Source organism: Mesorhizobium abyssinicae (genome assembly GCF_049887195.1).
Classification (GTDB): domain Bacteria; phylum Pseudomonadota; class Alphaproteobacteria; order Rhizobiales; family Rhizobiaceae; genus Mesorhizobium; species Mesorhizobium abyssinicae.
On sequence record NZ_JARAKC010000025.1, the window covers coordinates 1 to 53,859 of the forward strand.

The 53,859-nt window shown below is 60.5% G+C and carries 66 protein-coding genes and 2 pseudogenes; 17 read left to right on the forward strand and 51 right to left on the reverse strand.

Annotated features, from left to right (window positions below):
- Positions 1 to 209, forward strand: a pseudogene (locus PU724_RS29245) (sulfite oxidase); the annotation flags it as partial.
- 341 nt (positions 210 to 550) lie between these two features.
- On the opposite strand, the gene PU724_RS29250 reads toward PU724_RS29245, so the two are convergent.
- Entirely contained in the window at positions 551 to 2,308 is a 1,758-nt protein-coding gene (locus PU724_RS29250) for an adenylate/guanylate cyclase domain-containing protein (RefSeq protein WP_354422591.1), read from the reverse strand.
- A 1,005-nt stretch (positions 2,309 to 3,313) separates the two neighbouring features.
- Between PU724_RS29250 and PU724_RS29255 the strand changes: the two genes are divergently transcribed.
- The 6 genes from PU724_RS29255 (at position 3,314) to PU724_RS29280 (ending at position 8,603) form a co-directional block, all read left to right on the forward strand.
- A complete protein-coding gene (locus PU724_RS29255) occupies positions 3,314 to 5,551 on the forward strand; it encodes an adenylate/guanylate cyclase domain-containing protein (RefSeq protein WP_354422589.1) in 2,238 nt (745 codons plus the stop codon).
- 410 nt (positions 5,552 to 5,961) lie between these two features.
- Positions 5,962 to 6,138, forward strand: coding sequence for a YegP family protein (locus tag PU724_RS29260; protein ID WP_354422958.1), 177 nt, complete (start codon positions 5,962 to 5,964; stop codon positions 6,136 to 6,138).
- A 295-nt stretch (positions 6,139 to 6,433) separates the two neighbouring features.
- Positions 6,434 to 7,168, forward strand: coding sequence for a thermonuclease family protein (locus PU724_RS29265; RefSeq protein ID WP_354422587.1), 735 nt, complete (start codon positions 6,434 to 6,436; stop codon positions 7,166 to 7,168).
- A gap of 10 nt (positions 7,169 to 7,178) precedes the next feature.
- Positions 7,179 to 7,439, forward strand: coding sequence for a hypothetical protein (locus PU724_RS29270; RefSeq protein ID WP_354422585.1), 261 nt, complete (start codon positions 7,179 to 7,181; stop codon positions 7,437 to 7,439).
- Positions 7,397 to 7,783, forward strand: a complete 387-nt coding sequence (locus PU724_RS29275) for a BRCT domain-containing protein (RefSeq protein WP_354422583.1) — start codon at positions 7,397 to 7,399, stop codon at positions 7,781 to 7,783. Before PU724_RS29270 ends, PU724_RS29275 begins: the two co-directional genes overlap by 43 nt.
- 55 nt (positions 7,784 to 7,838) lie before the next feature.
- A complete protein-coding gene (locus PU724_RS29280) occupies positions 7,839 to 8,603 on the forward strand; it encodes a hypothetical protein (RefSeq protein ID WP_354422582.1) in 765 nt (254 codons plus the stop codon).
- A gap of 153 nt (positions 8,604 to 8,756) precedes the next feature.
- Here the strand turns inward: PU724_RS29280 and PU724_RS29285 are convergent, their stop codons facing one another.
- The 6 genes from PU724_RS29285 to PU724_RS29310 all read right to left on the reverse strand — a co-directional run bounded on the left by PU724_RS29285 (position 8,757) and on the right by PU724_RS29310 (position 13,659).
- A complete protein-coding gene (locus PU724_RS29285) occupies positions 8,757 to 9,416 on the reverse strand; it encodes a helix-turn-helix domain-containing protein (RefSeq protein WP_354422580.1) in 660 nt (219 codons plus the stop codon).
- Positions 9,371 to 10,624 (reverse strand): CapA family protein, encoded by a 1,254-nt coding sequence (locus tag PU724_RS29290; protein WP_354422578.1) that lies wholly within the window; start codon positions 10,622 to 10,624, stop codon positions 9,371 to 9,373. Before PU724_RS29290 ends, PU724_RS29285 begins: the two co-directional genes overlap by 46 nt.
- A 79-nt stretch (positions 10,625 to 10,703) precedes the next feature.
- Entirely contained in the window at positions 10,704 to 11,552 is an 849-nt protein-coding gene (locus PU724_RS29295) for a transporter substrate-binding domain-containing protein (RefSeq protein WP_354422576.1), read from the reverse strand.
- Positions 11,553 to 11,605: 53 nt separating this feature from the next.
- Entirely contained in the window at positions 11,606 to 12,355 is a 750-nt protein-coding gene (locus PU724_RS29300) for an ABC transporter permease (protein ID WP_354422575.1), read from the reverse strand.
- Between the two features lie 12 nt (positions 12,356 to 12,367).
- A complete protein-coding gene (locus PU724_RS29305) occupies positions 12,368 to 13,027 on the reverse strand; it encodes an ABC transporter permease (protein WP_354422573.1) in 660 nt (219 codons plus the stop codon).
- A gap of 410 nt (positions 13,028 to 13,437) precedes the next feature.
- Positions 13,438 to 13,659: a helix-turn-helix domain-containing protein gene (locus PU724_RS29310; protein WP_354422571.1), complete on the reverse strand. Its 222-nt coding sequence runs from the start codon at positions 13,657 to 13,659 to the stop codon at positions 13,438 to 13,440.
- A 180-nt stretch (positions 13,660 to 13,839) separates the two neighbouring features.
- On the opposite strand from PU724_RS29310, the gene PU724_RS29315 reads away from it, so the two are divergent.
- Positions 13,840 to 14,805: a LysR family transcriptional regulator gene (locus tag PU724_RS29315; protein ID WP_354422569.1), complete on the forward strand. Its 966-nt coding sequence runs from the start codon at positions 13,840 to 13,842 to the stop codon at positions 14,803 to 14,805.
- Between the two features lie 10 nt (positions 14,806 to 14,815).
- On the opposite strand, the gene PU724_RS29320 is transcribed toward PU724_RS29315, so the two are convergent.
- The 27 genes and pseudogenes from PU724_RS29320 to PU724_RS29450 form a co-directional block, all read right to left on the reverse strand.
- Entirely contained in the window at positions 14,816 to 15,040 is a 225-nt protein-coding gene (locus PU724_RS29320) for a DUF2274 domain-containing protein (protein ID WP_112098765.1), read from the reverse strand.
- A gap of 1 nt (position 15,041) precedes the next feature.
- Complete coding sequence (locus tag PU724_RS29325; RefSeq protein ID WP_354422566.1) at positions 15,042 to 16,184, reverse strand: TraB/TrbI/VirB10 family type IV secretion system protein; 1,143 nt, start codon at positions 16,182 to 16,184, stop codon at positions 15,042 to 15,044.
- The gene (trbG, locus tag PU724_RS29330; RefSeq protein WP_354422564.1) at positions 16,181 to 17,242 is read right to left on the reverse strand and encodes a P-type conjugative transfer protein TrbG; all 1,062 of its coding nucleotides are present in this window, start codon (positions 17,240 to 17,242) and stop codon (positions 16,181 to 16,183) included. Before trbG ends, PU724_RS29325 begins: the two co-directional genes overlap by 4 nt.
- The gene (gene trbF / locus PU724_RS29335; protein WP_354422562.1) at positions 17,239 to 17,928 is read right to left on the reverse strand and encodes a conjugal transfer protein TrbF; all 690 of its coding nucleotides are present in this window, start codon (positions 17,926 to 17,928) and stop codon (positions 17,239 to 17,241) included. Before trbF ends, trbG begins: the two co-directional genes overlap by 4 nt.
- 3 nt (positions 17,929 to 17,931) lie before the next feature.
- On the reverse strand, positions 17,932 to 19,308 hold the full coding sequence (gene trbL, locus PU724_RS29340; protein WP_354422561.1) for a P-type conjugative transfer protein TrbL: 1,377 nt from the start codon (positions 19,306 to 19,308) through the stop codon (positions 17,932 to 17,934).
- Between the two features lie 2 nt (positions 19,309 to 19,310).
- The gene (gene trbK-alt / locus PU724_RS29345) at positions 19,311 to 19,637 is read right to left on the reverse strand and encodes a putative entry exclusion protein TrbK-alt (RefSeq protein ID WP_354422559.1); all 327 of its coding nucleotides are present in this window, start codon (positions 19,635 to 19,637) and stop codon (positions 19,311 to 19,313) included.
- A gap of 11 nt (positions 19,638 to 19,648) precedes the next feature.
- On the reverse strand, positions 19,649 to 20,407 hold the full coding sequence (gene trbJ, locus PU724_RS29350) for a P-type conjugative transfer protein TrbJ (RefSeq protein WP_354422557.1): 759 nt from the start codon (positions 20,405 to 20,407) through the stop codon (positions 19,649 to 19,651).
- 15 nt (positions 20,408 to 20,422) lie between these two features.
- On the reverse strand, positions 20,423 to 22,858 hold the full coding sequence (trbE, locus tag PU724_RS29355; RefSeq protein WP_354422555.1) for a conjugal transfer protein TrbE: 2,436 nt from the start codon (positions 22,856 to 22,858) through the stop codon (positions 20,423 to 20,425).
- Between the two features lie 10 nt (positions 22,859 to 22,868).
- Positions 22,869 to 23,150, reverse strand: a complete 282-nt coding sequence (locus PU724_RS29360) for a VirB3 family type IV secretion system protein (protein ID WP_354422553.1) — start codon at positions 23,148 to 23,150, stop codon at positions 22,869 to 22,871.
- Positions 23,150 to 23,476: a TrbC/VirB2 family type IV secretion system protein gene (locus PU724_RS29365; protein WP_354422551.1), complete on the reverse strand. Its 327-nt coding sequence runs from the start codon at positions 23,474 to 23,476 to the stop codon at positions 23,150 to 23,152. Before PU724_RS29365 ends, PU724_RS29360 begins: the two co-directional genes overlap by 1 nt.
- Positions 23,473 to 24,456 carry a P-type conjugative transfer ATPase TrbB gene (gene trbB, locus PU724_RS29370; protein WP_354422550.1) on the reverse strand — a complete coding sequence of 328 codons (984 nt, stop codon included), beginning with the start codon at positions 24,454 to 24,456 and terminating at the stop codon, positions 23,473 to 23,475. The genes PU724_RS29365 and trbB overlap by 4 nt, the downstream gene beginning before the upstream one ends.
- Positions 24,457 to 24,948: 492 nt before the next feature.
- Positions 24,949 to 25,872 (reverse strand): nucleotidyl transferase AbiEii/AbiGii toxin family protein, encoded by a 924-nt coding sequence (locus PU724_RS29375; RefSeq protein ID WP_354422548.1) that lies wholly within the window; start codon positions 25,870 to 25,872, stop codon positions 24,949 to 24,951.
- The gene (locus PU724_RS29380) at positions 25,830 to 26,690 is read right to left on the reverse strand and encodes a type IV toxin-antitoxin system AbiEi family antitoxin domain-containing protein (RefSeq protein ID WP_128346241.1); all 861 of its coding nucleotides are present in this window, start codon (positions 26,688 to 26,690) and stop codon (positions 25,830 to 25,832) included. Before PU724_RS29380 ends, PU724_RS29375 begins: the two co-directional genes overlap by 43 nt.
- 180 nt (positions 26,691 to 26,870) lie before the next feature.
- A complete protein-coding gene (locus PU724_RS29385; RefSeq protein WP_128332905.1) occupies positions 26,871 to 27,308 on the reverse strand; it encodes a CopG family transcriptional regulator in 438 nt (145 codons plus the stop codon).
- A gap of 5 nt (positions 27,309 to 27,313) precedes the next feature.
- Entirely contained in the window at positions 27,314 to 29,299 is a 1,986-nt protein-coding gene (locus tag PU724_RS29390) for a conjugal transfer protein TraG (protein ID WP_354422545.1), read from the reverse strand.
- A 22-nt stretch (positions 29,300 to 29,321) separates the two neighbouring features.
- Positions 29,322 to 31,061 carry a relaxase/mobilization nuclease domain-containing protein gene (locus PU724_RS29395; RefSeq protein WP_354422543.1) on the reverse strand — a complete coding sequence of 580 codons (1,740 nt, stop codon included), beginning with the start codon at positions 31,059 to 31,061 and terminating at the stop codon, positions 29,322 to 29,324.
- Between the two features lie 243 nt (positions 31,062 to 31,304).
- Positions 31,305 to 32,000 carry a lytic transglycosylase domain-containing protein gene (locus tag PU724_RS29400; protein ID WP_354422541.1) on the reverse strand — a complete coding sequence of 232 codons (696 nt, stop codon included), beginning with the start codon at positions 31,998 to 32,000 and terminating at the stop codon, positions 31,305 to 31,307.
- Between the two features lie 77 nt (positions 32,001 to 32,077).
- Positions 32,078 to 32,416 (reverse strand): DUF736 domain-containing protein, encoded by a 339-nt coding sequence (locus PU724_RS29405; protein ID WP_354422539.1) that lies wholly within the window; start codon positions 32,414 to 32,416, stop codon positions 32,078 to 32,080.
- Between the two features lie 69 nt (positions 32,417 to 32,485).
- Complete coding sequence (locus PU724_RS29410; protein ID WP_354422537.1) at positions 32,486 to 33,031, reverse strand: S26 family signal peptidase; 546 nt, start codon at positions 33,029 to 33,031, stop codon at positions 32,486 to 32,488.
- Positions 33,028 to 33,546: a DUF2840 domain-containing protein gene (locus PU724_RS29415; RefSeq protein ID WP_354422535.1), complete on the reverse strand. Its 519-nt coding sequence runs from the start codon at positions 33,544 to 33,546 to the stop codon at positions 33,028 to 33,030. The genes PU724_RS29410 and PU724_RS29415 overlap by 4 nt, the downstream gene beginning before the upstream one ends.
- 99 nt (positions 33,547 to 33,645) lie before the next feature.
- Positions 33,646 to 33,927 carry a helix-turn-helix transcriptional regulator gene (locus tag PU724_RS29420; RefSeq protein WP_127282164.1) on the reverse strand — a complete coding sequence of 94 codons (282 nt, stop codon included), beginning with the start codon at positions 33,925 to 33,927 and terminating at the stop codon, positions 33,646 to 33,648.
- Between the two features lie 127 nt (positions 33,928 to 34,054).
- Complete coding sequence (locus tag PU724_RS29425) at positions 34,055 to 34,558, reverse strand: DUF2285 domain-containing protein (RefSeq protein WP_128272743.1); 504 nt, start codon at positions 34,556 to 34,558, stop codon at positions 34,055 to 34,057.
- Positions 34,449 to 34,820 (reverse strand): transcriptional regulator domain-containing protein, encoded by a 372-nt coding sequence (locus tag PU724_RS29430; protein WP_354422533.1) that lies wholly within the window; start codon positions 34,818 to 34,820, stop codon positions 34,449 to 34,451. Before PU724_RS29430 ends, PU724_RS29425 begins: the two co-directional genes overlap by 110 nt.
- Positions 34,821 to 34,943: 123 nt before the next feature.
- Positions 34,944 to 35,204: a DNA -binding domain-containing protein gene (locus tag PU724_RS29435; RefSeq protein WP_187331524.1), complete on the reverse strand. Its 261-nt coding sequence runs from the start codon at positions 35,202 to 35,204 to the stop codon at positions 34,944 to 34,946.
- Positions 35,205 to 35,393: 189 nt separating this feature from the next.
- A pseudogene (locus PU724_RS29440) lies at positions 35,394 to 35,564 on the reverse strand (DUF736 domain-containing protein); the annotation flags it as partial.
- 184 nt (positions 35,565 to 35,748) lie between these two features.
- A complete protein-coding gene (locus PU724_RS29445) occupies positions 35,749 to 36,075 on the reverse strand; it encodes a DUF736 domain-containing protein (protein ID WP_128346233.1) in 327 nt (108 codons plus the stop codon).
- A gap of 1,186 nt (positions 36,076 to 37,261) precedes the next feature.
- Positions 37,262 to 37,492 carry a hypothetical protein gene (locus PU724_RS29450; protein WP_426213724.1) on the reverse strand — a complete coding sequence of 77 codons (231 nt, stop codon included), beginning with the start codon at positions 37,490 to 37,492 and terminating at the stop codon, positions 37,262 to 37,264.
- Positions 37,493 to 37,689: 197 nt separating this feature from the next.
- Here PU724_RS29450 and PU724_RS29455 point away from each other — a divergent pair, with 197 nt between their 5' ends.
- Complete coding sequence (locus tag PU724_RS29455) at positions 37,690 to 37,932, forward strand: hypothetical protein (protein ID WP_128272752.1); 243 nt, start codon at positions 37,690 to 37,692, stop codon at positions 37,930 to 37,932.
- Between the two features lie 292 nt (positions 37,933 to 38,224).
- On the opposite strand, the gene PU724_RS29460 is transcribed toward PU724_RS29455, so the two are convergent.
- The 6 genes from PU724_RS29460 to PU724_RS29485 form a co-directional block, all read right to left on the reverse strand.
- Positions 38,225 to 38,383: a hypothetical protein gene (locus tag PU724_RS29460; protein ID WP_189557062.1), complete on the reverse strand. Its 159-nt coding sequence runs from the start codon at positions 38,381 to 38,383 to the stop codon at positions 38,225 to 38,227.
- Between the two features lie 771 nt (positions 38,384 to 39,154).
- Positions 39,155 to 39,277, reverse strand: coding sequence for a hypothetical protein (locus PU724_RS29465; protein WP_426213725.1), 123 nt, complete (start codon positions 39,275 to 39,277; stop codon positions 39,155 to 39,157).
- Between the two features lie 242 nt (positions 39,278 to 39,519).
- Positions 39,520 to 39,717 carry a hypothetical protein gene (locus tag PU724_RS29470; protein WP_128273940.1) on the reverse strand — a complete coding sequence of 66 codons (198 nt, stop codon included), beginning with the start codon at positions 39,715 to 39,717 and terminating at the stop codon, positions 39,520 to 39,522.
- A gap of 164 nt (positions 39,718 to 39,881) precedes the next feature.
- Positions 39,882 to 40,103 carry a DUF768 domain-containing protein gene (locus PU724_RS29475; protein ID WP_128273942.1) on the reverse strand — a complete coding sequence of 74 codons (222 nt, stop codon included), beginning with the start codon at positions 40,101 to 40,103 and terminating at the stop codon, positions 39,882 to 39,884.
- Between the two features lie 47 nt (positions 40,104 to 40,150).
- Positions 40,151 to 40,348: a hypothetical protein gene (locus PU724_RS29480; protein ID WP_354422527.1), complete on the reverse strand. Its 198-nt coding sequence runs from the start codon at positions 40,346 to 40,348 to the stop codon at positions 40,151 to 40,153.
- A gap of 124 nt (positions 40,349 to 40,472) precedes the next feature.
- Positions 40,473 to 40,703 (reverse strand): hypothetical protein, encoded by a 231-nt coding sequence (locus PU724_RS29485; protein ID WP_354419905.1) that lies wholly within the window; start codon positions 40,701 to 40,703, stop codon positions 40,473 to 40,475.
- A gap of 249 nt (positions 40,704 to 40,952) precedes the next feature.
- Here PU724_RS29485 and PU724_RS29490 point away from each other — a divergent pair, with 249 nt between their 5' ends.
- Positions 40,953 to 41,264 (forward strand): hypothetical protein, encoded by a 312-nt coding sequence (locus PU724_RS29490; RefSeq protein ID WP_354422525.1) that lies wholly within the window; start codon positions 40,953 to 40,955, stop codon positions 41,262 to 41,264.
- A gap of 535 nt (positions 41,265 to 41,799) precedes the next feature.
- Here the strand turns inward: PU724_RS29490 and PU724_RS29495 are convergent.
- A complete protein-coding gene (locus PU724_RS29495) occupies positions 41,800 to 42,252 on the reverse strand; it encodes a thermonuclease family protein (RefSeq protein ID WP_354422523.1) in 453 nt (150 codons plus the stop codon).
- A 169-nt stretch (positions 42,253 to 42,421) separates the two neighbouring features.
- On the opposite strand from PU724_RS29495, the gene PU724_RS29500 reads away from it, so the two are divergent.
- Complete coding sequence (locus tag PU724_RS29500; protein ID WP_354422521.1) at positions 42,422 to 43,444, forward strand: hypothetical protein; 1,023 nt, start codon at positions 42,422 to 42,424, stop codon at positions 43,442 to 43,444.
- Entirely contained in the window at positions 43,426 to 43,590 is a 165-nt protein-coding gene (locus tag PU724_RS29505) for a hypothetical protein (RefSeq protein WP_354422519.1), read from the forward strand. Before PU724_RS29500 ends, PU724_RS29505 begins: the two co-directional genes overlap by 19 nt.
- A 407-nt stretch (positions 43,591 to 43,997) precedes the next feature.
- Here PU724_RS29505 and PU724_RS29510 read toward each other — a convergent pair whose 3' ends face one another.
- The 4 genes from PU724_RS29510 to PU724_RS29525 form a co-directional block, all read right to left on the reverse strand.
- The gene (locus tag PU724_RS29510; RefSeq protein ID WP_354422517.1) at positions 43,998 to 44,279 is read right to left on the reverse strand and encodes a hypothetical protein; all 282 of its coding nucleotides are present in this window, start codon (positions 44,277 to 44,279) and stop codon (positions 43,998 to 44,000) included.
- 136 nt (positions 44,280 to 44,415) lie between these two features.
- Complete coding sequence (locus PU724_RS29515; RefSeq protein WP_354422515.1) at positions 44,416 to 44,664, reverse strand: DUF6894 family protein; 249 nt, start codon at positions 44,662 to 44,664, stop codon at positions 44,416 to 44,418.
- A 685-nt stretch (positions 44,665 to 45,349) separates the two neighbouring features.
- On the reverse strand, positions 45,350 to 45,745 hold the full coding sequence (locus PU724_RS29520) for a response regulator (RefSeq protein WP_354422513.1): 396 nt from the start codon (positions 45,743 to 45,745) through the stop codon (positions 45,350 to 45,352).
- 132 nt (positions 45,746 to 45,877) lie between these two features.
- Complete coding sequence (locus tag PU724_RS29525; RefSeq protein WP_354422511.1) at positions 45,878 to 46,063, reverse strand: hypothetical protein; 186 nt, start codon at positions 46,061 to 46,063, stop codon at positions 45,878 to 45,880.
- Positions 46,064 to 46,335: 272 nt separating this feature from the next.
- On the opposite strand from PU724_RS29525, the gene PU724_RS29530 reads away from it, so the two are divergent.
- A complete protein-coding gene (locus PU724_RS29530) occupies positions 46,336 to 46,512 on the forward strand; it encodes a hypothetical protein (protein WP_354422509.1) in 177 nt (58 codons plus the stop codon).
- Here PU724_RS29530 and PU724_RS29535 read toward each other — a convergent pair.
- From PU724_RS29535 to PU724_RS29545, 3 genes are all read right to left on the reverse strand, one after another.
- Positions 46,503 to 46,886, reverse strand: a complete 384-nt coding sequence (locus PU724_RS29535; RefSeq protein WP_354422508.1) for a response regulator — start codon at positions 46,884 to 46,886, stop codon at positions 46,503 to 46,505. The genes PU724_RS29530 and PU724_RS29535 overlap by 10 nt on opposite strands.
- 6 nt (positions 46,887 to 46,892) lie before the next feature.
- Entirely contained in the window at positions 46,893 to 47,900 is a 1,008-nt protein-coding gene (locus PU724_RS29540; RefSeq protein ID WP_354422506.1) for a sensor histidine kinase, read from the reverse strand.
- Between the two features lie 112 nt (positions 47,901 to 48,012).
- Complete coding sequence (locus PU724_RS29545) at positions 48,013 to 48,873, reverse strand: ATP-dependent DNA ligase (RefSeq protein ID WP_354422504.1); 861 nt, start codon at positions 48,871 to 48,873, stop codon at positions 48,013 to 48,015.
- A gap of 147 nt (positions 48,874 to 49,020) precedes the next feature.
- On the opposite strand from PU724_RS29545, the gene PU724_RS29550 reads away from it, so the two are divergent.
- Both PU724_RS29550 and PU724_RS29555 read left to right on the forward strand, forming a co-directional pair.
- On the forward strand, positions 49,021 to 49,275 hold the full coding sequence (locus PU724_RS29550; protein ID WP_354422502.1) for a hypothetical protein: 255 nt from the start codon (positions 49,021 to 49,023) through the stop codon (positions 49,273 to 49,275).
- Between the two features lie 9 nt (positions 49,276 to 49,284).
- The gene (locus tag PU724_RS29555) at positions 49,285 to 49,572 is read left to right on the forward strand and encodes a hypothetical protein (protein WP_354422500.1); all 288 of its coding nucleotides are present in this window, start codon (positions 49,285 to 49,287) and stop codon (positions 49,570 to 49,572) included.
- Between the two features lie 307 nt (positions 49,573 to 49,879).
- Here the strand turns inward: PU724_RS29555 and PU724_RS29560 are convergent, their stop codons facing one another.
- The 3 genes from PU724_RS29560 to PU724_RS29570 are packed head-to-tail and all read right to left on the reverse strand — an operon-like array spanning position 49,880 to position 51,619.
- Positions 49,880 to 50,878 (reverse strand): hypothetical protein, encoded by a 999-nt coding sequence (locus tag PU724_RS29560; protein WP_354422499.1) that lies wholly within the window; start codon positions 50,876 to 50,878, stop codon positions 49,880 to 49,882.
- A 57-nt stretch (positions 50,879 to 50,935) separates the two neighbouring features.
- Entirely contained in the window at positions 50,936 to 51,265 is a 330-nt protein-coding gene (locus PU724_RS29565; protein ID WP_354422497.1) for a hypothetical protein, read from the reverse strand.
- 12 nt (positions 51,266 to 51,277) lie between these two features.
- Positions 51,278 to 51,619: a hypothetical protein gene (locus tag PU724_RS29570; protein WP_354422495.1), complete on the reverse strand. Its 342-nt coding sequence runs from the start codon at positions 51,617 to 51,619 to the stop codon at positions 51,278 to 51,280.
- 869 nt (positions 51,620 to 52,488) lie between these two features.
- Between PU724_RS29570 and PU724_RS29575 the strand changes: the two genes are divergently transcribed.
- Positions 52,489 to 52,785 carry a helix-turn-helix domain-containing protein gene (locus tag PU724_RS29575; protein ID WP_354422493.1) on the forward strand — a complete coding sequence of 99 codons (297 nt, stop codon included), beginning with the start codon at positions 52,489 to 52,491 and terminating at the stop codon, positions 52,783 to 52,785.
- 45 nt (positions 52,786 to 52,830) lie between these two features.
- Positions 52,831 to 53,019, forward strand: a complete 189-nt coding sequence (locus PU724_RS29580; RefSeq protein ID WP_127282181.1) for a DUF3606 domain-containing protein — start codon at positions 52,831 to 52,833, stop codon at positions 53,017 to 53,019.
- The last annotated feature ends 840 nt before the right edge of the window (positions 53,020 to 53,859 follow it).

Here is a 53,859-nt window from a genome sequence, read left to right on the forward strand (position 1 = left end):
CGATCGACCATGCGGAAGAAGCTGAATTCGCGTGGAAGGTCTGGTATCTTGACTGGAAAGACCCATCAAAGGGCGAGCACACGGTCACCTCGCGCGCCACTGATACGTCAGGCAAGGTCCAGCCCGCTATGGACGATCCGGTTATCGCCAAGAAACACACCTACTGGGAAAGCAACGGCCAAGTCACGCGCCGCGTCAGCATTGCTTGAGAAGGTTACCGGTGGCGGCCCTACCAAACTGACGATGATCGAGGTGACCTCACTCCAAATATGAGGTCACCCCGTCATTGCTGTTGAGCAAGCCTATGTCGCGGGCGCATTCATTGATTCGGACTGTCCGCTGTATATTGCAATGCCGCTAGGAAGCTTTGGGGCCGAGAGAGGACTGGCAGCTTCAAGACTCGAATCGTCAGAAGCGGACATTCAGCTTCTTGGGGGCATCGACGTGATCTCCCCGAAGCCGACATCGCCCCTGGCTCTTCCCGCATTGCTCTCGATCGCGCAATTGCACTTTGCGCGCCTATCCCGATTGTCAGAATTGAAGCCAGTTGCTAGTCGGGCAATCCTGCCAAGCGCATGCCTTCGATGAGGTCGTCAGCCATCTTGGGGTCAACAAACATTGGATTCTTCCGCAGGGCACGCAGCGAGTAGCGCGGAATCAGGCGGAGCAGCTCGTCCACGTAATGCTTGGCTTCCTTGGGGCGACCTTGACAAGCATAGGAACACGCCAATGTCACTAGCGCGCCGAACAGAGCGGGATCTTGTTGAAGCCCCTTCTTCGAAACGTCGATCGCTTTTTCATAATCGCCGAGGAAGAAATAAGCGTGTCCCATCGCGTCATATAGCCAGGTTCCGCGAGAATCGCGTGGGTTGCCGCGTTCCGCTCTTTGGCAAGCAGCCAAGCCACCTTCCAAATCGCCACGAAACACCAGGGCATGCCCCAAGACCGCGTAGGCCTCGGCATAGTTCGAATTGAGCTCTATCGCCCGTTGGGCCACCCTGATGGCCTGCTCTGTCTCTCCGGTCACCGCCAGCATGAACGCTAGAGACTGATTGGCCTGCGGGTTTGTTGGCGCCAGGTGAACCGCCTTCTCCGCCCAGCGCCGGGCCTCTTCGAAGGCCAGGCGCGCCGGACGAATCCATCCGCGCAACCCGATGTGCACGTGGCATTGACCAAGCAGGGCGTGAGCATTGGCGAAATCGGGGTCGATCTCGATCGCTCTGCTGAGATCGGCAATCGCCGCTTCCACATCATGCTTCGTCATCCTGTGATAGGCGGCGATCGCCCGCAAATAGTGGTCCCATGCGCCGAGATCGTCCGGCCGTTTTCCTCGCGCCCGCTCGATCTCAGCCAACGTGATTTCGGGTCCGACTACCGACGCGATGCTGGCCACGATGTCGTCCTGCAACTCGAAGAGATCATCCATCTTGCGGTCGTATCGCTGTGCCCATACATGGCGATCTGACTCCGCATCGATCAGCTGAGCGTTGATTCGCACGCGGTCACCGGCCCGGCGCACACTGCCTTCGAGAATATACCGGACCCCGAGCTCCCGCCTAATCTTCTTCACGTCAACGGCCTTGCCCTTATAGGTAAAGGCGGAGTTGCGCGCGATAACAAACAACCATTCGAAACGCGAAAGGGCCGTTGTCAGATCTTCGGATATGCCATCCGAGAAATACTCTTGGGCATGATCATCGGACATGTTGTCGAACGGCAGGACGGCGATCGACGGTTTGGCCGGCAAGGGAATAGGGCCAGCCGGTTGGCTCGACACGCTCGCCGCAACCACTCGATACGTCCGTACAGGATCTGCGATATTTCTTACCTGGTGAGTTCCGAAGTCCTGGAACCCGGCGTCGAGTTTGCCTTTTACCTGATCGAAGGCCATGCCGGAGATACAGATGCCGCCTGGGTCAGCCAGCTTTTCAAGTCGCGCCGCGACGTTGACGCCATCGCCATAGATGTCTTCGCCATCGATGATGATATCGCCTACGTTCACACCAATCCGAAAGGAGATCGACGCGCTATCGGGCATTGCGAGATTTCGTTCGGCAACGCGGCGCTGAATGCAGACTGCACAGTCCACCGCATCGACCGCACTGGCGAACTCAATTAATGCTCCATCGCCCATGAGCTTCACCAGACGCCCTCGATACTCGGTGAGGATCGGGCTTATCAAGTTGCGGCGCAGTTCCTTGAGCGCACTCAATGTTCCTGTCTCGTCCGCTCCCATGAGGCGGCTGTAGCCCACGACGTCAGCCGACATTATAGCAGCCAGACGCCGCTGAACGCGTTGCTTCGTCATTCCCTTCCGCCTCTGGCTAACGCTGGTCGCAAGTGTATCGCCCACTGCCTTGGTGTGTCTACGAAGGTCCTCCCTTTCCCCAAATTCGACAGGCCACCGCGCGATGCGGCGACTGGCGCGGAACCGAAATCGGGCATGGTCGGCCGTGGAAGAAGGAGCGACAGATGATCGCTGAGGTCGCTCATCGGACCGGCGCCGTGTCTGGAACTGCTTGCCCAAACAGGTACATGCCGGGTGCCTCGACTACGCCGCCGTCGTGACGTGTCCGGCCTTTGCGACGACTTTAGAGAACGGCAGGTTTGACAAATGCCATGGCGCCTCTCGAATGTCCGAGAGGCGGCGCGATGCAGTCCGACTACTCTACGGCTCGCTTGGGCCGCTTGCCGGCCGGCAGCTTGTGGGCCGTTGGCGGACTTGCGGCTTAGAGGCTCGGAATGTCAGAAGCGACCTTCAGTCGGGCTGCGTGCATCGACGTGAACTGACCCATTCCGGTCATCGCCTCGTTCCACCTGAAGGTCGCGAAAAGGGTGCGAACCCGGGCTTCACACAAACGCCCATCGTCTCAGCGTTTAAAGGCTTGGCGATCTCTTCGAGACGTTCGCAGGGCGCGTTTCCCGATGCGGCCGGCTTTGCAATGCGCTACAGGGTGGCAACGTCTGCTATCGGGCAACAGCAAAGACGGCCGACAGGGCGCGTTGCTGCCCGGCAGCCTTGGGGCCGCAGGCAGATGGTCCGCTTGTGGTGCAGGGAAGAACGATAGCGGACGTTAGGATCCGATGTCCTGAGTTGACCCAATCGAGCCATTCTCGCAGGCAAGCTCGACTGTCTCGAATGTGGGAAATACGGCGTTGGTGGCACCTCGCGGTATGAGCCGTCGATGAAACACGCGGAAAGACGGGATTGCTGGCTAGTGGTGGTGGTGGGTAGTGGGTCAGTTTGAATAGTGGTGGGTCGGTTTCCTTTGAGAGCAGCCGATAGTATGATCCGCCCGGGGTCAGACCAACGATGGACCGCAAGCTTTCCGCGATTCTAGCCGCAGATGTAGTGGGCTATTCGTCTCTGATGGAGCGCGACGAGGCCGGTACATTCGAGCGCCTTCGTGCCGGACGCAAAGAACTGTTCGAACCCGAAATTGCACGCCACCACGGCCATATCTTCAAGCTGATGGGCGATGGGATGCTGGCTGAATTCGGCAGTGTCGTCGATGCCGTCGAATGTGCAGTGTCGCTACAGCGCGGCCTGTCTGAGCGCAACGCCTCGTTTCCCGAGGTGGAACAGATCCTGGTGCGGATCGGTATCAACCTCGGCGAGGTGATCGTTGACGGCAACGACCGGTATGGCGATGGGGTTAACATCGCGGCCAGACTTCAGCAGTTGGCGGAACCGGGCGGCATCTGCGTCTCGGGAAAAGTGGCCAAGGAGGTCGAGCGGAAGCTGGCGTTCGCCTTTGAGTCAATGGGCGAACAGAGGGTCAAGAACATCACCGAACCAGTTCGGGCGTATCGTGTACTGCTTGATTCAGCGGCAGCGGGCAAGCCCCTCCATGCTCGCGGCCAGCCGCGCGCCTGGCGTTTTCCTGTCGCGGCGGGTGTTCTCGTCCTGACTCTCGGCCTTGCAGCAGCATGGTGGCAGCCGTGGGAGAGGCCTGCACAGCCTGTCGTTCCGACCGCCAGCGAGACAGCCGACAGCCGGCCTTCGCTAGTCGTCCTGCCCTTCGACAATCTCAGCGACGACAAGGAACAAGAATACCTCGCCAACGGCTTTACCGAGGATCTGACGACCGCACTGGCGCGCGTGCCGGGTCTTTTCGTCTTCTCCCCCAACGCGGCCTCCGCCTACAAGGACAAGGACCCGAAGCCGGAGGATATTGCGGCGGCATTGGGCGTCCGGTACCTGCTGAAAGGCTCGATTCGCCGCGTCGGGGACGACATGCGGATCAATGCGCAGCTGATCGATGGCACGACATCCAGACATCTCTGGGCGGAGCGTTTCGACGGCCAATGGGCGGACGTATTTGGGCTGCAGGACAGGGTTGTCAGCAGCATTGCGGGCGCGCTCCAGCTCCGCCTGGTGAGCGGCGCGTCGGCCGCCCGGGCGGGAGGCACAAGTAATCCCGAGGCCTATGAGGCCTATCTCAAGGGGATGGACATCTACAATCGTATCAACACGCCAGAGGAGTTTGCGCAGGCTGTGAAGAATTTCCAGCAAGCGGTGCAACTCGACCCCGATTTCGGCGCGGCGTACGCCCAGCTCGCATGGGCCTATTGGGACGCGGATGTCGATCGGGCCGTAGTAATGGGCCTTACGAGGGACGAGGCCCGTGACAAGATCTATGAAACCCTGAAGGCGGCGGCCAGGTATCCTTCGCCGGGCTACTATCAGCTCGTCGCTGAGTTGATGGTCCGCGAGCACGACTCGGACGACGCAGTCACCGTTCTTCTGAAGTCGGTGGCGCTCGATCCAAGCGATACTTGGAATTATCTCTCGCTGGCCAATGCCCTGAATTTCAACGGCAGGCCGAAGGAAGTGCTGAGCTATCTCGATGCGGCTGCGCGCGTCGATCCAAACTCGTGGATGGACTACAGGCGATACCAAGCCGGACTGGCCGAGTTCGGCCAGGAGAAGTTTGAGGACGCGGTTCGCTCTATCGAGAAGATGGATCTTAAATCGCCCGATGCACGGGCGAATTTTTATGCCCTGCAGGTCCTTATTTCGGCTTATGGGCATCTTGGGCGCACAAACCAGGCCGCGGTCGCTTTGGAAACACTTAGGAAGGTTGTTATGCGGAGAATGGAATGGGAGCCGAGCCAGTTGATCACCCAGGATTACATGGTGTTCAAGAATACGGCCGATATCGAACGCCTTTTGGCCGGGCTGACCAAAGCAGGTGTACCCGAGCTGCCGGCATTGGCAAGGGCAGGCATGAATCCGAAGGACCGACTCACTGGGGCGGAAATAAGGTCTCTCATGTTCAGCCACGAAACGCGCGGAAAATTGGTAGTCCCCACGTTCCTGCCGATGCAGCGCACAATCTCGGTCGACGGCGCCGTCAGCGAAACCGTTGGTCAGAGGACACGCGCAGGAACCTCGTGGGTGCAAGGCAATTTCTTGTGCAACGCCTTTCCCAGAGAACTGACAAGCTGTGGGGCGATTTTTCGCAATTCATTTAGAACGCCTGGGCGTCAGGACGAATACAAGGCCGTATACCGTTGGGAACAGTTCGAATTCTCGGTCGTCGAGTGAGCTCTAAAAATGCCGCAAGGCTGAAAGTCGGCTTGCGCACTATGCATGCGACCTGGTTCGCCAGAACCGCAAACGACCGGAATTGGCGCAAAGCTGCATGGATCCGGTGCATTGGCGATGTCCGCTTTTGGTGAACCGACAGGACAGTAGGAATGACTGCCAAGAGGCGCAAAGCTGCCGTCGAAATCGGACCCGCGTACGCCGCGATCCATTGTCCGGCGGGTTGTCCAGACTAAACATTGTGGCTGATCAAACGGTTCGCCACGATCCCAGCTCGCTCGCATCCTCAGGAATCCTCACGCCGCTTCCGTCGCCCGACGAGACGCAAAACACTGTTGGCAAGGGCCAAGGCGATCTTGAAGGCCATCTCGATTCCTGCGAGCTTCTCAGTGTCAACGGAGGGCACGCCCATGGCGCATAAGTTCGAAATCTATACGGACAAAGCTGGCGAATATCGCGTTCGCTTCAAGTACAACAGCGAGGTGATATTCTCGACCGAGGGCTACTCAAGCAAATCCAGCGCTCAGAACGCCATCGATTCGATTAAGAAAAATGGCCCGAGTGCGCCGGTCGAAGACAATAGCTAATCGCTTTCGACTCCATACAGTGCTGCGGCAGTTCTGAAGCTGGAGCACATTGGCTTCGGAACGAGTCTCAGCTCGGCACTAGCACTTGTTGCCCTAGTGCAAGTGAAGCCCTGATCGCCTAAGGGAATCGTCAGCAAATAGACTTCACTAGACCTCTCCTACATTTAGGAGCATTCTCCCGTGGGGGGGAGATAGTGTGGATAGGTCTCGCTACGACAATCGTTCTGATCGCTGGCGCAAGCGCACTGGAGCAAAACACTCCCGTGCACTGCGGTGGGCAAGTGTGCCGCGACGGTTGATCTTCGTCACCGCTGCTGCAGTCGGTGCCTTCGCTGCTGAGACGGTCATGATGCATAATGGCAGCTGGCCCGACCTGACTCCTTCGAACTGGATCGGGCCGAAGCCCGCCCCCATGACCGGCGTCGCGTCCGTCATTGACGGTGACACAATCGAGATCCGCGGCCAGCGCATTCGGTTCAACGGGATCGACGCGCCAGAGAGCAAGCAATATTGCGACGACGCCAAGGGGTTCGAAAACCAGTGCGGCCTACGATCGGCCGAAGCGCTGGATAGTTTCCTGGCCGCTTCGCGGCCGGTGCAGTGTGCTTTCGTGACTTGGGATCGCTATCACCGCTACGTCGGCGACTGCCGGCGCGCCGACGGCGCCAGAGTAGCAGGGTGGATGGTCGAGCATGGCCAGGCGCTCGATTGGCCTCGCTACAGCAATGGCGCCTACGCGCCGCAGCAGGCAAAGGCCAAGGCGGCGAAGGTCGGTTTATGGGTCGGCAAATTCGACGCGCCTTGGGACTGGCGCGCCTCGCATGGCGACGGTGCTGCGCCGTCGAGCCAGCCGCTCGGCATCATCGGTCGCAAGCTGGTCGCGCAAAGCGGCGGCCTTTCGTGCGAGCCCCGGCGATACTGCTCGCAAATCAGCTCCTGCGAAGACGCCCAATGGTACCTGCACAACTGTGCGTGGGGCCGCAAGCTGGATAGGGATGGTGACGGGGCAGCGTGCGAGACGCTTTGCTAGGGAGGGGTTCATGGATGACAAGTTCTATAACCGCGTCGGCGGCGATCGTATTTCTTCGCGGCAGATCGATGAGTTGATTGGGTTAGCGCGCGGCCTCCCTGCAGACGGAAGTATCAACAAGGCGGAAGTCGAGTCCTTCAAAAGTGGCTGGCCGCCAATGTCGAGATTAGCGATCAGCCGATCGTCCGGACCTTGTACCGACGGGTCAATGAAATCCTCGCGGACGGCGTGCTCGATTTCGATGAACACACCGAACTTCTCGATACGTTGAACGGCTTCTCGAACCGAGATTTCGAACTCGGAGAAGTGTTGAAGCCCACCACCCTGCCCCTTTGCAATCCGCCTCCGCATTTGACCTTTGAAGGCCGGACGTACTGCTTCACCGGGACGTTCAATTATGGCCAGCGAAAATACTGCGAGCAGGCCATAGCGGATCGTGGCGGGCGCGCCGGCAGCTTGACGCAAAAGACCGATGTGCTCGTGATCGACGCCTATGTTACCGAGTCTTGGAAGCACTCATCGTTTGGCGACAAGATTTTCAAAGCGACCGCCTGGCGCGACGAGGGGTTGACAATCTCGATTGTCGCCGAGAGCCATTGGGTCGGTTTTCTCTGAGGACGGACCCGTTGGTCCGGTAAGTTCCAGTGCCCTGTTCGACCGAGGTGGAACGATGAGAAACAATGCGTTCAGCGATCTGATCCAGCTGTTTTTTGCGTTTCGCTTCGTCATGCGCATCGTCGCGCTCGCAACTGCAACGGCAGCTGGGTGTAGCTCCATAGACTACAAGAAGCTCACCACCGGTGAGATATCAGGCAGCTTGTTCGTCATGTGGGTCGGTGAAGGCAACAGTTCCGGCGACGGGAATTTCCTGTTTGTGCCCGACCCTCATGATCCCTTGATCTTCCATCGGGCGGATCCGGCGACTCCTGGAAGCACGATCAGGCCGGGTCTCATGTACACGGATGGCGGCTCGATCCCGAAAATCGCGCAAGTCTTCAAGGGTCTCTCCCCATGGGGCTACGCTCCGGCCTACATGATCCACGACTGGATCTTCATCGCGCATCACTGCATCGTCGACGGCAGCACCGAAAAGAGGTTCGACCAAGTCCGTGGGGTCGACTTCGACGACTCCGCAGCGATCCTCGGCGAGGCAATCAAGGCGTTGATCGCGACGCGCGAGGTCGCGCCGAACGATATTGCCCCCAGCGCCATCACTGCAGCCGTGGGAAGCGCGATCGCCAAGAACCTTTGGGACGAGAAGGGAGCCTGTAAGTCGCTACAGGTCAGCGCGAAAGATATTGCTTCCGCAGAGGCGGCGATACCGGGCTCGACATCCAAAGCTCAGAACCTGAGGACCTTCCAAATACCAGAAACCGTCGCGCCGGCGGTCCGAGCAGTGAGGCCCGCGAAGATCATAGCACGCCTGTCCTTCTGACCTGAGCGTCGAGCCAACCCATGGCGGGCCGCCGTGCGGCGACCGACCGTATCGGTTAGAGTCCTAAGTTGGCACGGCAGACGAAGTGTCTGTTTTCCAGACGCTTCCGAAGCGACTAATTGGCCGAATGAAGGAGCAAAACGCACGGTCGGCTTAGTCGAACCGTGCCCAAACCGGCGGTCGAACCATCTTGCGTTTAGCCGGCACCAGTTCGCCGTCCGTCTGCCCGATCTCATTGCATTGAGGGACGGTCAATTCTTCCCCGATTGCGGCGATAAGGGCAGACACGCGGGCACGCACTCGCGGAGGAAGTCGAACAAGGCGCTCGATCAGGCGTCGACCTTCTGCGCTGGCAATGAAGCCAATGCGCTCATCGGTTCGTAGACGTGAAGCCTCATGGCCGCTCTCAGCATTCTCCGGGAGGCCTTCGAAAAAACGGCTGACGGGGACGCCTAGCGACCTGCTAATCTCGTAGATCTTGGACGCGCTCACCCGGTTCCTTGCGTTCTCGTATTTTTGGAGCTGTTGAAAGGTGATGCCTATCGATCGGGCGAGCTGAGCCTGTGATACGTCCGACTGCACGCGAACCATTGCGATCTGTCTGCCGACATGCACATCGGCCGGGTGAGGGTCACGCCCGGCCTTTGGCTTTTGCGCCGCCAGGGACGCGCTAGAGCGTTTCTGCTTCAACAACAACTTTCGATACTCCAACAGGTCATTGGATAAAAAATCCGTCGCGGTCGGATCCTCGTCCTTTGTGTAGGGCGTCAGCCGAATTTGCGCACAAGCGGCGCGACTATCCTGCCTGAGCATCCAGATATTTCGATCCCGGTACCGAAGGCACGCGAGCGGCTTGCGAAACCTTCAAGAATATCTCGCGCCACGTGTCCGGCGGCGGGGACGGGAACCAATTTTCCCGTTTCGGATCCCGTGCGTTCATTTACCTCGCCGATCACGACCGGCAGAAGGTCTATGCCTTCGAGCGTTCCATTCGCATCATAGCGGCAAGCCGCGACAATGCTCTGCCAGACCTCCGGAGGATCCCATTCGCCCTCGTCCGGATGGACGTGAAACAGGAAATTTCCGAGACCGTAGAAGATGGGCGAGCCGTTGTAGATTTCCACCGCCTGAAGAACCGGGGCGCCGTGGCTGACGAAGAGGCCTGCGCCAGCGTCGATGCATGTGCGGGCAAAGGTTTGCACCCAGCGCGGCACGTCCTGCCAACCCGGTTCCCAATGGTGGTGGTGCAGATACGCGATCACAAAATCGCCTTGCGCAGCCGCCTGCCGGATCGCCGAGAAATGAATATTCGCGCTCTGCTGATCGATCTCGATCAAGCGGCTGAAATCGGCAGCCTGCGTGAACACGGTCCCGTAGAAATTCAGCTCTTTCCCACTCGTTAGCTCCGGCGGATCTTCCGGTTGCGCATAGTTGGTGAGTTCAAGGTGCGAGCTCTGCAACTGATCGCCAAGCCTTGCTAGTCTTCGGAAGTGCCCGTCGGGCACCCCAATCTTCCGAACGGTTTTCAGCCGGTTGACACCAGGCCGAGCCGGACGGGAAGCAGTGCTGTTCTCGGCATACATGTTGGCCGGGCCTGGCCCTGCGTCTATCGCAAGAAGAGAAAACTGGCGGGCGCCCAGATGGCGATGGCCGAGTTTCGCGGCATGGGTCTCGTCGATGCCGACCCCAGCATGCAGGAAGCCGCGCGCTTCGACCTCCTCCAGTGTCGCGAGAACGCCGGAAGCGCCGAGATCGAATGCGTGGTTGTTTGCCAAGGCAAGCGCGTTGAAACCTATATCCTGCAATGCATCCAGCACTTCGGCCCTGGAATAGCCGAAGTACCTGCCTTTGGTCGGCCAACCACCATGCTTGCCGAGGATCGTCGATTCGAAATTGGTGAAGACGACATCACCTTGCTGCAAGAAGCGTACAACCGCCGCGAACCGTTCGTCTTGAACAGGACGGATGTCATGCGTGATCAATGATTGGCCGGTTACGACCGCGCAAAATGGGTCTTTCATGGAACTCGCCTCATGGTCGTGAAGGGTCGGGCGCCGACGTTCGGTCAGCACCACATTGGAGTCGCCGCCGATCGCCGGGCTATTTTGGCAGGGCCGGAGAAATGTCCGTCTTGAACCACTTCAGACTCAACGCCTTGATGGTGCCATCCTTAGTGGCAGCTTCGAGCGCCGCATTGAACTTGGTGAGCAGTTCGGTGTCGTCTTTGCGCATGCCAGCGCCAACACCCGGACCCCAGAGACCACCATTCAGCTCCGGTCCGAAAAACACCGCAACCGACCCACCGGGCGCCTCCAGGAAATCGCGCCATGTGAAATAGTCGGCGAGGCCGCCATCGACGCGCCCCGCGGTAAGGTCGAGCTTCAAATTGTCGAGACTGTCATAGCTGCGAATGGTCACGACATCGCCGAGGAGTTGTTTCACAACAGCCTCGGAGTTCGACGAACGAAGGACACCAATGGCTTTGCCGTTGAGGGTGGACCTGAGCCGCTCGATGGTTGCATTCTCCTTGTCCCCGACAGTCGAAAGGTTGACTTTCTCTTTGGTGTCGCCGACATCGAGTCCAAGCTCTTTGCGCACGACGAACTGATTGTAGCCGCTGGCATATGGGCTGGAGAATGTGATCTGCTGCTTGCGCTTCTCCGTGATCGCCATTCCGGACATGATGACGTCGTATTTCCCGACCAGCAACGCGGGAATGATCCCGTCCCAATCCTGCGCCACGAAGGTGCATTTGATTTTGATGCGATTGCACAACTCGAGACCGACATCGACATCGTAGCCGTAAAGCTTGCCATCCGCGTCTGTCCCGTCCCAGGGCGGCGACGCCCCTTCGGTGGCGATCGATATCGTTCGCTCGCTTTCGGCACGTGTCGGCAAGGCGGCGAGCAAGGAAGCAACAGAAATGGCAATAGCCAAGGGCATGCGCATAGGGCACCTCTTTCTTTTGGTTTGGGTGGGAAAGCAGCCGTAGGGCTGCCGCGTCACGGCGCGAGTGTCGTGATCTCGTGGTCAGGCAAGGTCGGACGGAGCCGCGCCTTGCGTCTTTGCTTTAGGGTGCCGACGGTCGAAAGCCGCCGTTCCAGGAACTGGGTGGCTTTTACGGCGAGTGTCGTGAGCGCGAGATAGATCGCTCCTGCGACGATGAAGATCTCGTAGGGCGCGAAGGTGGCCGACACCATCTGTCTCGCCATGCCGGTTATCTCAAGCAGCGTTACCGTGCTTGCCAGCGACGAGCCCTTGATCATCCCCACGACCTCGTTTCCGTAGGCGGGAAGCGAAATCCTGAAAGCGATTGGAAAGGTGACAAGGCGAGCGATCTGCAAGCGTTTGAGGCCAAGCGCCTTGGCGGCCTCAATGACACCCATCGGCACCGACTGGAGACCGCGGCACAGGATTTCTGTCGTGTGCGCCGCACTATTCAGCGAAAAAGTGAACAGGGCGCACCAGAGAGGATCTTTAAGGATCACCCAGAAGACGCTGGCGCGCACAGCCTCGATCTGGCTCAAACCATAATAGAGCAGGAAGAGCTGAACCAGCATCGGCGTACCGCGGATTACATAGGTGTAGGCCAGCACCGCGAATGAGAGGCTTGGGCGTCCAAACGCGCGGGCGAACGCCAGTGGCACCGACAGAAGAAATCCAGCAGTCAGCGACAGGCCTGTCAGGGTCAAGGTGAGACCGATGCCTGAGGGCAATACCAGCAAGGCGTCGAACATCAGGCCGAGGTTCATGTCGACACCTCCCTATCGACTGAACGCGGGATAGCGCCGCTCCGCCAACCGGATCGACAGCAAGGTGATCGTCGTCAAGGAGAGATAGAACGAGGATGCTGCAAGGTAGAAGGTCAACGGCGCGCGCAAGGATCCGGCGCCGACATAGGCAACGCGCATTATGTCGGTCAGGCCCACGACAGAGACCAGCGCCGTGTCCTTAAAGAGCGATATCCAAAGATTGCCATAGGCGGGCAGCGCCAGCCTCAGCATTTGTGGACCCACGATGAACAACCACCGCTGCCAGGAATTCAGGCCAAGCGACTTCGCTGCTTCGGTCTGCCCCGCTGGCACCGCCGCAATCGCACCGCGGAAGACTTCGGTCGCATAGCCACTGAAGACAACAGTCAGCGCGATGACCCCAGCGGTGAAAGCGTTCACCTCGACATACCTGCCAGCGACCTTGCTGGCGAAGGTGGTTCCACCGAAATAGATGAGGAGGATTATGAGGAGCTCTGGAACACCCCGAACCACGGTCGTGTAAGCGGTCACAACACTTTTGAAACGGGCTGCGGGCGTGCCTTTCGAGATGGCCAACAGTAGGCCGAATACGGTGCCGAGGAACCCACTAACAAGAGCAAGGCCGATGGTAACCATGAAGGCGGCAGCGAATTGAGCAGCAAAACCGCCCATGAGACTCATCCATCGGTTCGCAATCTCGCAATATATGCCGCGTCTTGCCACGGCACATCTACGGTTTTTGACCTGATATTGCGAAATCTGCTAAGGATAACCCTGCAATCAATTTTCAGGATTTCCTCTAAATTACCGACATTGCGTGTTCATTCAATCTATAACTTTCAGAATTTTTGCTATAACGGCAGATTATATACGCTGCCCTCCAAACAATTTGAAATCGAGAGACTGCTACTCGTCTGGCCAAGCCAAGACCGTGCAGGTTGAGAGATTAAATTCCAGACACGTCTGGCGATGCCCACAGTCGGCGCCGCGCCAGCACATTTTCAAGAGCTGCATTGGTGCCGCAGGGCAAGAATCCTCACGATGGCATGAGAGCTCAGGTCGCTAGCCGAGTCCGCGTTCGACTACTTTGCCTTGGGGGGCTCGCAAAATAGCGTGGCCGGATCGCTCTCAAGCACCTTTGCGATCTTTTCCGCCACGTTGAGGGAAGGGTTCTTTTGCCCTCGCTCTATGCCGCCCATGTAGCTGTACGCAAGGCCAGCCTCGGTTGCCAGGGTTTCAAGGGTCATGCCGCGCGCCTTCCGGACTCTACGAACGTTTGCTCCAAAAATCTCCGTAAGGCGCATGCGCGCATAGGCACAAGCAAACCCTCCTCTTTACCAGTCACTATAGTGACTATATGGTGATGGATTCGGAGCTTGCTTGGCGACTTGAGTTTTAAGGAGCTCGGCCCCGATCCAATTCTCAGCTCGGTCCGCCAAGTCAATTGACAGTGGCTCGGGTGTTCTCGAGAAAAAGGGCCCAAAATGGAGTTGCTGCAAAGCGGCTTGAAGCTCCGACAATTGCAGGTCTTTCGTCAGGTGTTGCGGACCGGATCGACGAGACAGGCAGCTGCTGCGCTCGGGATAAGCCAACCTGCGGTCAGCCAGCACGTGAAGCAGCTCGAGGCCGCCCTCGGCATCGCTCTCTTTGAAAGATCGACCAACCGCATCATTCCGTCGAGGAAAGCCTGGGAGCTCCTGCGCAACGTAGAATTGGCTCTGACTTCCATGGACCGCTTGGAAGCGTCGATCTTCGCGATCAAGAACGACGAGAAGCAGCGGATCGCAATTGCCGCACCCGCCGTTTTCGGTTTCGTGACGTTGCCGAAGGTCGTAGCGACTATCCGATCGAAGACGGCTTCAAGTGTCCGGTCAATTTCGGGAAACTACGAGCAGGTGGGTGAACATATCCTGTCGGGGCGGGCAGATCTTGGAATCTCGAGGTTGCCCTTGGATCCCCGGCTGTTTGAATGGGCACCGATCGGGTCGGCACGCAACGTGTGCATCTTCCACCCCAAGCACCGTTTCTCAGCAAAATCATGTGTCGAAGCGCACGACCTGGAAGGGGAAAAGATCGTCGACATCGACCCTCAGTTTGCGTCGCATCAAATGAACTTCAACGCGCTGCGCTTCGCCGGGATCGAGCCGGACATACTGGTGGAATACGATTGCAATGGTTACGAGGTCGGCTTCGTCTCGGCCGGTCTCGGCGTTTCCATCACCAACGAAATCATCGCCCGCGAATATGCAGCGTTCGAGCTGGAGGCAAAGCCGGTGGAGCCCTCGGCCCTCTATCACTACGTTGCGGTCTGGCAGAAAGGCAGGGTCTTTTCCAACGTGTTGGAAGTCTCTCTCGAGGCAATCCTGTCCGCCTTTCAACCGGCGGCGGAAAGCGGACCTACCGTTCTCCCGATACACGCCACTGCCCGCGCTGCTGACCGTTCCTCCTAACGGCTCCGGACTAACCCTTCCGCTCATGCTTTGCCTTCGCGAAACCGCGATCCGTCGCGATGAAACGCTCGAGCATGGGCACGATCAAGCGCAGGGGATCGGTGGAGGATTGCCCCGCTTCGCGTCCGAGAATTTCGGCATATCGGGTTAGGTCGCGATGCAGCGGCGCCGGAAGCTCGATCGTGACTTTGACAGGTTTGTCCTCGGCGATGGGGCCGAGTTTCAGCTTGGCCATTTCAGCCCCCGTATGGTTGGAGCACGAGATCGCGGGTGACGATAACGCGCACGGGAAAACCCGGGCGAATGTCGAGCGTCGGCGCTATCTGGAGCTGGCGCTGGACGATCTGCTGGCCAACCTGGCTGACGCTGTCGGAAGCGCCGCTGCGCAAGGCGCGCACGATATCGCTCTCCTGGCCAGACGAGCCACCCTCCGCCCCGACGCTGAGGATGGTGGAAAGTGCTGCCGCCTTGAACAACTCGCCCCAGTGATAGTCGACGCCATCCTCGAGGCCTGCATAGCCCTGTCCGTCCGCGCCAGGCTGGCGCTCCAGAACAATCGAACGTCCGTCCGGGAAAATCAGCCTGTTCCAGACAAGCAGCACACGTTTTTGCCCGAACCCCACGCCGCTGTCGTATTGGCCGATCACTCTGCTGCCCTGCGGGATCAGAAGCGAGCGCCCTGTCGGGCTGTCGTAAACGTTCTGCGTCACCTGGGCGGTGATCTGACCGGGCAGGTCCGAACGGATACCGGTTACGAGGGCAGCCGGGATGACGGCTCCTGCCTGAAGCACAAAAGGTGAAGCCGGTGGCACGACGCGTTCGGGCGCGACGGTGTTGCGGTCGGCGGCTGCATTCAGGAAGGCAAGCTGGCGGTCCTGCTGCGTTTGTCCGGCAGGAGCCAGACCGGCGAGATCCTGCGTGGCGACATTTGTCAGATGTTCCGTCGTAGTGTCGGCGGCAACTCCGGTCTGGAAGAAGACCTGCGATGTTCGAGCCGCCTCCTCTTCCGCTCGCCGGCGTTGTTCGGCCTCGTCGACAGTGGGCGTCGAAATAGTCGGCGTGACAACGGGCTGCCCCTTGTTCTGGGCGTCGAGGATCGGGCGACCGAGATCTCCGGGAAGCGGCGGCCCAAGTATCGGGCCGGTATAGTCGCGTGGCAGGTTGGCCAGCCCATCCGCCGGTTGCCGGTTGGAAGTCGAAAAGAGTTCTTCGCCGTGGGGGTCTGTCTCGCGCGTCTGCAGGGCGTATATCAGCGCGCCGCCAATGCCGAGCGAAGCGATGAAGGCGACGCCGGCGAGCACCTTGCGCGACAGGCGGGTCACTCGCGGCGGCTCGGCGCGAAGCCGCATGGGAGCGGCCGCCGTTTCGTTCTCGTTCATGGCTGCTCCCCTCCCCTTTGCCTCGTTGGATTGGTGACTTTCGACGCTGAATTCGAGGTAGGGATCCAAGGCAATCGATCGTTCTTGATCCCGTCGCTTCGGACGATCTTCACGGTCTGTTGTCGTTTGCCGCTGCCGAGGCGCAGTTCGGCCGCGCCGAAGAGACGGTCGACAATCAGAATGTTCTGGAAAACCCGGCTGTTGACGATCTGGGCTTCGCCGTCCGGGCCGACGACGAAGATCGGCGGCATCTCGCCCTGTACGATCCCGCGCGGGAACTCGACGTAGACGCGCCTGCCGTCGTCATAGACGGTGACGGGCTTCCACGGCGGCGTGTCACCTGTCAGACCATAGCGGTAGTTGCGCTGGACGGTGTCCGGGATCATCGGCGTGGCAGGAACAACGTGCCGCCGATCGGTTGGCTGCGCCGGGTAGGCCCATGCGACGGCCGGCATGTAAGGCTTTTCGCCTGCGCGCAGTTCGATCATGTAGCTTCGCCGGTCGGTGGTGACCACGAGATTGGTGGTGATGTCGGCGCGCGAGGGCTTCACCAGCACATGGACGCGCCGGGTTAGGCCCGACCCGCTTTCGGTATCGCCGATGATCCAGCGCGCGGTGTCTCCCGCCGCAATCGGGCCGCTGCCAGTCAGGTTCTCGCCGGGCTCGAGAGCGATGTCTGTTATCTGTCCGGGTGCGGCATAGACCTGGTAGAGCGCTCCTTCGCTCCAGGGATAGATCTGAATGGCGTTGTAGTATCCCTCGCGCCGCGGCTGGACGCGCGCGGCCGCGTTGGCGTTCTCGACGCGCGCAGTCGGTGTATCGCCGGCCGCCCCTCCCAGCGTTGGCGTCCAGCCCGGCGGAATGTGTGGCGGTTTGGGTTTCTGTTCGCCGGGTCCTGCCGGGGCGGGCGGCAGCGGCGGCACGTAGGAATCATAGGCAATCTGTGGCGGTTTCTGGAGCTTGGCACAGCTGGTGAGTACCAACCCCGAGAGGAGCGCCGAGGCGAGTACGGATCCACGAAAAGCTGGAAATGCGACGGCAGGCAGTGCGAGGCTCATTGGCTCATCTCCCGCGACCAGTTGATGGCGTTGACGTAGATGCCGAGCGGGTTCACGCGAAGCCGTTCGGTGTCATGCGGCGGCTGGACCACGATTGTGAGGATCGCGGTCCAGTGCTCCGTGGTGGAGAGCTGACCGCTTTCGTAACGACGCTCGGTCCAGGCGACGCGGAAGGAGTACGCGGAGGCACGGATGACCGAAGAGACCTCGACCGCCACCTGCTGCTTGCCGACTTTGGAAAAGGGATCGTTTGCGCGGGCATAATCATTGAGAGCCGCCGCACCCTGGTCGGTCGTCCACTCGTAGGCGCGCAGCCAATCCTGGCGCACGATGATCGGATCGGCCGGGATCGATCGGACCTGCTCGACGAAGCGGGCGAGGTGCCAGGCGATTTGCGGGTCGGTCGGCTTGTAGTCGGCAGTCGCCGGCGCGACCGTCTGCGCCTGTCCGAGCGCATCGACCTGGACCACCCACGGCACCACCGATCCCCGCGCTGCCATCCACACGACCGAGCAGGCGAGGCCAGCCGAGAGGATCAGCGACCCGAAGGCCATGTACCGCCAGTTCCTGGCTTGCACGCGGGCGGAACCGATGCGCTCGTCCCAGATCTGCGACGCCTTCTGATAAGGCGTCTCCGGTTGAGCTGATTTGCCGTAGTGGACGGCGGGTCGTCGAAAGATGTTCATTGGTCATTTGCCTTCGGAGAGAGAAATCGATGTGCCGCTGCCGTGGGCTTCGCCGGCACGCACGGCGTGCGCTGTGACCTGGACGCCATGCGACAGGCGCTGCGATCGCTGCATGCGTTTGGCCCAGTCCGGCGGGCTCCTGGCCACGCTGCTCGTCTGGCCGTCGCGGCCGAATGACGGATCGTTGGCTGCACCGGCCCCGCCTCCGACAGTCCCCAGAGTCGATGAACCACCGGTGGCCTCGACGGCCGAATTGACCCCGGAAGCGAAGCTCGACTTCATGGATTGGCTGGCGCGCGCGGCGGCGCGCTTGAGAGGCGAGGCAGCAGCGGACACAGCAGCGCCTGCAACGCCGCCCATCCCGGAGGCGATGCCCGCGGCGCCAGTCTGGCCGGCGGAACCAAGAGTATAGGCGGCAGACGCACCGCCTGCGAGAGATGAGCCGCGCCGTGCCGCCAATGGCGCTGCAGACAAAGCCGCGCTTCCGCCTCGCATCGCGACACCAGCAGTGCCGCCGGCGACGAGCGCCATGCCGCCTGCCGCGAGACCTGTTCCAACGGCCGCTCCCGCCCCAAGCTGCGGTCCGCCGGAGACAAGACCGTTAGCAATGCCGGGACCGAAGATACCGAGCCCAAGCAGTGACAGCGCCGCCAGCACGATCGCCATCGCCTGGTCGATTGTCGGGTTCTCGCCGCCGAAGCCCTGGGTGAACTCGCCAAACAGCGTCGAGCCGATGCCGATGACGACGGCAAGCACAAGCACCTTGATGCCCGATGAGATGACGTTGCCAAGCACGCGTTCGGCCATGAAGGCCGTCTTGCCGAAGAGGCCGAAGGGGATGAGAACGAAGCCTGCCAGCGTCGACAGCTTGAACTCGATCAGGGTGACGAAGAGCTGCACGGCCAGGATGAAGAAGGCGAGCAGGACGAGCGCCCAGGCGAAGAGCAGGCAGGCGATCTGGATGAAGTTCTCGAAGAAGGACACGTAGCCCATCAACCCCGAGATCGCCTCAAGCAGGGGTCGTCCCGCATCGAGGCCGGTTTGCGCGACCTTGCCTGGACGAAGCAGATCCTGGACTGAAAAGCCCGTGCCGCTCGCCTTTAGCCCGAGCCCGGAAAAGCTTTCGAAGACGATTTGGGCAAGGCTGTTCCAGTTGGAAATCAGGTAGGCGAAGACGCCAACGAACAGCGTCTTCTTGACGAGCCGCGCGAGAATGTCGTCATCGGCGCCCCAGCTCCAGAAGAGGGCGGCAAGCGTCACGTCAATGACGATCAGCGTGGTGGCGACAAAGGCGACTTCGCCGCCGAGCAGGCCAAAGCCGCTGTCTATGTAGCGAGTGAAGGTGGCGAGGAATTGGTCGATGACGCCGGTGTTGCCCATGCCTATCGCGTCCCCGGCGAGGTCGCATCTTTCGGCGGCGCGCCGACCGGCCCGGAAGCGGAGGTCGCAAATGGCGCTTTAAGCCCGAGGAACCGATCGCGCTGTTCGGCCCACAAGCGCAAGCAACCGCTGTCACGCAAAGCGACCTCACCCAATGTCTGGCAGCGGCGCAGACCCTCATGGAGCGGGTTCGGCGCCAAAGCGGCAGGCAATTGAGTAGCGGCATCGTGCGGCCGGTCCTCCGTCCGGGTCATCTCGAGCGCGGTCGCCGTAATGGCGACCGCGACCAAGATGACGGCGACGACGCGGGCGAGTGACTTGCCATCCACGTTCGGAACCCTCAGCGATTGAACATTGCAGCATTGCCGGCCTGGTAGCCGGAGCCGGGGGTGAGGAAGCGACGGCGCTGCTCGCGGCCCTGGTCGGCGGCGGCGGCACGTTCGGCTTCGCTCAGCGCCTGGGCGCGGCCGTTGGCGGCGACAACGGCGGTGAGGTCCGCAAGCTGTTGGCCCTGCAGCGCAAGAAGCTGGTTGCCGGCTTGCGTCGCTTGCAGCGCTCCGGTCGCCGATTGGCTGGCGCCGACCAGCGCCGACATCTGCGCGCGACTGGTGTCGATGTTTCCGACGACGCCCGCCTGGACGCGCATAGCGTCCTGAAGACCGCCGACCGTGTTTTGCCAGCGCGAGCGCGCATCCGTGACCAACTGCTGGTCGGAAGCGGAGAGCGAGGCACTGCCATATTGATGCTGAAACGCTTGGTCGACCTGCCGCACGTCGAAGGCGATGTTCCGCGCCTGGCCGAGAAGCTGTTGCGTGCGCTGCACGGATTGCTGCAGTTGCTGCAGCGAGGACAAGGGCAAGCTCGCAAGGTTGCGGGCCTGATTGATCAGCATCTGGGCCTGGTTCTGCAGCGAGGTGATCTGATTGGTGATCTGCTGCAACGATCGCGCGGCCGTAAGCACATTCTGGGAATAGTTCGATGGATCAAACACGATAAAGGCATGCGCCGGCGCCGTTGCCAGCGGCGAAATCGAGACCGGCGCGGCGAGCATTGCCGCGACCAGAAGAAGGTCACGCGAGTGGATCTTGCGGATAGTCATGATTGAGGCTCCTTTTCAGCTTGCAGTGGGGACGTGGAGATCGGGAATGAGGTCAGCGGCCCAGCCGACGTTTCGGGCGCGCAGCCAGGATGCAAGGAAGCCGTCACGCCCGTGTTCGGCGGCGATGCTGGCGATCAAGGCCTGATCGGTTTTTGAGGATGCGGCGCAGAGCGCCAGCCCAACTTCGGACAGGCCAAGTTCGAAGAGCCGGTTGCCACGCCGGGACTGGCAGTAGTAGTCGCGTTTCGGCGTTGCGCGCGCCAGGATCTCTATCTGGCGGTCGTTGAGACCAAAGCGGCGATAGATCGCCGTGATCTGCGGCTCGATCGCGCGTTCGTTCGGCAAGAGCAGCCGGGTCGGGCAACTCTCGATGATAGCGGGCGCGATGTTCGAATTGTCGATGTCAGATAGCGACTGCGTGGCGAAGATGACGCTGGCGTTCTTCTTGCGCAGCGTCTTCAGCCATTCGCGCAACTGGCCGGCGAAACCTTGGTCGTCAAGGGCGAGCCAGCCCTCGTCGATTATCAGCAATGTCGGCCGCCCGTCGAGCCGGTCACCGATGCGATGGAAGAGGTAGGAGAGAACCGCCGGCGCGGCTCCGATGCCAACGAGACCCTCGATTTCGAACGCCTGGACTGACGCCGCGCCAAGATGTTCCGCCTCGGCATCGAGCAGCCGGCCGTATGGACCGCCGATGCAGTAGGAGCGAAGGGCTTGCTTCAGGTCGTTCACCTGCAAAAGCACGCTGAGGCCGGTGATGGTGCGTTCCTCGACTGGCGCCGAGGCCAGCGACGTCAATGCGGCCCAGATGTGTTCCTTGGCATCCGGGGTAATAGCGATGCCTTCGCGCGCCAGGATCGCCACCACCCAGTCGGCGGCCCAGGCACGCTCGTAGGTCTCGTGTATGCGGGCTAGTGGCTGGAGGGAGACCGACGGTTTCGTGCCTTCGGTGAGTTCGCCCCCGAAATCGTGCCAGTCGCCCGCCATGGCAAGTGTCGCGGCGCGGATCGAACCGCCGAAGTCGAAGGCGAAGACCTGGGCCCGCGCATAGCGGCGAAACTGCAAGGCCATCAGCGCCAGCAGCACCGACTTGCCGGCGCCGGTGGGGCCCACGACAAGCGTGTGCCCCACGTCGCCGACATGCAGGGACAACCGGAACGGGGTCGAGCCCTCGGTCTTGCCGTAGAGCAAGGGGGGCGCACCGAAGTGCTCGTCCCGTTCCGGCCCCGCCCACACGGCAGAGAGGGGAATCATGTGGGCGAGATTGAGTGTCGAGATGGGCGGCTGGCGGACATTGGCGTAGGCGTGTCCGGGCAATGAGCCGAGCCAGGCGTCCACGGCATTGATGGTTTCGACCATGGCGGTGAAGTCGCGGCCCTGGATGACCTTCTCGACGAGACGAAGTTTCTCCTGCGACACTCGCGGATCGGCGTCCCAGACCGTGACGGTCGCAGTGACGTAGGCCATGCCCGCCACGTCTGCCCCGAGTTCCTGCAAGGCCATGTCTGCGTCGGCGGACTTGTTGGCGGCGTCGGTGTCCACGAGCACGGAGGCCTCGTTGGTCATGACCTCCTTCAGGATCGCCGCAATCGACTTGCGCTTGGCAAACCATTGCCGCCGTATCGCCGTCAGCAGCTTGGCGGCATCGGTCTTGTCGAGCAGGATCGCGCGCGTCGACCAGCGATAGGGAAAGGCAAGCCGGTTGAGGTCATCGAGCAGACCCGGCGTGGTCGCGGTCGGGAAGCCGACGATGGTGAGCACGCGCAGATGCTGGTCGCCAAGGCGCGGTTCGAGCCCACCGGTCATCGGCTGGTCGGCCAGCAACGCGTCGAGATAGATGGGTGTCTCAGGGACGCGCACGCGCTGGCGCTTCGTCGAGACCGTCGAATGCAAATAGGTCAGCGTCTCGCTGTCATCGAGCCAGCGGCATTCCGGCATGAAGCCTTCGAGCAGGGAGAGCACGCGCTCGGTGCGATCGGCAAAGGCGCGCAGGATTTCGTTGGCATCTATCCCGGACTGATCGCGCCCCTCGTAGAGCCACGTCTCGGCGCGGGCTGCTTCCTCGGCCGGCGGCAAATAAAGGAAGGTGAGGAAGTAGCTCGATACGAAATGAACTTCTCCTTCTTCGAACTCGGCCTTGCGCTCGGCGTCGACCAGGCGAGAGGCGGGATCGGGAAACTGGCTCTCGGGATAGGTCGCGGCGGCGTGCCGCTGCGCCTCGACAAAGAGGCTCCAACCCGAACCGAGGCGACGGACGGCATTGTTGATGCGCGAGGCCACCGCGACCAGTTCGGCCGCGACGGCGGATTCTAGGTCCGGCCCCCTGAACGTAGCGGTTCGCTGAAAGCTGCCATCCTTGTTCACCACCACGCCAGGCGCAACGAGCGCGACCCATGGCAGGTAGTCGGCAAGGCGGCTGGCGCTCCGGCGATATTCGGCAAGGTTCATCATGATCGCGCCCTCAAACAGACATGTGAGCGGGGAGGCGCAGATGCCGGCGGCCGACTTCCACGAACAACGGATCGCGCTTTGCAGCCCAGACCGCTATGAAATGCCCAAACACCCAGATGATGAGACCGACCAGCCAGAGGCGCAGGCCAAGGCCAACCGCGCCTGCCAGTGTGCCGTTCAGGATCGCGATGGAGCGGGGTGCACCGCCAAGCAGGATGTGCTCGGTCAGCGCCCTATGAACGGCGACCGTGAAACCGGGCACCGCGTCAAGCTGTTCGAAAGCGGTTGCCATCAGATCAACGCTCCGCCGCCAAACGAGAAGAAGGACAAAAAGAAGCTCGACGCCGCGAAGGCGATCGACAGGCCAAAGACGATCTGGATCAGCCGCCTGAAGCCGCCGGACGTATCGCCAAAGGCAAGCGTCAGGCCGGTGACGATGATGATGATGACGGCAATGATCTTGGAGACCGGCCCTTCGATCGACTGAAGGATCTTTTCGAGTGGCTGTTCCCACGGCATCGACGAGCCGGCGGCATTGGCGGCCGGGGCCACCATGAGAGAGATAACGAGAGTGGCGACCGCCGAAGCCAGGTGCTCGCGGGAAAGCTTGCGGATCATGATTTGTCTCCTGTGTCGTGCGGGGTGGCTTGAGAGGTGCGATAGTCGCCGTCGGGTCCAAGCCCATCGATGCGTGCGAGTTCGGTCAGTCGCCGCGCGGGACCGCGTCCCGACAGGACGGCGACAAGGTCAATGGTTTCGGCGATCAGCGCGCGCGGTACCGTGACGACGGCTTCCTGGATGAGTTGCTCGAGACGGCGCAGCGCCCCGATCGCGGATCCGGCATGGATGGTGCCGATGCCGCCGGGGTGCCCGGTGCCCCATGCCTTCAGCAGGTCGAGGGCCTCGGCGCCTCGCACCTCGCCGATCGGGATGCGGTCGGGTCGCAGGCGCATTGAGGATCGGACGAGGTCGGAGAGCGTGGCGACACCATCTTTTGTGCGCATGGCGACAAGGTTGGGCGCGGCGCACTGGAGTTCGCGCGTGTCCTCGATGATGACGACGCGATCGGCCCCCTTTGCCACTTCGGCGAGCAAGGCATTGGTGAGCGTCGTCTTGCCCGTGGACGTGCCGCCGGCGACCAGGATGTTCGCGCGGGCAGCGACGGCAGCGCGCAACGTCGCCGCCTGACCGTCTGTCATGACACCAGCCGCCACGTAGTCTTGGAGTGTGAAGATCGCGACAGCTGGCTTGCGGATGGCGAAGGCCGGCGCGGCGACGACCGGCGGCAGCAGTCCTTCGAACCGTTCTCCGGTTTCGGGCAATTCGGCAGAGACCCGTGGAGAGCGCGGATGCACTTCCGCGCCGACGTGATGAGCCACCAGGCGCACGATGCGCTCGCCATCGGCGGCAGACAGCACCTTCCCCGTTTCGGCCAGACCTTCGGTGAGGCGGTCAACCCAAATCCGGCCGTCGGGATTCAGCATGACTTCGACGACGGCGGGATCGTCCAGCAGCCGTGCTATTTCGGCTCCAAGCGCTGTGCGCAGCATGCGCGAGCTGCGGGCGCGTCCTTCGCTATTGTTTTGCGAAACCGTCATCTCGTCCCCGTCTTTCCGTTGGGGACAACTCGGATGGTCCCCGCTCGGGGATGACTAAGAGAACCGGATATCGGTTCGCTTCAACAAGTATATCGAGGCGTAGTAGCGTGGCGTGTAATTACAGGAGAACGGCGGTGCGGCTGCCTTTTCTCGTTGATCGGAGAGCGATCGGGGTCGGATCGGTGAACCGGGCTCCCCACAACTCACGTCGCCGCGAGCCGCGCCTGTTATTGCCGATCTTAAGGAGAGGAGACCGACGCGGGGATTGCGCATCCGTCGCTAGATTCATCAGCGATAGCGCATAACCGCCATTTATACGCAATCGCGTTATAGCCGATCTATACGCGAGTGCGTATAGTGCGCGTGCAGATGACAGAAGAACGGCTGCAATGATGAGCCTCGGTGTTGAACCGAACCGCGGCCCTCCGACCTCGAGGATGGCCCTGGTTGCCGTCGCTAGGGAATGCGTCGAGCGGCAAATCTTGCTCGAGTTCAACTGGAACCGAGGCCGAGCACGCGCTCCAGATTGTCATACGCCGCACGCTGCCTCGCTCGCGGCATGCGTTCCAGATTGTGCAGCTTCCAGCGGACCGCGGGAAGCCTGTCGGCGCCCACGACATCGAGCAGGCTCCAATCCGGTCGACTGGCTTTGAACGATAGAAGAAATTTGCGCTGATTGTCGGTCAAAGCCCTGTTGAGGTCGCTGACCAGTCGTTCGCGAACGGTGAGGAGTTCGTCGAGGCTGACTTCGACCTGGGACATACGGACGAATTCCCCTTCGTAGATGCCGGCTATGTTCTTGCGGGTGGGTTGCAACAGTTCTGCCATCGTCCGGTTGTGGCTGATGAGGTAAACCAGAAAGGTCCTGACCAGATCCTCGGTGAGGCCCTCGCTTTCAAGGAGCAGCTTCACGTCAAAAAGATCCCGCGGATGCTGCCGGTCGAGTGCGGCACAGATTTTTCCGGCATACAGGTCCGGAAAAGACAGCAGTTGCATTTCGACATAGCCGAACTGCTCTTCGACCGCCGGCGATACTTCGCGCAATTCCTCTGGAAGCACGGACCCGCGTAGCACCGGGGAGAGCTCGATCTTGATTCGGTCGGCGCCCTGCGAAATGAAGAGGCGCAACGCATCGGCCTGATGCTCGAAGGAGCGAATGATTTCGGTTCCGGGCATCGCGGCGCTGATGGCGTCCGCGATGCGGGCAAGCGCCTCCGCCACGTTTTTCAATGCCGTGTCGCGATCATCCATCGGCAGATAGACAAGGTCGATGTCGACGGAGAGGCGCGGCAGGTCGCGGACAAAGAGATTGATGGCGGTGCCGCCTTTCAGCGCAAACGATTTCTCGACTGCCACCAGTGGCAGGATGCGGGTCAGGAGGCGGACTTGTCCGTAGTAAGGGCTGGTGCTGTCCACATCTCCTCCGGGATGGTTATGCGATATTTTGAATCGAGTCTGCCGTCCTTGGCCAGAACCCTGTTGCCGCTACCAAGGCCGAGCGCATCGAGCGCTTTGGGAGCGGGCAGCTTCTTGAACCATGCATAATTATTGCGCTCGGCCATCCAGTAGAACAGGCGGCGAACCTTGACGCTGGTGCACTTGCGCAAAAGCTGCTCCATGCGCCGTGGCGAAAGCGTCGTCATCCCCTGAAGCAGTTGATTGGCGTGCTCGAACGAGACCGTCTCCGGAACATCCATCAGCACCTCCAGATAGGCCCTTTCGGGCGATGATAAGGTGACAGACCAAAAATCCTGCTGCCGGCCCGGAGCTTGCACATCTACAAGCGTGCGCTCGACCGGATCATATTCGCGGTGGACGAGCCCGAATCCCAAAAGCGAGGGAAGGCCGTTGTGGCGTATGAATTTTACGGTCGGTATCGCATGGTTCAGCCAGGCCGGCAAAGCGGCCTTACTGTAAAGATGCACTGTCCTTTGGCGCGACAGCGGCAGGTAATGCGCAAATCCCTGCAGCTCGAGCGCGGTCAGCCCGCCGACACTAAGATCCCTGCCGAATATGCTCTCCAAGGCGGCCACCACGCCTTGCCAGGTCAAATGAGTGCCGGGCCGCACATAGACGCCCGGCGCCAGCGATCTGAGCTGGTTGCTTTTGAGCAGATTATCCACTGCATGACGATCAAATTGCGGGCTTTGCTTCTTTAGCCATTGCTTCGTTACCGGAAGCCCCTCGGGTAGCAGGGTTTGAAGCAGCGCTCGGCGATCAGCATTCGTTGGCATGGGTTTGTAGATTTCCGCATACGCGGCGATGATCGCCGCAATGTTCCATTTTTATAAACTATCATGATCGCCATTGGTTTACAACAATTGGAATTTGCGGCGATTATCGCCGCATTATGGAAAAAATGTAAACACATCTGTCATTAGCTGGACACCCGCCGACAACGCAAAGTGATGCGCCTAAACCCCGCCGGATTCTTTCGGATCGACATCCTCCGAAATCTCCTGCCGCAGCTTCGGCCCCTTCGCCAGCCGCCGGCCCAGGGCAGTGACAAAGGCCTCGTAGCGTTCCGCTGCCTTGGATCGCGCAGCCTGTGCTGCTGGCTCCGGCAAGGCGGGCGTGGTCGCCAACCAAAAGCGGACGAACACGGCCAAGGTCTCGACCGCGATGCCGCTATCGCGTTCCTGCCTGGCCAGGCGGCGGTCGACCTGGTCGAGGCGCTTGGTGATCGCGGCCTCGCGACGCTCATCCGCATCGGGCGACAGGAACGAAGCGATCGCGGCTTCGGCTATCATGGACTGGGATTGATCGCGTCGCGCCGCATAGTCCTGAAGCATCGTCATGAGGGGCGGATCGAGATAGACGGAGATCTGCACTTTCTTCTGGCGAGCGGTCATGGCGGCTACAACTCCATGCCATCATCGGGGTCCAGGGAAACCTGCCGTGCCACGCCCTCTACGAGGCGGGCCAGGCGTCGATTGCTGACGGCATCATCGTCGCCATCGTCGACCGGGTCGATCTCGAACTCGTTCTCGATCGCGGCCGTCTTCTCGACTGGCGGCGCGCGATTGAGTTCGGGCTGTTGGCGCTGCTCGGATCCCGTCGGATCTTCATCGTCCTGTCGCGGCGAACCTTGGGGAGTGTCAACAACGCCGCCGGCCAGGACCGGCAGGTGGCTCCAATCATCGGGATGCCTCCCTTCCGGACGGAACAGTTCAGGTGGCGGCAGCACGCGCTCCTGGAAGCGGGCATCCTCGTAGTAGCGGGCCTTCTTCGCTCGGATCGGCGGCACCCCCGCCACCATCACGATCTCGTCGGTCGGTGGAAGCTGCATGACCTCTCCAGGGGTCAGCAACTGGCGGGCGGTCTCTTGCCTCGACACCATGAGATGCCCGAGCCAGGGCGACAGCCGGTGACCGGCATAGTTCTTCATTGCCCGCATCTCCGTCGCTGTGCCCAGCGCGTCGGAGACACGCTTGGCGGTTCTTTCGTCGTTGGTCGCGAAGCTGACGCGCACATGACAGTTGTCGAGGATGGAGTTATTCGGGCCGTAAGCCTTTTCGATCTGATTCAGCGACTGAGCAATCAGGAAGCTCTTCAGCCCGTAGCCTGCCATGAAGGCCAGCGCGCTCTCGAAGAAGTCGAGGCGGCCGAGCGCTGGAAACTCATCCAGCATCAGCAGCAACCGGTGGCGGCTGGTCTTTGTGTGCAGGTCCTCGGTCAGGCGACGCCCGATCTGGTTCAGGATGAGGCGTATGAGCGGCTTGGTCCGACTGATGTCGGACGGCGGCACGACCAGGTAGAGCGTCGCCGGTTGCTTGCCGCCGACGATGTCGGCGATCCGCCAGTCGCAGCGCCTTGTCACCTCGGCGACGACGGGATCGCGATAGAGGCCGAGGAAGGACATGGCAGTGGACAGCACGCCGGAGCGCTCGTTGTCGGATTTGTTGAGCAGCTCGCGCGCAGCACTGGCGATGACCGGATGCGGGCCGGGTTCACCGAGATGCGCGGTTCGCATCATCGCCGCCAGCGTCGACTCGATCGGACGCTTCGGATCGGAGAGGAAGGCGGCAACGCCGGCGAGCGTCTTGTCATTCTCGGCATAAAGGACGTGAAGGATCGCGCCGACCAGCAACGCGTGACTGGTCTTTTCCCAATGGTTGCGCTTCTCGAGGCTGCCTTCCGGGTCAACGAGAATGTCGGCGATGTTCTGGACATCGCGAACCTCCCATTCACCGCGGCGGACTTCGAGGAGTGGATTGTAGGCCGACGATTTCGAATTGGTCGGATCGAAGAGCAGCACGCGACCGTGCAGTGCGCGGAAGCCGGCGGTGAGCTGCCAGTTCTCACCCTTGATGTCGTGGACGATCGCGGAACCCGGCCAGGCAAACAGCGAAGGCACCACCAGGCCGACGCCCTTCCCCGATCGGGTCGGAGCAAAGCACAGAACATGCTCGGGTCCGTCGTGGCGCAGGTAGTGGAGATCGTAGCGCCCAAGCACGACGCCGTCGGCGCCAAGCAGGCCAGCCGCCTCCACTTCCCTCCTGCCGGCCCATCGAGCCGAACCGTAGGTGAAGACATTTTTGACTTCACGCGCCCGCCAAACCGACATGCCGATCGCAACAATGATCGAGAGGAAGCCTCCGGACACGGCGATCAGTCCGCCTTCCACGAAAACATTCGGAGCGTAGGCGTCGTAAAAGTACCACCACCAGAACAAGGAAGGCGGATAGTAGATGGGCAGGCCGGCCAGATCGAACCAGGGCGGCCCGAGTTGCGCCTGGTAGCCCAGCCTCCACGCGGTCCATTGCGTCGCTGTCCAGATCGTCACCAGAACGATCAGGAAGACCGTGAGTATCTGGCCCCAGAGGATTTTGGTGGCGGACATGGCATCATCCCTTCTTGTGTCCTTAGAGGCCAAGCCCCCGCCTGCGGCCAAAGCTCCAGTCGACACCTCCGCCATCACGTAAGACACCGGAGACATGCTGGCCGAGATGTTTTTCGAGGGAGGGCGTCCAGGGCACGAGTTGAAAGCCAAGGCCGTCGTCGACCATGGCAAAGCGGCCTGACGCAAGCGACAAGCGCTGGCGATAGATGCCGCCGACATAGGCTCCACTGGCAGGACGGTTGAACGGCTGTCCGGACTCGGCCGCGATCTTTGCACCGACCAGTTCGAGTTCTCGGCGGCGCAATGTCTCGATCAGGTTGCTGTTGAAAACAACGCGCGCACCCAAACGCTTCGCAAGGCCTTCGCTGATGAGGTGATCGGCCCGCTGATCCAAAGCCTCGTGAACCTCGGCGCCGAAGCCACCTGCGCTCAACGCGGCTGGCTCGCGGGCGATGGCTTGCCGGTCAAGCCAGGTCGCGCCCTCTGCCGTGATCTGCTCATGCAGGCCGAGGTCAGAGCGGACGGCGAGTGCAACCCTGCGCCGGCCGCTCGCATCATCGAACTTACGCAGTTCGACGATCGACCCTGGCGGGCCGTCCCCAGTTGCCTCCAGATCGCCAAGTCTGATGTGGTGCGTGCGTCCGTCGACACCGTCGACGAGGGCGTAGGCTGTGCCGCTCAGCTCGTCGTCGAGACCGCGATCGAGCAGCCGCCCGACAATGGGTGTATCGAGGCTTTCGGCCGCCAAGACATAACCGCCCGACCCGCGCTCGATCCCGCGCTCGGTCAAGGCGCGGTGCATTCGTTTGATGATGTCGCTACGCTCGCCGAGCGCGCGCAGGGTCGTCTCGGCCCTGTCGTCAATCACCCATTGACCTTGGGCAACTTGATCGGCAAGACCAAGGGCTTCGAGCTTGCGCAGGCGGCCGACCTTTTGCACGTGATGCTCGTCGGTCGGCCTATAGGCACTTGGGGCAAGATCGATGGTGCCGGTGCGCGACATGTCGCGGCGCAGTTGACGATCAAGCTGGGTCCAGCGTTCGGCTTCGATCTGCCGCTGCAGATTGCGGCGGATGTCGAGATCCGACCGAGGACCGAGTTCCTGGGTAACGAGATCGGCGGCTCGGGCGCGCATCCCTTCCTTGATGTAGTCGCGTGAGATGACGAGATCTTGCCCGTCACCTGTGCGTCCACGCAGGATGACGTGGATATGGGGATTGTCGGTGTTCCAATGGTCCGCCGCGACCCAATCGAGCTTCGTGCCGAGATCCTTCTCCATATGCCGCATAAGGTCGCGGGTGAAGGACCTGAGGTCGGACATCTCCGGCGCATCCTCTGGCGAGACGATGAAGCGGAAATGGTGTCGGTCGCCATCACAGCGCTCGGCAAACACCTTGACGCTGGTATCATCGGTCTCGGGGCCGAACATGCGGGCCTTTTCCCCGTCACGGGTCACGCCCTCGCGTTGCAGGTAGGAAAGGTGTGCGGTGAGCGGCACGCCACGCGCCGAGTGACGAACGACGCGGGTCTTGATGACCGTGACGCGCGAGCGACCGGTCAGCAGGCGGTTGGCCTGGATGTTGGCGATCCGGCCCCGGCCGAAGCGCGAACGGTTGCTATGACTGATGTGACCGGTGCGGGAGATGCTTCCACCGGCTTTCTTCGCCGCCGCCAGCGCCTGTGCGATAAACGGCCGCGCAGCCTGATCGTGGTTGCAGCGAATGCGCCCAGGTCGAATCCGAAGGTCGCGCTCATCGGCCATGCCGCTGTCCTGCAACGTGGAAAAGAGGATGCCGATACAAAGCCTTGGGTATTCGACGCACATTGCGCCGAATGACCGCAATGTGCGCAGGGCACCTGAAAATCCCCAAAAACCAACCGACCGGCCAGCACACAATGTGCGGGCTTTTATCTAGCCATCCCTCGGTTGTGTTGCCTGCCTCTCCCCTCTCCGCACGCCTTGCTGCGCCGGAGCACGAGATGATGCGAAAAGCGCTCACGCGGCTCATTGCGCGGACCTTTCACTCGCTCTGGGCACGAACACGCCAGTTGAGCGAGGTTCGGCGTCAGCCAGCCCGTCCTTTGGCACAGACTCTGAACCGCTATCGCGGGAACGCCGCGGTTGCAGCGAACGGTCGGTGAGCCGGTCGCCCGGCTGCGCAACGAAAAGCGGTGCCCGCTCCCAATTGTGCTGTGTCGGGACTGCCGGACCAATAGTTTCCCCTGCGCCGTCATTGCCGATGGCGGATGTAACGACGGTGACATAGGCGCGCGTTTCGCGAGGCAGCCGCCTGCCTTGCAGTGAGGCCTCGTAGCGTCCGGGACCGGCGTTGTAGGCGGCGATCCAGCCGGGCGATCCGTAGCGGTCGAGCAGTTCGCGGATATAGGCCGAGCCTGCGATGATGTTGTCGTGCGGATCGTAGGGATCGCGGCCCAGCCGGTACCTGTCGCGCAGATCGAACCAGGTTTCAGGCACAATCTGCATCAGACCCATGGCGCCCTGGCGCGATATGGCGCGTTGGTCGCCGGCGCTTTCGGCGATGAGAACGGCGCGGATCCACGCGGGCGGAAGGCGAAAGCGCCTCGCCGCTTCCGCGATGTGGACGTCATAGAGTTTGCGCGCCGACGGCAAGTCGACTGTCGGGCTCTGCGCCAGGGCATGCGCGGAAACCAGGCATAGGATGCTGAGCCCGCCAAGCACGCCAAGAGTTCTGCGCCGGCACGTGCGAGGCGATGCGGGCGCTCCCGGTTGGGTCGTCGGCCGACGGCGCGCGGACATCACCTGTCCTTCTCAGCGCGCTCACTCGGGCGCGACCATTGCAAGGACCAGGAGTTGTTGTCGTCGCCGTTCTGGAACAGATAGGCGCGGATCGGCTGCGCGAAAGTCGGGTCATCTAACTGCAGCGTTACGAACTCGCCGGCCTTTTCGCTCGAGTGTTTCCAACCGGCGCCGATCGCGGTGCCGTCTTCTGCGCCAGCGTGCACACGATAGTCGGGCGCATTGTCCGCATCGCACGCTTCCGCCACGACGATCGCAACCTCGAGGTTGAGGCTGAGCGTGCGGATTTGTCCTGAATACCCGGTCTGATGGCGGATGAACTCTCCGATCTGTGGCATGTCTTGTCTCCTGTCCTTGATGGTTGCGGTGACGAACGGACGGCGTTGAAGGCGCCGCCGGTGGCGCGCTCACCGCGCTTGCGCGCGCCATTGGAAGCGGCCGTCGCCCTGCTCGTCCGTCCACAGCGGAACCGCGTGGCCGACGATGTGATCTATGGGGAGGAGGCCGAAGTAGCGTCCGTCGAAGCTGTCGCGGACTTGGTTGTTCATCAGGAAAACGGCGCCGAGGGGAATGGGCCGGCAACCCTGCCAATCTGGCAGATCGCGACCGGCGCGATCGCGTTTGAGCGCCGTGCCGACTTCGGTGCCATCGACGGAAAGGGTGAGAACTTTCCGACACACGGTCTGGCCAGAAACTGCAACGACGTGCTTGAGCAACAGCACGCCCTTCGGCAGATAGCCGCGGTCGGCAAGCAATGTTGCGAGCGGTTCGGGTGCCTCTATGGCAACGAGATCGGTTGCCGAGAACGGTACGCCGCCGTCGATCAGGTACAGGCCGATTGGCGTGCTGGCTGAAGCATTCCAGATTAACCTTGGCGACATCGCGGTGGACGCGGGAAAGAGCATGGCCGTGGTCGCCAACGCGGTCGCAAGGAAAATTACGGGCCGCGTCATGGCTGAACCCGCCGGCGGAGCAAATGGGCGCGGTGAAGATCCAGCGTATAGGCGCGTGGCTCCTGTGCGGCCGTCAATCGGTTGTGGACATGCCGCCAGTGATCGGCTGAGACCGCTTGCGGATCGATGCCGAGTTGCTCGATGCCATCGATCGTTTGCAACACCCGCTCCACCTTGGGCCAGCCCTCGGACCTGAGCAGGATGTCGCCGCCGGGTCGCACGAAAGGCAGCGTCTGGTGGGCTTCGCCCTCGCCAACGACGCGCACGATATCGACACGGGAAATAATCGTGCCGAAGTCGTTCGCGGCCCAGCGAACGAAGGCAAAGACGGCGCCAGGACGAAACGAGACGAGGCGCCGGTGGCGGTCGAGGATCTTTTCCTGAGCGACCGAACCGAAGCGGATCCAGGACTCGATCTTCTTCTCAACCCATGTCAGTTCGACGTGGGTCAAGGCGTCATCGTCCATCGCGCCGAGCCCCGATCGGCCTGAACGAAAGTCAACGACAGTGCCCATCGGCTGTCTCCTGATTTCACGGGGAAGCGAGCCGTGAGATGTAGTTGCCGAAGTGATGCCAGCGTGGTGAATCCACCGCGCCTGGGCGCGCGGCACAAGTCAGCGCCCATACCGACCGGTCGGCGCAAAAGCTGCCGGCGGATGCCGCTTGGCGGGAAGCACGGAACCGCGTGGGTCCGAAGTCGAGGTCACTGCGCCGCGCTCAGCCCATGCCTGGAGCTCGTCGACGGCGTAAACGACACGACCGCCAAGTTTGCGATAGCCAGGGCCAGTGCCGTAGGTGCGGTGTTTCTCCAGCGTGCGGGACGACAGGCTGAGGAACTCGGCAGCTTCCTTGGTGCGCAGAAAGCGCGGCGGCAAAACGGCTAGATCTGGTCGCATGTAACGAGCCTCCGTGGAGTTTTGAGAACCGCTGGTGCTCAGCGGCGGACAGCGACCACCGTGGCGGAAAGGCGACTTCGCAGAGGATGGGGAAGATTGGGGGGCGCAATATTCCCACCCGGGAGCGCTAGGAGCGCTTGCGATGGCGCAGCAGTTGCAGATAGCCGCCGGCGATCATGGCTCTTCCACCCTTGACGAGACCGATCACGGTGTCGCGCAGGGATGAGGTTTTCCACGGCGCGGCGAGAACTCGCCCCGTCCCGTAGAAAGCGGTCGCGATTTCACGGTAGCTGGCGCCATGGGCGCGGCCATCTGAGGCCCGCATCATCAGGCGCAGGCGGCGCCTCTGTTGAATTGTCATTCGCGTATCGGGGGGAACAGGCCGCCTGTTGTAGGCACGCCAGAAACGAACGAGAGCCTCCACCCGTCCGAGTGTCTGAGAATCCAGCGGTATCAAAGCTGTAAGGGAACGGTTCTCGTCACCGCCGGGAAGGAGGAGAAGTTGTGTTGCTATGCCGCTGTCATGGACGACATGCGAACCTTGCGGACTGTCGCGACCAGGGCCGACCCCGGCAAGCGCCCTGGAAGGGTCGGACGACAGGAAGTCCGGCGACGGGGCGAGGGCCAGCACGGCAGGATCGGCAAGAGGTGACCACAAAACGACTTGCGTCAATGCGGACAGGTCGGGACGGGCCGCGAAATCGCAACCCCCAACGTCTCTGCACTTCTGCTGGAAACGGTTTCGTCTCAGTTCCCGAACGAACAAGCGCCAGGTAGAGCCGCTGATATGAATCTGAGCGGCGCAGGCATTCCCAGGCGAGTCCTTCGATTGGCAAGTTGTCGAAGAAGTCGTAGCTGTTATCGTCCCCCCAACGCGACGTGTTCGGCTTCATCGTGTGGGTCCTCGTCAAACTGCAAGTCGTGCCTGCATCGATTCCGGGCGATTGGGATTGGCGGAAGACCCTGGATGGACATCGCGTGATGCTTTTTCGGCATCACCGAGGCGGCAATATTGGCTAGGTGTCGGTCTTTCGCAGAAGTTGCCGGTAGCCTGTGCGTGTCATCCAGCGCGCCCGCGCCAGATGGCTGTCATGAACCTGTCGGGCACGCTGTGGCTCCTCTTTCGGATCAATCCCAAAGAGGATTCTGACCACCTCGTGCCAATCGGCGCCGTCGGCGTCGGCGTCAAACAAGCGCATGTAGAGCTTGATGTGGCTGCGGTCGTATTCGGTAAGTACTTCCCCCGTGGGCGCGGCGTCGTCGAACGGCTCGATCATCGTTTTCACTCCCCAACCCGCGAGATGGAAATCACAGTTCTTACAGAGGTCGCGGCAGCTGCGGAGGCCGCTTTGCGAGCATCACACGATGCTAAGTCGACATCGCCGCCCACTGCGCGCCATGTCGCTTCCCGGTTTGACGGCAAGAGGCCCCGCCCGGATGAACCGGGCGGGACTGCGTGTACCTCCTTATTCTGCGCCGCGGCGGCTCGGGCGGGACCAGATCAGGCTGTAGGCCTCACCGTCCTCGTCATTGAAGAGGTTGGCGAAGATCGGGGCGGTGAAGCTCGGATCGTCCAGCTTGAGGCCCAGATAGTCCCGGCCCTCGTTGGACTGCTTGGACCAGGCGGCGCCGAGTTTTCACTCCCCAACCCGCGAGATGGAAATCACAGTTCTTACAGAGGTCGCGGCAGCTGCGGAGGCCGCTTTGCGAGCATCACACGATGCTAAGTCGACATCGCCGCCCACTGCGCGCCATGTCGCTTCCCGGTTTGACGGCAAGAGGCCCCGCCCGGATGAACCGGGCGGGACTGCGTGTACCTCCTTATTCTGCGCCGCGGCGGCTCGGGCGGGACCAGATCAGGCTGTAGGCCTCACCGTCCTCGTCATTGAAGAGGTTGGCGAAGATCGGGGCGGTGAAGCTCGGATCGTCCAGCTTGAGGCCCAGATAGTCCCGGCCCTCGTTGGACTGCTTGGACCAGGCGGCGCCGATCTCTGCGCGGCCGACGAAGACCCGGTGGCTGGGGGCGTTCTCGCCATTGGCGCGGGTTTCAGGAACGATGCGCACGCCGCGGGCCTGGACGCTGAGAGTGACGATTTCGCCAGTGAACTCGTTGTTGCCGGACTTTTTGAAGGTGCCGATGGTGGCCATGATAATTCTCCTTGATCTATCTGTCTCGAGCTCCGCACCATTGCGGCTCGATGGTGGTCGAAAGGTCGAAGGCGATCGCTTGCGCACCGGAGGGCCGAAGCGCAGCAGAGGACGGCGCTGGAGCGACTTTGTTGCTTCGCGAGGAATGACGGCGCAGCCGGCAGGGGAAGAAAGTCGTGACGCACCGTTGCGCAACAGGCGATTGAGGCGAAGCCGTCCTTCAGACCAGAAACACCAATCGAAGAGACCGCATCGGTGTTGGCCACGACAGCCTAGGTGCCAGGAGAAGAGGTGACCTGCGCCGATCTGACCCCGGCAACAGAGGCTCCGCGCAAACGGTAGTCGCTTCGCAACTGGGCCGCGCGTCTGCATTGACTAATCTGCCCATAGGGTGGTCTCCGGCACCCGGCTCTTCGGCGTTGCACATAGAGGTCTCCCGAGTTCGCAGGCTACAGCGATGCCTGCGGTGCAAAATTCGATCGCCGTTTCCGCATCCACGTGCCGGCTTGTCGGCAAGGGATGAGGGCGTCGGTCATCGTTGTCGTGTCTCTGACGCCCCAGAAAGCTCCGGCAGGCTTTGGCCATGCACGGGTCGTTCGGATTCCGTACGTGTGGGATTCTGACGGACAGTTGCCTTGGTCCTAAAAACTTGGGAGCATGGGTTTGTGGGGGACTTATCACGCCAAATCGAACGATAAGTTGGCGCCTGTCAGCGGGCTGCTCGCCGTCCTAGCGGTTGCGCTTGGCCCTTCCGTTGCCGAAACGGTGGATGTGAAATATCGAGTCCGGTGGATCTCGCTTTGAAGGCACAGGTGAGCTGGATAGCAGCGTGGTTGGTGAGGCTGCGAAAGGGTCGATAGACAGCCGGGCAGCCCTAACGTCCATTTGAATTGCCTTTGAGGCCAAGGTTGTTATCAGCAGCCAAGAATGGATAGGTGGTCCCGGAAGATCGCGCTTTTCATCATGGCCATGGCGATTGTCATCATCGTCACGTCCGTGTGGCTATTCGAGCCGCCTGGCTGGGGCAGGTTCTGAAAGCACCCGGCAGACCTATTCTATACCCCGCTATATCGGCCTACAATTGCGGTTGCCGACAAACGTCCCCCCTATGAGTGCCGGTAGGCCCGGCGGCCGAACCCCAAAGACCCACACCCCCGAACGCTGGGCCGTCCGCGTAGACGGTCGATTAGCCGCCTTCGGCCTTGCGGTAGGCATCCGGCTTTGTGTCGGGCGTGTAGATCACTCCTACGGCCGTCCCGCCGCATCTGTTGCATTTCAGCTTGGAAATGAGGTCATCGGCCATTGCCGGCGCGTCAGGGCCATAGCGGTCCCGGAGCTGGGCGAGATCGAGCTTCTGGCTATGGTTGCAGGGCGACCAGTGGCAAAACGCCGTCACGGTCATCTTCGCGTCGATCATGCATTGAAACGTCCAGCCCTTCGCCATCGGGTCGATATAGCGCGCCACAGGGAAGCCCGCCAGCGCAGATGTCTGCTGGTCGCCGCTGTCCTAACCACCGCCGAAGCGTCCGGCACGTTCCTGCAGCTTGCTGTGCGCTCCCCACTTGGGAACCGACACTCGATGCCGCCGTTCTCCTGAGCGATCTGGAGGTCTGAATGTTCAATCCGTGGTTCGATCTTTGTTTGTCGGCGCTGGAAGCGCACCAGGTAATCTGGCTTCGAACGCTGCGGATTGCCCAGGGAGGTAAGTTGGCAGAGCGAGAAGCGAAGCAAATGATCATTGAGAAAGTCGAGGCGGCCGCGCTCGCCGGCACACTCTTCGCTACCGGCTCGGTGGGCAAAGTCGCAGCCGTCTATCGGAGGAAAATCAGAGCCAACAAAAAACGGCTCTCCATCTAGTTCTGAAGTGTCCTACGCCGCCCTCACCTCGATCACCCTCTGTCGGGCCTCCCTGGCAAGCTTAGTGGGATCGCTTGAGGCCATTTCGTCGACTGCTATGTCTTGCAGAGCCTTGAGTGCCTCTCGTCGCATTTCGCTCAGGCTATCGAGATCGACCCAGGCATCGCCAACAGCGTGCCCATTTCTCACGACCTCGAAGAGGTACTTCGACATTCGGCCACTGTGAGACAAAGCAATTGTGGCGGCATTCAAATTTGAGGGCCGGCAATGAGCACGGCGTCCAGCCCTCCGCCTAGCCGGCGGTCAATGCTTTGTGGGGCCTGACGCCGTGGGCGAGAATGCTGATTTCGGCTTCGGTCAACGTGATCTGATAGCGCTGTGTGGAATTCTGCGAGTAGATGTCGTCAGCAATAATCGAGACGGTCACATCGCCATTCTCGTCGATCTGCACATCCTCGATCTGCAGCGGCGCTGAGTATATGCACTTCGGTGATCCTGGCCTTCGCGCAGGTTGAGCAGACAGTCGCAATGTGAAAAATCCCTTGCTGTAAAATCGTCTGACGCAAAATTGATGCCAGCATTCGGTCCCGAGATGAAACACTGAAACGTTGGGCTACTCCCACGTTCGTCCTTTTGGATACGTGCCTGCTATTTGGGCGAGAGCGTAGTGTTTCGCCAGCCGGCGCCGTGTTCGCCCCCGACACCCAGCGCCGGTTAGGCCCGGCGTTTGCTGGCCTACCCACGCCAGCCTGCCGGGCCGCTCCGTTTCATGGACTCCAGCCTTTGCGCTGTCCGGTGTGGCCGGGTGGTTGGTGAATTGTAGGTTCCGGTCGTCTCGGCCGGCGCCGCGGCACTCGTGGCAGAAGATCACCTTGACCAGATCCCAGTGCATCGCGCCATGATCCGGGCCTAAGCGCTTGACCAGCTCGGCCACGTTCAGGACCGCATTCCGGCGGCATGTGAGACAGTCGACCGACATGCCTGTGCCCGCCTCCAGCTTCTTGCCGAGTGTGTCTTCAACGAAGGGGAATTTCATTGACATGGCGATCCTCGCGAAATGGGGTCGCCGCACCTGGACGGAATATATTCCTCTGTCAGGCCGAAATCGACAAGGAGGCAGAAAAAAACCCGCTTGGGTCACAAAGGGAACGCCTCGGCCTCGCGACCGTTGGCGTTGATGGCACTGGCTGACGACAGCGAAAAGGTGTGATGGCACATCCAACTAGGCGAGCAGCACCTCATCCAGCAACGGCATCGTATCGCGGGATTCAAGCGTCTTCACCTGCCTCTCGGACAAGCGCGCGATTTTCTGAATTTGCTCGAAGATATGCAGCATCTGCACCAACAGCACTTAGAGCGGTTGCTGGAAAAGGCAGGGCGTGAGAACGTTCTAGAACCTGGCGCGAATGTTCAATAGTGCGCCGGCTTGAATCGACCGTCCATTTGATCTCCCTAATCTCCCGGTACGTCCGGTCAATGATACGACGGGCGTTGTCGATGATTTCCTGATCGGTGTGCCACGCAAGCATGGACACATATTAGCACCCGTGAACGCACCGTTCAAAGGACCATACTGGCCGGGATCATTCAGGCCGACATCTCTTTGATGACCGCATCGAGCGAGGCGATATCTTCCAGCGCGGCTATTTCGAGCGGATCAGCGGCCTGTGCTGGCGTGCGCATCTCAGGAACGCCATCAGGTCCTATTGGCGCGTGGCTCATCACAAGAATGTCGCGATACTGCCTGAGCAGGAAGAGCGCTCTATCAATGGTCCTCTGGTCCATAGGTGAGATTTTAGCATATGGATTGGCCGAGGCCAGCGGGCTACATCGAGGCATGCCGAAGTATGTGCTCGCCTCGAAGGAACCTCACTCGGCCGGTGATTGCCTTACGCGATCACGTCACAGCCGTTGAGGTAGATTGGCCGACTTTGCATGCATCCCATCGCTCAATCCGCCACGCCGGCCTCGCGATGAACGGTCGCGTCAAGGATCACCTCATAGACGCTCCCAATTTCTTCCTCGATCTCAGTGCTGCCGATCCCGAGTGCCTTGGCGTCAGCAAAAAGCTGTTGGGCCAATTCAGCCACGGAGATGATGTCGGCGCCGACCGTCTCCGGGATGTTGTTGGAAATCCATTTGTGGAGAAAGTTGATGCCGCGCGTACTCATCTCGCGACAAGCGCCGGCCGGGCATTAGGTTCCTTCCGTCGGAGACGTTAGGTCGACATCTCTTTGATGACCGCATCGAGCGAGGCGATATCTTCCAGCGCGGCTATTTCGAGCGGATCAGCCGCCTGTGCTGGCGTGCGTATCTCAGGAACGCCAACAGGCCCTATTGGCGCGTAGCTCATTACGAGCGTGTCGCGATACTGCCTGAGCAGGACGAGCGCTCTATCAATGGTTCGTTGGTCCATCGGTGAGATTCTAGCATATAGGTCTAACTGCGCACTACGCTAATTCTTCCCCAAATCCTGCATCGAGGCATCCGTGGTCCTGGGCCCGTTTCGGCGTCAGAGGTCACCTTGTCGATGAAGCGTCCTAATTGGCATCTCCCTGTCCGTTTCTGCTACCGACGATGCCAAAATCCTGAGATTTGATATTTCCATCCGCCAAGAGAAAGCCCTCAGCAGCTAGGCCCCGCCTCAACAACTCACGCACCGCTGCCGCTCGGCTTGGCATTCGTCTTTCAAAGCGCCAGTTCTCCAGCGCATCAATTTCCCTTTGCGACAACATTATTTGAAGACGTACAGGTCTCTCGATTTGTGGCATTTTGCGACCTCACCCATAAAGCGTCCAATGAGTAGTTAGCGTATAATGAGCATAACACTCCAAAGGTTGCATGACCATCGTCTTGGGTCTGTACGCTCGATGAGGTGAATGCATTAAGGGCTGCTTCTACCGTAAGTGCTAACTTGTTGAAAATATTAGGTTATTTAATGCTTTGTGACTTGCGCTTCCCTTCGCGAGCGCGCATGGTGAAGGTGAGGGTAACCCGGTCCCGGAGGACAAGAGGTCACCATGCGCTACCATTATTCACAAACCCTACTGGACGACGTCACGGCGAGTGTCACTGAGGCCTTCCAGAGGTTTCGCATTGTCAACGTTCCGCTCGTGGCGGAACAAGTCAGGCGTCGTAATCTCTCGGAGAATATCGCCCTTGAGGACATTGAGGAGATGGTCCTGGACGTGGCTCAAATGTTTCATATCCCGATGGAATTCGATGGTACGAGCGGCATTCTTGCTGCGCACGAAGCGGAAACTAGGCTGGCCGGGCGATTTGCGATCTCCCTCCACGGCCAACCACCACTTCTTTTGGCGAGCGAGAACTAGCGCTTGGCCAGCGCGGGATCGAGCGCAAATCAGAGCAGATTGTGAACTTGTCGATGGCCCCGAAATATCTAGATCATCGATTGGAATGCCCATACTGCCTCACCATCAGGCTCAGGATTCCCGATGACGCTCGTCCCGAGACGCCGATTTTTTGCGATGATTGCGGAATGATTGCCGGGCACATGGTTCCTCCAATAAGAAGGAACCGCTGAAGCTAGCTTTTGTTTCGAGCGCCCGGCTTGCTTAATCTACAAGGGGGGCACCGCGCACTCTGGCTAGCTCCCCTACCGGGTGGCCCATGACCAGTCGTGTAGCCCGATCCATGCTGTTGCCACGATCAACGTGGCGAGGATGGCGTACTCTACTAGGGTTTGACGTGAAGGCATCTCTGCTTAGTACGGTCCAAGCATGAGTTTTCGCTTAATTCAGTTGGCCGATCAATTTGTGCCGGCGACAAGCAGCCCGGCCTGCTTCTACAAAGGCCACAGGTAGCAGGCCTGGCCGCTCCACCAACGGACCCAGAAGCGGATAGCAGCTATGGGCGTCCACCCCGTCTATATTCACCGGGATCGGTAAAGCTCCCGGCCCACAGGTTACGTTTGGCAATGCGGGCTTCGCGCTCTTCAGCAAGGTAACGAGTGTCGGCGACCGCCAATCCGTGCTTCACCAAGTCGCGCCCAAGATCGATGCTCCCCACGAAGCAGGCGCCGACATCGTTGTCATAACGATCCTTGCCTTCGATGATGCAGGATACATGCCCTGAGGCAATAAGGTGTTGAATGTGGTCACGCGCATACTTGCCGCAGGGCCAGATTTTATCAGCGGCATCAAAACATGCCTGCGAAAGTTCAGGGGCATCAAACCCGAGCAATTGAATTCGCTTTTTATCATGCCACAGCGTGTCACCGTCCTGAGCAACCCAATGCTCCGCTGCGGACAAAGGGCCACAGGTGAGCACGAAGGTAAGGGCGAGGATCAACCTAAACATGGCCGAGCAAAAACCTACGCTCTGGCTGCCTACGGGCCGGCAAGCCCTATCGGCGGGAGTTTCTAGGCTCCGCTTGGCACGATGCTTCTGTTCGCTGAAATCGTCAAGCACTCCCCTTGTGGGGAACGGCTCTGCGTCGCATGTTCCCAGCTCTTGGGAGGGCAAACCCGTGGCGGCGAACGAAGACGCGAAAGAGAAGCGCACGATTGATAGGAAGCGCGAATCTGCCTTTTCAATGGAGGTTGGCCACGCAGGGGATGGGGCTGTAACCGGCATGGTTTCCACCGCCGAAGCAATGTTTCTGATCAAGGACAAGTCTGTCTATGCAATCAAAATGGCAGACCAGATCGATCCCGATCGCACCAACATTGACATCCCCAACACGCAACAATTGGTGGCGGATTCTGGTTCAGAATCCGAGATAGTTGGTCGAACCCTAATGACGGCAAATCAACTTTTCACAAAGAACCACTTCCCCGAGCGAAAGATGCGCGACCTGTGCATCACGACTTCGCTCGAAATAATGAGCCAGCTTTTGGCCGCAGAGAAGATACGGGACGCGATAGAGGCTGATGAAGGCCGCGAGATCGAGGCAGCAAAGGAGTTCAACCGATCAAGAATACCTGCAGTCACTGAGGTTGTTGCGCGCGCGAACACGTATGTCCAGAAGATCGAGCATGCTCTCCAAGCCGTCTACCGTCTACCTGAGTTTTTCTACGGGTCGGCCCGGATAAAGGTTTTAGGGGGATGGCCCGATAGCCTGGAGAAGTTTTTTGTCGAAGAGTATGGGGCCAATGACTCCTTGACCTTGTTCGCAAGAGAATTGTCGCCGTTTGCGCATCAAATTCGAAACGCACGGCACTGCGTCGAACATCCAAGTGAGATCCAGCGTTTAATAGTGAAGGATTTTGAGCTGGGAGCCGACGGGGTCATTCGGCGTCCGAGCATTGCTGTGCTCCATGCCAAAACCCCGATCGGCCAAACAGATTTAGTGGTCTTTCTATCGGCATGGATCGAGGGGCTGACCAATGCCGCCGAAAGTATGATGATTCATCTTGCCGATCGGAAGCACGAGAAGATTGGCCAATTCCCGATAGCGGTTACCATCTATCCTGAAGATCGTCGACGACACAAAAACGTCAGGGCCGGATACGTGATAAACATATCGGGAGAATGGCACCCTTTGGGCTAAATTGCAGTTCAGCATATCTCTACATCGCCGCCATCACGGCCTCGATGCTTGCCGGCGCGCTCTGGCGCTACCGGCAGCGCGACATGGTCGGCATGTCCGCCTGCCTGCTGATGGCCGGTATGGGTGCCTACATGCTGTTGCACTAACGCGAAACCCGCTGCCGAGGGGACAGCAGCGGGCTTGGCTCAACAAGGCTGGCCGGAAGAGGGGATTGGGACACAAGGGCATCCGGCCAGCCCCTTCAACGAGGGTGGTGATCGTTTGTTCCCATGCCGTTCGCATATATTAGCATCTGCTTTAGACGATGCCGCCGGCCGCCTGCCAGGACGCTCCCCCCAGAAGTCCTGTGTCTCATTTCGGGACCAAAATGCCGGCATCCGTTTTGCACTGAAGAGATTGCCGGTGTCCTCCCACCGGTCCCGATCAAAGGGGGTATCGGGTTGTTGATCTCGCCGGGCCGTGGGCTTGGGGTTTCATGCCCGGCGAGTCTTTGAGTGCAGCACCAGCGCACAGACCAAGGCCAGCGAGGCGAGGAAGGCGAGGACGGGCAGCATCAGGCTTTGCCCTCAGGCTTGCCGTAGGCGTTGGGGCTGGTGTCAGGGGTGTAGATCACCCCTACGGCCGTCCCGCCGCACCGGTTGCATTTCAGCCGGGGAATGAGGTCATCGGCCATAGCCGGCGCGTCAGGGCCGTAGCGGTCCCGGAGCTGGGCGAGATCGAGCTTCTGGCTATGGTTGCAGGGCGACCAGTGGCAAAACGCCGTCACGGTCATCTTCGCGTCGATCAGGGATTGAAACGTCCAGCCCTTGCTCATCCGGCCGATATAGCGCGCCATAGGGAGGCCCGCCAGCGCGCGTTTCTGCGCCGCCGCCGCTTGGCGGCGCGCAGCCCGTCCGGCACGCTCTGGCGCTTGCCGGTGCGGGCAATGATGGCAAGCATGCGCGTCAGCGCCCCCCAGGGATGTTCCCCGCTTAGTGGGACTGCTGCGAAACCGGAAACGACTGAGAGACGATGGTAGCAGAATAGACCAGTCGCCCGGCTTCGTCATGGACGGAGACGGTCATGAATTCATCCAAATCGCTTGAGGCCATTTCGTCGACCGCTATGTCTTGCAGAGCCTTGAGCGCCTCTCGTCGCATTTCGCTCAGGCCATCGAGATCGACCCAGGCATCGCCAAGAGCGTGCCCATTTCTCACAACCTCGAAGAGGTACTTCGACATTCGGCCACTGTGAGATAAAGGAACCGTGGCGGCATTCAAATTTGAGGGCCGGCTATGGGCACGGCGTCCCGAACCCAACGCCGGTTAGGCCCGGCGTTTGCTGGCCTACCCCGTCAGCCTGCCGGGCCGCCCTCGAGCCGTAAGTGCGACGGAAGCGCTGTCCCGTCGACGCGGAACTGTTCCGGCCTATAAGCGTTTCCCCCGATGGCACTTGCAGATGACATCCGCATGGTGCGAGGGCACATCCAACTAGGTAAGCAGCATCTCACCCAGCAACGGGCTCGTGTCGCGGAATTGAAGCGTCTTCACCTGCCTCTCGGACGAGCGCGGGATTTTCTGAATTTGCTCGAAGACACGCAGCATCTGCACCACCGACACTTAGAGCGGTTGCTGGAAAAGTCAGGGCGTGAGAACGTTCTAGAACCTGGCGCGAATGTTCAATAGTGCGCCGGGTTTCAAAGACCGTCCATTTGATCTCCCTAATCTCCCGGTACGTCCGGTCAATGATACGACGGGCGTTGTCGATGATTTCCTGATCGGTGTCCCACGGGAGCATGGGCACCATATTAGCACCGGAGAAACGACCGCTCAAAGGCCCACCGCAACGCTTAACAAGATTGCCCGGCCTGCGGGGCTTCGGGGGGCTTTGGGCGGGCATCCGCTGGAACGGACAAGGGCCGGTGAACTAGGTCAGCTCGGTCAAATGCCTGGTGAGGTCATCGGGCATAACGGGTTTCACAAGACGCTGAACGCCCGAAAATTCGCTTGGGATAATGGTCTGGTCATACCCCGTGACGAATATGAACGGGATGCCGTGCGCCTTCAATTCGGCCGCGACGGCGAAAGTCGCGGCAGCACCCAGCTTTATGTCAACCGTGGCGCATTCGACGTCCTCGCTGGCGATTTTCTTCGATGCATCTTCAGGATTAGCCACCGGGCCGATTACCCTGCCGCCAGCTTCCCTGATCGCTTCTTCGAGTTCGGCTGCGATCAGATACTCGTCCTCTACGACAAGGACTCGGCGTCCCTGCAGTGCCGGCTTGAACTGGCCTGAATTAATGGGAACGACAGAACACAACATCGACGCCCCCCTTTGGGTTGTCGGGTCATCAAGGAAAATTATACATATCGGCGAGATAGCGAGTCAAATCGAAATCCGTCCGCAGGCCCGCATAGCCGGCTTAACTCGCCACTAGGCGGGGCTCTCCGCACCTTAATGCTGCGTCTTGCCGCGTGATTGATCCGCCTGCGCCATGACCTTGTTGAAGGCACGTGCCTCATCGGCCGTCTTGAACTGCCGAGAGGTTATCGTGCCGTCCGGTTTCAGAACTACCGCGAGAAACGGAAGCCCGAACACGGGCGGGTGATAGACGGCATAGATCGTGCTGCTGCGCTTCATCGCGGTATTTTAAAGGGATTTATGGCCCGGAACCAGATGAGCGTAGGTTTGGGTCGGCGGTCTTGGGATGGTGATGGAAACCTATTCTATATCCCGCTATGTCGGCCTATAATTCGGCCGCCGACAAACGTCCCCCTTTATCAGTTTGCCGGTAGGCCCGGCGGCCGACCCCCCCAGCCCCACACCCCGACCGCTGGGCCGCAGATGTCATCAGCAATAATCGAGACGCTGACCGCTTGACAGTTTTGTTCTCATTTCGTTCACTGTTGCTCATGAGCGACGAAATCCGACTGCCCAAGCCTGAATATGGCACCCCGCCCGGTGTCCAGCATCATGTCTGCGAGCACGACGGCTGCAGCAAAGATGCCGGCTGGGGCTTCGCTAAGCCGAAGCAGGCACCGCACTGGTTCTGCTTTGAGCATCGGGCCGAGGGCGAGGACTATCTGTAGGTAGGAGGTCGCAGGGCGTCAGGTTCCAGTAACTTCGCCAACACGTCCAGGAGGCGGCGCTCTGGGGTGGGTTTCCCAACGTTGGGCGCACCCGCTAGAACGGCCCCGCCGACAAGCTCCGGCCGGTCATAAGCACTCGCCAAGGCGAATGGTACATTGAGGCTGCTCAGCTTTTCCGCTACTGGCGTGACCAGCTCATTGCCGAGATTTACGTCGAGCAAGGCGACGGACGGCAGTTCGCTCTCCAGTATGCGAGATGCTGCCGCCACAGTCGCAACCGGCCCCAGCACACGCCATCCCCGCCGTTCGAGCATGGATTTGAGGTCCATCGCGATCAGAAATTCATCTTCCACGATAAGGACCGTCTTTTGCACCTGCGTTCAATCTTGTTGGCTCGCCCTCGTGAGCGGAATGACCATCTGCACCTTTAAACCGGTAGCCGCATAGGTAGGTTCCACTTTGCCCCCCGGATCGTATGCTATTGCGAACTGGATCAACTTCGTTCCAAAGCCCGTAGAAGCTGGCGGGATCACTTTGGGGCCACCGCTTTCGGTCCAAGTCAGCCGGAGCAGTCGGGTCTCCGCTTCCTCAACCTCCCAGCGCACATGAACCTGTCCGCCTGCTTTCGACAGAGCCCCGTATTTGAGAGCGTTCGTCGCCAGCTCATGGAGCGCAAGCGCGAGAGACATCAAACTCTTGCTATCCAGTTTTACAGGCGGCCCGTTGTCGATCTTTACGGCGTTGGGGCTTGCTGCGAACGGTTCCAGCGCATGTGCTACCAGCGCGGCAAGGTCGCCATCGCGGCCGCCCACAACGCCTTGGTCATTCGCGTCCACGACGGCCGCCAGCCGGCCAAGGAACGCGTCTCGATATGCCTCCCCCGAGACGCCTTCAGCCTTGGTCTGGTTAGCGAGTGCCCGTACCAGTGCCAGCAGGTTCTTCATCCGATGCCGAAGCTCGCCGACGAGAACCTCAAATTCGGCCTCGGTGCGGGTTCTGTCCGTGGCATCGGCGAGCGACAGCAACATAGTGGTGCCGACGTCGTCGTGGATGATGGTGCGCGCCGTAACCAGCATGGTGCGCTTACCGACGCCGGGGAAATCGTGCTCCACCTTATAGTCGATAACGGCAGTGCTCTTCGGGATCACGTCCGTGAGCAGGAGACGCAGTTCGGGAATATCCCACTGACCGTCTCCGAGGTCGTAGATATGTTTTCCAATGGTGTCGTCGCGCTGGACTTTGAATGTTCGGAAGAATGCGCGGTTGGCGCTCTGGATGCAGAGGGCCCCGTCTAGCACCAGCAAAGGGGTAGGGACGGTATCCACGACGCCCTGCGCTTGCACATGGCCGGTCCGCAGTATCCGGTAGAGGTCTTCCAAGTTCACCATGGGTATGTCCCCGACAAGATCGGCCTACGGTATTAGTCAACGGGTCAAGCCACAACCCTTGAGGCTGGCAAAGCGACGGCCTTCCGACCGCCCCTGTGGCGCGGCGCTGCCTTTAGGGCTCATCCCAGAAATCCTGCAGCGAAGCGTGCCGCAAATCCTCCTCGCCGCGCAGGTGCTTCACACGGCCGATCAGCCCCGGCTTGACCCACTGCGTCGCCGGCCGCTTCATACCCTTCGGCGGGCTTCCTGGAGCCTCCTGGACGCGCTGCCAGAGCTGTTCACGCATTTCCCGGTTCAAGGTGATGAACGCGCTGCCCACATAGCGCCCGGTGCCGCGCTCTGCCATCAGTGCGAAGGCCGGCTTGCCAGCCTCGCGCTCGACGCCAAGCAGATCGTATTCGTCGGTGGTGAAGCATTTCGCCTTTAACCAGCTGGTCGACGGCCCAGAACGATACTTGCTATCCTTTCGCTTCGAAACCATGCCTTCGAGTCCAGCCCGATCCACAAGATGAAAGACCGCGTCGCCGGTGCCCGGCAGCGCCTCGCTGAACTGGATGTGTTGACCCGCGGGAATCATTGCCTGGAGGATTTCCCGGCGATCGATCAAAGGCATGTCGCGCAGGTCGTGACCGTTGAGATACAGGAGATCAAAGGCGACGAAATAGAGGTCGTGCTGGCGCCCGGTGATAGCTTTGCGCAGTTCCCCGAAATCGGAGACGCCCGCGTCGTTCAGGACGATGATTTCTCCATCTATGATCGCGCTCCGGACGTTCAGTCCTTTGGCGGCTTCGGCCAAGTCCCGATATTTGGCTGTCCAATCGAGGCCGCGTCGGGTGAGGATGCGAACTTCGGCGTCATCAATGATGATTTGCGACCGGTAGCCGTCGAACTTCACCTCATGGATCCAGGCATCGCCCTCGGGCGGCCTCTCGACCAGAGTCGGCATCAAAGGCTCAATGAACTTCAAACGCATCAACGAAACTCGACAGGACGGCGATTCAAGGCACAGACCCCGATCCGGTTCCGGAACATTTTAGCTAACTTGAATGTTTAATTAACTACCCGGCTCAAAGCGGTGGAGACGATGGCGCGAGGTCCGCGAGCTGGTGATGAGATCACTTTGACAGCCACCATCCTGAAGGTGATGGAGGATGGTGTTTCGAGCGTGAGCATCCCGACTTACAACTTTCCCCTAGCGATCGACACGCCGAAGAAGGCCAGGGCCGGTGAAAAAGTCCCAATCAGCGGCGCGACGCGCGTCGATAGCACTGATGGCAAGATAACTGTTCGGATTGACGGCGGTGGCTTGGTCACAGTCGACTTCGATTCCATCGCAGACTGCTCGCCGACTTCGCGCGTTGCCGTGAGGGAATAGGAGGAACGAGTGGGCAAATATCAGGCCAGCAGCGACCCAGTCTCCGACAACTGCCCGTACGACCTCGATTTGTTCATGGAAAAGCACGGCCTCTCCAGGCGCGCCGCGCAAGTGATCCTGCACACAAATGGTCCATCGCGTATCCAATGCGATGCCGCAGCAGAAGCCTTTGTTCGCTTCAAGCAGTGGCGGGAGGATGCGAGAATGAAGCCGCCTTCTCCAAGCATTAAGTCGAGCATTGGAGCGCCGAGCCCTTTACGGCAAAAGGCCAGCCGAGCAAAAAGCCCGCCGACCTAAACAGCGGGCAAGGAGATGGCCACGATGACGCTCGCCGGAACTTTGAGAAGCAAGGCGGGGGCGACGGTGTTTCCGTCTAGAAGAAGTATCCAGCGACTGGTTTGAATGGAGAACCCGCGCCCTCTCGGCAAGGACGCGGGCCGGTGTTTCCACCCAGTCTGCGAAAGTTTTGAGGGGAACAATCGCAGACACCTTTTCAACCGCGCTTCGTCGGATTTGTTCCAAGAGCGGTGCGCCAGGGCATCCCTTTCGCTTTCACGGGTTTCGCATTATGTTCCGCGCCATGTCGCGAACCACCGTCCTTCAGCTAATCGCAGCGGTGATCACCATTGCCGTCCTGGCCGTGATCCATCAGGGCGCCGACTGGATGTTCAATTTGCTCGGTGTGAAATTTGCTGTTGGCTTCATGGTCGGCGCCGCCGCCGTGCTGCTTTATGGATTTACGAAGACCGCCAAGCGTGTTCAAGGGCGGTTGACGGCAGTCGGTCCGCTGAGCAGCAGAGCGCGCGCCACACGATCGATCTCTGACTGCTGAAGCGGTGAGCCCTGGCCTGCCCTCATAAGTGACTGCTGAAGCGGTGAGCCCTGGCCTGCCCTCATAAGCGCATTGTGGGCCGCCGGTCAGGCTACGAGCCATATCGTCAATTGCTTTGTCGTTGCCGCCATTTCGCAAAGCGTCGATGACGCTCTCCACGGCTCGCGTTCCTGCCGCGCGTGCTGCGCCGCGCGCGCCGCCGGCAATAAAGCCCTCGCGCACGCCGAAACCGCTGCTGCCACCGCCGTCGATGGCATCCCTGGCCGCGATGCGCGCCGCCGTCTCGGAATTGCGCGTGACGATGTTCGACGTGTCGTTAAACAGCCGTTCCCGGTCGAGTAGATCGATGATGGTCTTGGCCTTGTCGGAGCCGAACAAGGTCGAGAGGCGAGCACGATTCCAGTCCCCTTCCCCCTTGATCAGGCGCTGAAGCGCGACGCGGTCATTCGCGTTGGTGCCTACAATGCGCTCAATCTCGGCGCGGGCGCCCTCACGCAAGCGCAGCGGCACGGCTGACGGGCCGACGTGCAAACCCTGTGGTAGCGCGCCTTGCCTGAACTCGTCGGCGAGCTCCTCGGGCCGGGGCGCCTCCCGACCGCTGGACAGCACCGTCTGGCCCCGCTGAACGGCATCCTTCTGGCGAGCCAGTTCGGCGAACTTCGCATCTACTTCCTTGATACCGGGCACTGTGGCACGAAGCTCGTCATCGATCGCTTGACGGGCGGTTTGTAGAGCGTTCAGCGCGTTGCTGCCCTGCGTGGTTTCCAGCAAATCATCGACGGCGTGCCGCGTGTTCAGCAGCGTCTGGCGTCGCTGATCAGCCCAAGCTCAGGTAGAGCCTGGCCACCTGGCGCGAGCGCGGGAGCTTTCGTCGGGCGTCGGCGTGTAGTTGAGCATGTTCCGAACCCGCTGAACGCCCTTCTGCGCCTCGCCGCGCAGCGTCTGGGCCTCGGCGTCGAGATAGCCGGCGATCGGCGCGGAATCGACTGGTGAAGCCTCCCGCAAGGCTTCCCGATATTCTGGCTGCAGGTATTGCTGGTTTCGGGTCGCCCGGTCGATGATGCGCGATGGCGTAGGAGCCTCGCCAAGCGTCTCGTTGAGGCTGGACCGGATGCGCCAGTTGGCATTGGCATCGCGTGCACCAATCGCACCGCGCACGATTCCTTGCCTTCACCAGGCGTCGCGGCGATGGCGCCCGCCGTGTGACGGAGGTTCGGGCCGAGAATCCATCAACATAGCGTCGTTGCCGAGCTGCGAGAGCGTGCCCGGTTCAACCGCGTCCTGCCGGACAGCACTCGCCAGCACCTTGGCGGCGCCCTTGTCGAGGCCGAGCGCCTTGGCAATGGCGCTCAGTTGCACCTTGTCGGCGACAGCCTTGACGCCTTTGCCAATTAGCGGGGCGACAAACGGGGCTGCCAGGCCCGTGGCAAAACCAACACCAGCTCCAATCCCGGACTTCTGCAAATCTCCGCCCGACCGCACGGCTGCATCCGACGAGGCTGAAAGGGTCAACGTTGCCTACTTGCGTACTCTCAGCGACAAGCCGAGCCCGCTGCCCTGAAACTGACGACCCTCACGCTTCCCAAAAGTCCCTTCAGCGACGCGTGGCGGAGCTTCTCCTCACCCTTCAGGAATTTTGTTCCAACTTGCTAAATTGACTTAGGACCCTGCCAACGGGTGCTCCAACGGGGGCGGCCACCCCGGGCGGGTTTTGCCGGCAGGCGGGTCTTTCTTATCGGCTGACGGGTTCGTCTCAGCGGAGATGAGCTTGTCTTGACAGCAGGCACGCTCATTTCTCGTGCCCTCTCCAGGTCCAACTGACTGGCATACTCAGCCTCAAAGGCCTCCGAGTGCCTTCGATCCTCGCTCCGCAGATGGAAGTATGGCAGCGCAAATCCGAAAAGGATGATGACGCCGATTGCCCCCGTCATGTGGTCGATAACAGCAAGCCGGTGGAAGACCGCCATCGCGCTTGCGGTCACAACCGCCCCGTTCATTCCTGCACGGAAAGGGTCAAATTTGGGCGGCGGCGCAAGCGAATCGGCCCGTCGCTTCGCCTCTAGGTAAACGGCTGCCTCATCCATCAAATAGCTCCGATAAGGAAACTTTAGCACTTTCTAATGAGATGGCTAAGCCGGCATTCGGCTTAGTCGAGCTTGCGACCGAAGTCCCGATCGGTAAGCGCAAGTGGCAACTTCGGGGAGGGCCGTTTGGATCCGATAACGAGAAAGGCCCTGGCCCCGGAACGCTTTTACGCATCGGGACCCACGCGACATCGAATTGATTCAATATCGCATGGCCGTTTCAGTTCCGTTAGCAAACCCTGAAATGCTCCGGAACCTTCCTTTCAGTCCGCTATTGGTCAACAGGAGGTCCGTGAAGTGCGAAACCTGACTGCAGAGCAGTTGCTAGCAGCAAGAACGCTATTGAAGTGGTCGCGCGTGCGGCTTGGCGCCAAGTGCAATCTTAGCGAAGCGACGATCAGCGAATTTGAGAATGGGCTAAGGAAACCGCATCCCCGCAAGGTCGCCGCTATGCTCCTGGCTTTCGAAGGGTCGGGAATTGTCTTTTCCGCCGAAGGGAGCCCATCACTAGCGCGCCCTGAGGTTCAGACTGGTGGTCGCCACACCGGCAACAGATCGTGGCGCCGTCGGCAGACAAATCGCGCGGCGGAATAGAAGAAACTCCTCGCATAAGGAGATCCTGGCGGAAGGAGTCACGAGATGGCAAAGGACAAAAGCAGAGCCGACCTCCGCGCCGCAGGCCAAATCTCACTCGACGATGAGTATGAGGTGAATTTATTCGCCCTGCAGAACAACATCACACCGGCTCAAGTTCGAGAACTCATCCGCAAGCACGGCAATGATCGCGCGACCCTGACTAAGGCTGCCAAGGCATTGCCAGGACGATGACGAGAAATTCCCAGACGTGAGACCACCAATGAGGCCAGCCGCCTTGGCCTGAGCACCGGGCCGACCACCAGACCTTGTCTACATCGGCCCCGTCATGACGCGACAAGCGCCTCAAACCCTGCCGTACGCGAGCATCGACGTGGCGCGATACCTGCAGGAAACGCGAAGCCCGCCGTCTCGGGGAGAGAACGACGGGCTCTTGCTTGGGGAGCGGCGGAGGGGACTGGCCGCTCGCGATAGAAATCCGCCAGACCTGAAACTGTTCCCTGAAATTTTCGACTGAGACGCTATCCACCGCCGACAGACCCGCTGATTTTTCTTCGCGCCAGCCCTGCAGTGTGAGATAATTCCGACCAGGGTTTTAGGGCGGCAACGATGTCATTGTCGCGCAACAGTGGGGTGTACGAACCCGCTGATCTGGACTTGCTGCAGCGGGTCTTTGACCGACTGTGCAAAGCACGCCGGCTGGCGCTCAAGGACAGGACCAGAGGGAACATCTTGCCTCTCAAATCTTCGAAGTTTTCGACAACGGATATGCCGACGAGACCGAGTTGTGGCGATCGCTTTCAAAACTTCGTACCTCCAAGGAGGCACGAGAGAGCCCGTCGCCTGGAGGACATGGCGACGGGCTCTCTGGCCACCCAGGAGCGGCAGATGACCGCTCCAGATAGAACCGCGACCGCGAAGGTCTGTTCCATGTCCGGACACAAATATTAGCATCCGCTTGACGAGGCAGCCGACGGCCCCAGACTCCATAATGTGGAACGGATCCAGCGCCAATCAGAGCACAGTGAACGGTCTATGGCCCCGAAATATCTCGATCATCGATTGGAATGCCCA

What these genes read in the sequence shown, in the direction of transcription:
- PU724_RS29520 (WP_354422513.1), bottom strand. Translation starts at nt 45,745, where the DNA reads ATGTTGTGTTCTGTCGTTCCCATTAATTCAGGCCAGTTCAAGCCGGCA.
- PU724_RS29580 (WP_127282181.1), top strand. Translation starts at nt 52,831, where the DNA reads ATGGCAAAGGACAAAAGCAGAGCCGACCTCCGCGCCGCAGGCCAAATC.
- PU724_RS29365 (WP_354422551.1), bottom strand. Translation starts at nt 23,476, where the DNA reads ATGATCCGCAAGCTTTCCCGCGAGCACCTGGCTTCGGCGGTCGCCACT.
- PU724_RS29435 (WP_187331524.1), bottom strand. Translation starts at nt 35,204, where the DNA reads ATGATCGAGCCGTTCGACGACGCCGCGCCCACGGGGGAAGTACTTACC.
- PU724_RS29415 (WP_354422535.1), bottom strand. Translation starts at nt 33,546, where the DNA reads ATGGGCACTGTCGTTGACTTTCGTTCAGGCCGATCGGGGCTCGGCGCG.
- PU724_RS29475 (WP_128273942.1), bottom strand. Translation starts at nt 40,103, where the DNA reads ATGAGTACGCGCGGCATCAACTTTCTCCACAAATGGATTTCCAACAAC.
- PU724_RS29445 (WP_128346233.1), bottom strand. Translation starts at nt 36,075, where the DNA reads ATGGCCACCATCGGCACCTTCAAAAAGTCCGGCAACAACGAGTTCACT.
- PU724_RS29310 (WP_354422571.1), bottom strand. Translation starts at nt 13,659, where the DNA reads ATGCGCCTTACGGAGATTTTTGGAGCAAACGTTCGTAGAGTCCGGAAG.
- PU724_RS29420 (WP_127282164.1), bottom strand. Translation starts at nt 33,927, where the DNA reads ATGCGACCAGATCTAGCCGTTTTGCCGCCGCGCTTTCTGCGCACCAAG.
- PU724_RS29395 (WP_354422543.1), bottom strand. Translation starts at nt 31,061, where the DNA reads ATGGCCGATGAGCGCGACCTTCGGATTCGACCTGGGCGCATTCGCTGC.
- PU724_RS29405 (WP_354422539.1), bottom strand. Translation starts at nt 32,416, where the DNA reads ATGCCACAGATCGGAGAGTTCATCCGCCATCAGACCGGGTATTCAGGA.
- PU724_RS29505 (WP_354422519.1), top strand. Translation starts at nt 43,426, where the DNA reads ATGGCACCCTTTGGGCTAAATTGCAGTTCAGCATATCTCTACATCGCC.
- PU724_RS29510 (WP_354422517.1), bottom strand. Translation starts at nt 44,279, where the DNA reads ATGGCGCGCTATATCGGCCGGATGAGCAAGGGCTGGACGTTTCAATCC.
- trbF (WP_354422562.1), bottom strand. Translation starts at nt 17,928, where the DNA reads ATGAACATCTTTCGACGACCCGCCGTCCACTACGGCAAATCAGCTCAA.
- PU724_RS29320 (WP_112098765.1), bottom strand. Translation starts at nt 15,040, where the DNA reads ATGGCCAAGCTGAAACTCGGCCCCATCGCCGAGGACAAACCTGTCAAA.
- trbG (WP_354422564.1), bottom strand. Translation starts at nt 17,242, where the DNA reads ATGAGCCTCGCACTGCCTGCCGTCGCATTTCCAGCTTTTCGTGGATCC.
- PU724_RS29300 (WP_354422575.1), bottom strand. Translation starts at nt 12,355, where the DNA reads ATGAACCTCGGCCTGATGTTCGACGCCTTGCTGGTATTGCCCTCAGGC.
- PU724_RS29270 (WP_354422585.1), top strand. Translation starts at nt 7,179, where the DNA reads ATGGATGACAAGTTCTATAACCGCGTCGGCGGCGATCGTATTTCTTCG.
- trbJ (WP_354422557.1), bottom strand. Translation starts at nt 20,407, where the DNA reads ATGACTATCCGCAAGATCCACTCGCGTGACCTTCTTCTGGTCGCGGCA.
- PU724_RS29490 (WP_354422525.1), top strand. Translation starts at nt 40,953, where the DNA reads ATGCGCTACCATTATTCACAAACCCTACTGGACGACGTCACGGCGAGT.
- PU724_RS29545 (WP_354422504.1), bottom strand. Translation starts at nt 48,873, where the DNA reads ATGCGTTTGAAGTTCATTGAGCCTTTGATGCCGACTCTGGTCGAGAGG.
- PU724_RS29530 (WP_354422509.1), top strand. Translation starts at nt 46,336, where the DNA reads ATGAGCGACGAAATCCGACTGCCCAAGCCTGAATATGGCACCCCGCCC.
- trbB (WP_354422550.1), bottom strand. Translation starts at nt 24,456, where the DNA reads ATGACGGTTTCGCAAAACAATAGCGAAGGACGCGCCCGCAGCTCGCGC.
- PU724_RS29305 (WP_354422573.1), bottom strand. Translation starts at nt 13,027, where the DNA reads ATGGGCGGTTTTGCTGCTCAATTCGCTGCCGCCTTCATGGTTACCATC.
- PU724_RS29410 (WP_354422537.1), bottom strand. Translation starts at nt 33,031, where the DNA reads ATGACGCGGCCCGTAATTTTCCTTGCGACCGCGTTGGCGACCACGGCC.
- PU724_RS29430 (WP_354422533.1), bottom strand. Translation starts at nt 34,820, where the DNA reads ATGAAGCCGAACACGTCGCGTTGGGGGGACGATAACAGCTACGACTTC.
- PU724_RS29495 (WP_354422523.1), bottom strand. Translation starts at nt 42,252, where the DNA reads ATGTTTAGGTTGATCCTCGCCCTTACCTTCGTGCTCACCTGTGGCCCT.
- PU724_RS29455 (WP_128272752.1), top strand. Translation starts at nt 37,690, where the DNA reads ATGTTCAATCCGTGGTTCGATCTTTGTTTGTCGGCGCTGGAAGCGCAC.
- PU724_RS29380 (WP_128346241.1), bottom strand. Translation starts at nt 26,690, where the DNA reads ATGCCAACGAATGCTGATCGCCGAGCGCTGCTTCAAACCCTGCTACCC.
- PU724_RS29295 (WP_354422576.1), bottom strand. Translation starts at nt 11,552, where the DNA reads ATGCGCATGCCCTTGGCTATTGCCATTTCTGTTGCTTCCTTGCTCGCC.
- PU724_RS29360 (WP_354422553.1), bottom strand. Translation starts at nt 23,150, where the DNA reads ATGGCAACCGCTTTCGAACAGCTTGACGCGGTGCCCGGTTTCACGGTC.
- PU724_RS29525 (WP_354422511.1), bottom strand. Translation starts at nt 46,063, where the DNA reads ATGAAGCGCAGCAGCACGATCTATGCCGTCTATCACCCGCCCGTGTTC.
- PU724_RS29485 (WP_354419905.1), bottom strand. Translation starts at nt 40,703, where the DNA reads ATGCCACAAATCGAGAGACCTGTACGTCTTCAAATAATGTTGTCGCAA.
- PU724_RS29325 (WP_354422566.1), bottom strand. Translation starts at nt 16,184, where the DNA reads ATGAACGAGAACGAAACGGCGGCCGCTCCCATGCGGCTTCGCGCCGAG.
- PU724_RS29315 (WP_354422569.1), top strand. Translation starts at nt 13,840, where the DNA reads ATGGAGTTGCTGCAAAGCGGCTTGAAGCTCCGACAATTGCAGGTCTTT.
- PU724_RS29250 (WP_354422591.1), bottom strand. Translation starts at nt 2,308, where the DNA reads ATGACGAAGCAACGCGTTCAGCGGCGTCTGGCTGCTATAATGTCGGCT.
- trbL (WP_354422561.1), bottom strand. Translation starts at nt 19,308, where the DNA reads ATGGGCAACACCGGCGTCATCGACCAATTCCTCGCCACCTTCACTCGC.
- PU724_RS29280 (WP_354422582.1), top strand. Translation starts at nt 7,839, where the DNA reads ATGAGAAACAATGCGTTCAGCGATCTGATCCAGCTGTTTTTTGCGTTT.
- trbE (WP_354422555.1), bottom strand. Translation starts at nt 22,858, where the DNA reads ATGATGAACCTTGCCGAATATCGCCGGAGCGCCAGCCGCCTTGCCGAC.
- PU724_RS29255 (WP_354422589.1), top strand. Translation starts at nt 3,314, where the DNA reads ATGGACCGCAAGCTTTCCGCGATTCTAGCCGCAGATGTAGTGGGCTAT.
- PU724_RS29470 (WP_128273940.1), bottom strand. Translation starts at nt 39,717, where the DNA reads ATGGACCAGAGGACCATTGATAGAGCGCTCTTCCTGCTCAGGCAGTAT.
- PU724_RS29390 (WP_354422545.1), bottom strand. Translation starts at nt 29,299, where the DNA reads ATGTCCGCCACCAAAATCCTCTGGGGCCAGATACTCACGGTCTTCCTG.
- PU724_RS29450 (WP_426213724.1), bottom strand. Translation starts at nt 37,492, where the DNA reads ATGATCGACGCGAAGATGACCGTGACGGCGTTTTGCCACTGGTCGCCC.
- PU724_RS29385 (WP_128332905.1), bottom strand. Translation starts at nt 27,308, where the DNA reads ATGACCGCTCGCCAGAAGAAAGTGCAGATCTCCGTCTATCTCGATCCG.
- PU724_RS29515 (WP_354422515.1), bottom strand. Translation starts at nt 44,664, where the DNA reads ATGTCGAAGTACCTCTTCGAGGTTGTGAGAAATGGGCACGCTCTTGGC.
- PU724_RS29540 (WP_354422506.1), bottom strand. Translation starts at nt 47,900, where the DNA reads ATGGTGAACTTGGAAGACCTCTACCGGATACTGCGGACCGGCCATGTG.
- PU724_RS29480 (WP_354422527.1), bottom strand. Translation starts at nt 40,348, where the DNA reads ATGGACCAACGAACCATTGATAGAGCGCTCGTCCTGCTCAGGCAGTAT.
- PU724_RS29285 (WP_354422580.1), bottom strand. Translation starts at nt 9,416, where the DNA reads ATGCTCAGGCAGGATAGTCGCGCCGCTTGTGCGCAAATTCGGCTGACG.
- PU724_RS29260 (WP_354422958.1), top strand. Translation starts at nt 5,962, where the DNA reads ATGGCGCATAAGTTCGAAATCTATACGGACAAAGCTGGCGAATATCGC.
- PU724_RS29290 (WP_354422578.1), bottom strand. Translation starts at nt 10,624, where the DNA reads ATGAAAGACCCATTTTGCGCGGTCGTAACCGGCCAATCATTGATCACG.